This window comes from Duganella sp. 1224 (genome assembly GCF_013408245.1).
In the GTDB taxonomy this organism is placed as follows: domain Bacteria; phylum Pseudomonadota; class Gammaproteobacteria; order Burkholderiales; family Burkholderiaceae_D; genus Rugamonas.
In genome coordinates, this window is record NZ_JACBYS010000007.1 from 227,107 (window position 1) to 279,876 (window position 52,770).

General features: G+C 63.3%; 56 protein-coding genes (1 of these 56 only partly in view). 8 read left to right on the top strand and 48 right to left on the bottom strand.

The window, feature by feature from the left end; genetic code table 11:
• Window positions 1-641, top strand: the final stretch of a protein-coding gene (locus FHW58_RS23725; RefSeq protein WP_179675651.1) for a penicillin-binding protein 1A. Its footprint begins 1,726 nt before the window's first position; 641 of the gene's 2,367 nt are visible here — the last part of the coding sequence; its start codon lies off the left edge, out of view; it ends in the stop codon at window positions 639-641.
• A gap of 83 nt (window positions 642-724) precedes the next feature.
• Here FHW58_RS23725 and cyaY read toward each other — a convergent pair whose 3' ends face one another.
• Window positions 725-1,057, bottom strand: a complete 333-nt coding sequence (gene cyaY, locus FHW58_RS23730; protein WP_179675652.1) for an iron donor protein CyaY — start codon at window positions 1,055-1,057, stop codon at window positions 725-727.
• A gap of 43 nt (window positions 1,058-1,100) precedes the next feature.
• Between cyaY and FHW58_RS27980 the strand changes: the two genes are divergently transcribed.
• Window positions 1,101-1,256 (top strand): lipoprotein, encoded by a 156-nt coding sequence (locus tag FHW58_RS27980; protein WP_179675653.1) that lies wholly within the window; start codon window positions 1,101-1,103, stop codon window positions 1,254-1,256.
• A 6-nt stretch (window positions 1,257-1,262) separates the two neighbouring features.
• The gene (lysA, locus tag FHW58_RS23740) at window positions 1,263-2,540 is read left to right on the top strand and encodes a diaminopimelate decarboxylase (protein ID WP_179675654.1); all 1,278 of its coding nucleotides are present in this window, start codon (window positions 1,263-1,265) and stop codon (window positions 2,538-2,540) included.
• A 44-nt stretch (window positions 2,541-2,584) separates the two neighbouring features.
• Here the strand turns inward: lysA and FHW58_RS23745 are convergent, their stop codons facing one another.
• The 5 genes from FHW58_RS23745 to FHW58_RS23765 all read right to left on the bottom strand — a co-directional run bounded on the left by FHW58_RS23745 (window position 2,585) and on the right by FHW58_RS23765 (window position 8,280).
• The gene (locus tag FHW58_RS23745) at window positions 2,585-3,196 is read right to left on the bottom strand and encodes a sulfite oxidase heme-binding subunit YedZ (RefSeq protein WP_179675655.1); all 612 of its coding nucleotides are present in this window, start codon (window positions 3,194-3,196) and stop codon (window positions 2,585-2,587) included.
• Entirely contained in the window at window positions 3,196-4,173 is a 978-nt protein-coding gene (gene msrP, locus FHW58_RS23750; RefSeq protein ID WP_179675656.1) for a protein-methionine-sulfoxide reductase catalytic subunit MsrP, read from the bottom strand. The genes FHW58_RS23745 and msrP overlap by 1 nt, the downstream gene beginning before the upstream one ends.
• A 70-nt stretch (window positions 4,174-4,243) precedes the next feature.
• Entirely contained in the window at window positions 4,244-5,398 is a 1,155-nt protein-coding gene (ccsB, locus tag FHW58_RS23755) for a c-type cytochrome biogenesis protein CcsB (RefSeq protein WP_179675657.1), read from the bottom strand.
• A 12-nt stretch (window positions 5,399-5,410) separates the two neighbouring features.
• On the bottom strand, window positions 5,411-7,504 hold the full coding sequence (locus tag FHW58_RS23760; RefSeq protein ID WP_179675658.1) for a cytochrome c biogenesis protein ResB: 2,094 nt from the start codon (window positions 7,502-7,504) through the stop codon (window positions 5,411-5,413).
• A gap of 128 nt (window positions 7,505-7,632) precedes the next feature.
• Window positions 7,633-8,280: a cytochrome c gene (locus FHW58_RS23765; protein ID WP_179675659.1), complete on the bottom strand. Its 648-nt coding sequence runs from the start codon at window positions 8,278-8,280 to the stop codon at window positions 7,633-7,635.
• A 147-nt stretch (window positions 8,281-8,427) separates the two neighbouring features.
• Between FHW58_RS23765 and yihA the strand changes: the two genes are divergently transcribed.
• Window positions 8,428-9,141 (top strand): ribosome biogenesis GTP-binding protein YihA/YsxC, encoded by a 714-nt coding sequence (gene yihA / locus FHW58_RS23770; protein ID WP_179675660.1) that lies wholly within the window; start codon window positions 8,428-8,430, stop codon window positions 9,139-9,141.
• On the top strand, window positions 9,134-10,141 hold the full coding sequence (hemB, locus tag FHW58_RS23775; RefSeq protein WP_179675661.1) for a porphobilinogen synthase: 1,008 nt from the start codon (window positions 9,134-9,136) through the stop codon (window positions 10,139-10,141). The genes yihA and hemB overlap by 8 nt, the downstream gene beginning before the upstream one ends.
• Before the next feature lie 97 nt (window positions 10,142-10,238).
• Here hemB and FHW58_RS23780 read toward each other — a convergent pair whose 3' ends face one another.
• From FHW58_RS23780 to FHW58_RS23805, 6 genes are all read right to left on the bottom strand, one after another.
• On the bottom strand, window positions 10,239-11,156 hold the full coding sequence (locus FHW58_RS23780) for a hypothetical protein (protein WP_179675662.1): 918 nt from the start codon (window positions 11,154-11,156) through the stop codon (window positions 10,239-10,241).
• 148 nt (window positions 11,157-11,304) lie between these two features.
• Window positions 11,305-13,224 carry an FAD/NAD(P)-binding protein gene (locus FHW58_RS23785; protein WP_179675663.1) on the bottom strand — a complete coding sequence of 640 codons (1,920 nt, stop codon included), beginning with the start codon at window positions 13,222-13,224 and terminating at the stop codon, window positions 11,305-11,307.
• 69 nt (window positions 13,225-13,293) lie between these two features.
• Window positions 13,294-16,443: an efflux RND transporter permease subunit gene (locus FHW58_RS23790; RefSeq protein ID WP_179675664.1), complete on the bottom strand. Its 3,150-nt coding sequence runs from the start codon at window positions 16,441-16,443 to the stop codon at window positions 13,294-13,296.
• Between the two features lie 3 nt (window positions 16,444-16,446).
• Window positions 16,447-17,616 carry an efflux RND transporter periplasmic adaptor subunit gene (locus tag FHW58_RS23795; RefSeq protein ID WP_179675665.1) on the bottom strand — a complete coding sequence of 390 codons (1,170 nt, stop codon included), beginning with the start codon at window positions 17,614-17,616 and terminating at the stop codon, window positions 16,447-16,449.
• 136 nt (window positions 17,617-17,752) lie between these two features.
• Window positions 17,753-19,108: an ATP-binding protein gene (locus FHW58_RS23800; RefSeq protein ID WP_179675666.1), complete on the bottom strand. Its 1,356-nt coding sequence runs from the start codon at window positions 19,106-19,108 to the stop codon at window positions 17,753-17,755.
• Window positions 19,105-19,833: a response regulator gene (locus tag FHW58_RS23805; protein WP_179675667.1), complete on the bottom strand. Its 729-nt coding sequence runs from the start codon at window positions 19,831-19,833 to the stop codon at window positions 19,105-19,107. The genes FHW58_RS23800 and FHW58_RS23805 overlap by 4 nt, the downstream gene beginning before the upstream one ends.
• 194 nt (window positions 19,834-20,027) lie before the next feature.
• Here FHW58_RS23805 and FHW58_RS23810 point away from each other — a divergent pair, with 194 nt between their 5' ends.
• On the top strand, window positions 20,028-20,567 hold the full coding sequence (locus FHW58_RS23810; protein ID WP_179675668.1) for a Spy/CpxP family protein refolding chaperone: 540 nt from the start codon (window positions 20,028-20,030) through the stop codon (window positions 20,565-20,567).
• Here FHW58_RS23810 and dsbD read toward each other — a convergent pair whose 3' ends face one another.
• On the bottom strand, window positions 20,568-22,544 hold the full coding sequence (gene dsbD, locus FHW58_RS23815; protein WP_179675669.1) for a protein-disulfide reductase DsbD: 1,977 nt from the start codon (window positions 22,542-22,544) through the stop codon (window positions 20,568-20,570). It lies immediately after the preceding gene.
• 131 nt (window positions 22,545-22,675) lie between these two features.
• Here dsbD and FHW58_RS23820 point away from each other — a divergent pair, with 131 nt between their 5' ends.
• Complete coding sequence (locus FHW58_RS23820) at window positions 22,676-24,331, top strand: M20/M25/M40 family metallo-hydrolase (protein WP_179675670.1); 1,656 nt, start codon at window positions 22,676-22,678, stop codon at window positions 24,329-24,331.
• A gap of 235 nt (window positions 24,332-24,566) precedes the next feature.
• On the opposite strand, the gene rplQ is transcribed toward FHW58_RS23820, so the two are convergent.
• From rplQ to FHW58_RS23980, 32 genes are all read right to left on the bottom strand, one after another.
• Window positions 24,567-24,962, bottom strand: a complete 396-nt coding sequence (gene rplQ / locus FHW58_RS23825; protein ID WP_090192432.1) for a 50S ribosomal protein L17 — start codon at window positions 24,960-24,962, stop codon at window positions 24,567-24,569.
• 109 nt (window positions 24,963-25,071) lie between these two features.
• The gene (locus tag FHW58_RS23830; protein WP_026637581.1) at window positions 25,072-26,049 is read right to left on the bottom strand and encodes a DNA-directed RNA polymerase subunit alpha; all 978 of its coding nucleotides are present in this window, start codon (window positions 26,047-26,049) and stop codon (window positions 25,072-25,074) included.
• 139 nt (window positions 26,050-26,188) lie between these two features.
• A complete protein-coding gene (gene rpsD / locus FHW58_RS23835; RefSeq protein ID WP_179675671.1) occupies window positions 26,189-26,812 on the bottom strand; it encodes a 30S ribosomal protein S4 in 624 nt (207 codons plus the stop codon).
• A 191-nt stretch (window positions 26,813-27,003) separates the two neighbouring features.
• Window positions 27,004-27,408: a 30S ribosomal protein S11 gene (rpsK, locus tag FHW58_RS23840; protein WP_179675672.1), complete on the bottom strand. Its 405-nt coding sequence runs from the start codon at window positions 27,406-27,408 to the stop codon at window positions 27,004-27,006.
• 14 nt (window positions 27,409-27,422) lie between these two features.
• Entirely contained in the window at window positions 27,423-27,788 is a 366-nt protein-coding gene (gene rpsM, locus FHW58_RS23845; protein ID WP_154361046.1) for a 30S ribosomal protein S13, read from the bottom strand.
• A gap of 27 nt (window positions 27,789-27,815) precedes the next feature.
• On the bottom strand, window positions 27,816-27,929 hold the full coding sequence (gene rpmJ, locus FHW58_RS23850; protein ID WP_005663407.1) for a 50S ribosomal protein L36: 114 nt from the start codon (window positions 27,927-27,929) through the stop codon (window positions 27,816-27,818).
• A gap of 35 nt (window positions 27,930-27,964) precedes the next feature.
• A complete protein-coding gene (gene infA, locus FHW58_RS23855) occupies window positions 27,965-28,183 on the bottom strand; it encodes a translation initiation factor IF-1 (protein WP_005663428.1) in 219 nt (72 codons plus the stop codon).
• A 20-nt stretch (window positions 28,184-28,203) separates the two neighbouring features.
• Complete coding sequence (gene secY / locus FHW58_RS23860; RefSeq protein WP_179675673.1) at window positions 28,204-29,538, bottom strand: preprotein translocase subunit SecY; 1,335 nt, start codon at window positions 29,536-29,538, stop codon at window positions 28,204-28,206.
• 30 nt (window positions 29,539-29,568) lie between these two features.
• Entirely contained in the window at window positions 29,569-30,000 is a 432-nt protein-coding gene (gene rplO / locus FHW58_RS23865) for a 50S ribosomal protein L15 (protein ID WP_179675674.1), read from the bottom strand.
• 25 nt (window positions 30,001-30,025) lie between these two features.
• Entirely contained in the window at window positions 30,026-30,208 is a 183-nt protein-coding gene (rpmD, locus tag FHW58_RS23870; protein WP_155468011.1) for a 50S ribosomal protein L30, read from the bottom strand.
• 10 nt (window positions 30,209-30,218) lie between these two features.
• The gene (gene rpsE / locus FHW58_RS23875; protein ID WP_179675675.1) at window positions 30,219-30,737 is read right to left on the bottom strand and encodes a 30S ribosomal protein S5; all 519 of its coding nucleotides are present in this window, start codon (window positions 30,735-30,737) and stop codon (window positions 30,219-30,221) included.
• A 9-nt stretch (window positions 30,738-30,746) separates the two neighbouring features.
• Window positions 30,747-31,109 carry a 50S ribosomal protein L18 gene (gene rplR, locus FHW58_RS23880; protein WP_154379308.1) on the bottom strand — a complete coding sequence of 121 codons (363 nt, stop codon included), beginning with the start codon at window positions 31,107-31,109 and terminating at the stop codon, window positions 30,747-30,749.
• A 13-nt stretch (window positions 31,110-31,122) separates the two neighbouring features.
• Window positions 31,123-31,656, bottom strand: coding sequence for a 50S ribosomal protein L6 (rplF, locus tag FHW58_RS23885; RefSeq protein WP_179675676.1), 534 nt, complete (start codon window positions 31,654-31,656; stop codon window positions 31,123-31,125).
• Between the two features lie 10 nt (window positions 31,657-31,666).
• Window positions 31,667-32,062, bottom strand: coding sequence for a 30S ribosomal protein S8 (gene rpsH / locus FHW58_RS23890; protein ID WP_092280164.1), 396 nt, complete (start codon window positions 32,060-32,062; stop codon window positions 31,667-31,669).
• A gap of 14 nt (window positions 32,063-32,076) precedes the next feature.
• Window positions 32,077-32,382: a 30S ribosomal protein S14 gene (rpsN, locus tag FHW58_RS23895; RefSeq protein ID WP_055937643.1), complete on the bottom strand. Its 306-nt coding sequence runs from the start codon at window positions 32,380-32,382 to the stop codon at window positions 32,077-32,079.
• A gap of 6 nt (window positions 32,383-32,388) precedes the next feature.
• Window positions 32,389-32,928, bottom strand: coding sequence for a 50S ribosomal protein L5 (gene rplE, locus FHW58_RS23900; protein WP_179675677.1), 540 nt, complete (start codon window positions 32,926-32,928; stop codon window positions 32,389-32,391).
• A gap of 6 nt (window positions 32,929-32,934) precedes the next feature.
• A complete protein-coding gene (gene rplX / locus FHW58_RS23905) occupies window positions 32,935-33,249 on the bottom strand; it encodes a 50S ribosomal protein L24 (protein ID WP_179675678.1) in 315 nt (104 codons plus the stop codon).
• Window positions 33,250-33,259: 10 nt separating this feature from the next.
• The gene (gene rplN, locus FHW58_RS23910) at window positions 33,260-33,628 is read right to left on the bottom strand and encodes a 50S ribosomal protein L14 (RefSeq protein ID WP_050409761.1); all 369 of its coding nucleotides are present in this window, start codon (window positions 33,626-33,628) and stop codon (window positions 33,260-33,262) included.
• 268 nt (window positions 33,629-33,896) lie between these two features.
• Complete coding sequence (gene rpsQ / locus FHW58_RS23915) at window positions 33,897-34,163, bottom strand: 30S ribosomal protein S17 (protein WP_055937633.1); 267 nt, start codon at window positions 34,161-34,163, stop codon at window positions 33,897-33,899.
• Entirely contained in the window at window positions 34,160-34,351 is a 192-nt protein-coding gene (gene rpmC / locus FHW58_RS23920) for a 50S ribosomal protein L29 (RefSeq protein ID WP_056146773.1), read from the bottom strand. The genes rpsQ and rpmC overlap by 4 nt, the downstream gene beginning before the upstream one ends.
• A gap of 12 nt (window positions 34,352-34,363) precedes the next feature.
• Window positions 34,364-34,783, bottom strand: coding sequence for a 50S ribosomal protein L16 (rplP, locus tag FHW58_RS23925; protein WP_135205161.1), 420 nt, complete (start codon window positions 34,781-34,783; stop codon window positions 34,364-34,366).
• A gap of 2 nt (window positions 34,784-34,785) precedes the next feature.
• On the bottom strand, window positions 34,786-35,559 hold the full coding sequence (gene rpsC, locus FHW58_RS23930; protein WP_179675679.1) for a 30S ribosomal protein S3: 774 nt from the start codon (window positions 35,557-35,559) through the stop codon (window positions 34,786-34,788).
• Between the two features lie 9 nt (window positions 35,560-35,568).
• Window positions 35,569-35,901: a 50S ribosomal protein L22 gene (rplV, locus tag FHW58_RS23935; RefSeq protein WP_174864456.1), complete on the bottom strand. Its 333-nt coding sequence runs from the start codon at window positions 35,899-35,901 to the stop codon at window positions 35,569-35,571.
• Entirely contained in the window at window positions 35,898-36,173 is a 276-nt protein-coding gene (gene rpsS / locus FHW58_RS23940) for a 30S ribosomal protein S19 (protein WP_050409767.1), read from the bottom strand. Before rpsS ends, rplV begins: the two co-directional genes overlap by 4 nt.
• Before the next feature lie 9 nt (window positions 36,174-36,182).
• Window positions 36,183-37,013 (bottom strand): 50S ribosomal protein L2, encoded by an 831-nt coding sequence (rplB, locus tag FHW58_RS23945; RefSeq protein WP_179675680.1) that lies wholly within the window; start codon window positions 37,011-37,013, stop codon window positions 36,183-36,185.
• Window positions 37,013-37,327 (bottom strand): 50S ribosomal protein L23, encoded by a 315-nt coding sequence (gene rplW / locus FHW58_RS23950; protein ID WP_179675681.1) that lies wholly within the window; start codon window positions 37,325-37,327, stop codon window positions 37,013-37,015. The genes rplB and rplW overlap by 1 nt, the downstream gene beginning before the upstream one ends.
• A complete protein-coding gene (rplD, locus tag FHW58_RS23955) occupies window positions 37,324-37,944 on the bottom strand; it encodes a 50S ribosomal protein L4 (RefSeq protein ID WP_179675682.1) in 621 nt (206 codons plus the stop codon). The genes rplW and rplD overlap by 4 nt, the downstream gene beginning before the upstream one ends.
• A gap of 3 nt (window positions 37,945-37,947) precedes the next feature.
• A complete protein-coding gene (gene rplC / locus FHW58_RS23960; RefSeq protein ID WP_179675683.1) occupies window positions 37,948-38,604 on the bottom strand; it encodes a 50S ribosomal protein L3 in 657 nt (218 codons plus the stop codon).
• A 255-nt stretch (window positions 38,605-38,859) separates the two neighbouring features.
• Window positions 38,860-41,724, bottom strand: coding sequence for a TonB-dependent receptor domain-containing protein (locus FHW58_RS23965; RefSeq protein ID WP_179675684.1), 2,865 nt, complete (start codon window positions 41,722-41,724; stop codon window positions 38,860-38,862).
• A gap of 350 nt (window positions 41,725-42,074) precedes the next feature.
• Window positions 42,075-44,852 (bottom strand): TonB-dependent receptor domain-containing protein, encoded by a 2,778-nt coding sequence (locus tag FHW58_RS23970; RefSeq protein ID WP_179675685.1) that lies wholly within the window; start codon window positions 44,850-44,852, stop codon window positions 42,075-42,077.
• Between the two features lie 255 nt (window positions 44,853-45,107).
• Window positions 45,108-46,133, bottom strand: a complete 1,026-nt coding sequence (locus FHW58_RS23975) for a cupin-like domain-containing protein (protein WP_179675686.1) — start codon at window positions 46,131-46,133, stop codon at window positions 45,108-45,110.
• Window positions 46,134-46,197: 64 nt separating this feature from the next.
• A complete protein-coding gene (locus tag FHW58_RS23980) occupies window positions 46,198-49,188 on the bottom strand; it encodes a TonB-dependent receptor (RefSeq protein ID WP_179675687.1) in 2,991 nt (996 codons plus the stop codon).
• A gap of 236 nt (window positions 49,189-49,424) precedes the next feature.
• On the opposite strand from FHW58_RS23980, the gene FHW58_RS23985 reads away from it, so the two are divergent.
• Window positions 49,425-50,645 carry an ROK family transcriptional regulator gene (locus FHW58_RS23985; RefSeq protein WP_179675688.1) on the top strand — a complete coding sequence of 407 codons (1,221 nt, stop codon included), beginning with the start codon at window positions 49,425-49,427 and terminating at the stop codon, window positions 50,643-50,645.
• On the opposite strand, the gene FHW58_RS23990 is transcribed toward FHW58_RS23985, so the two are convergent.
• The 3 genes from FHW58_RS23990 to FHW58_RS24000 form a co-directional block, all read right to left on the bottom strand.
• Entirely contained in the window at window positions 50,630-51,472 is an 843-nt protein-coding gene (locus FHW58_RS23990; protein ID WP_179675689.1) for a DUF817 domain-containing protein, read from the bottom strand. The genes FHW58_RS23985 and FHW58_RS23990 overlap by 16 nt on opposite strands.
• Before the next feature lie 105 nt (window positions 51,473-51,577).
• A complete protein-coding gene (rpsJ, locus tag FHW58_RS23995; RefSeq protein ID WP_072786805.1) occupies window positions 51,578-51,895 on the bottom strand; it encodes a 30S ribosomal protein S10 in 318 nt (105 codons plus the stop codon).
• 122 nt (window positions 51,896-52,017) lie between these two features.
• Window positions 52,018-52,770, bottom strand: a 753-nt coding sequence (locus tag FHW58_RS24000) for an elongation factor Tu (RefSeq protein WP_179675690.1), incomplete at its 5' end; no start/stop codon positions are given.

Sequence of the window (52,770 nt, forward strand, 5' to 3'; positions counted from 1 at the left end):
AGAACCCGCCCTACCTGACGCTGGCCCTGGGCGCCGGCAACGTCACGCCGCTGCAGATGGCCGGCGCCTACGCGGTGTTCGCCAACGGCGGCTACAAGGTCAGCCCCTACCTGATCTCCAAGGTGACCGATGCCGACGGCAAGATCCTGTCGCAGGCCCATCCGGACCTGGCCGGCGACGAGAAGAACCGCGTGATCGACGAGCGCAACGCCTTCCTGATGGATTCGATGCTGAAGGACGTGGTGCGCTACGGCACGGCGGCCAAGGCCAATGTGCTGGGCCGGCGCGACATCGCCGGCAAGACCGGCACCACCAACGACTCGATCGACGCCTGGTTCGCCGGCTACCAGGCCAAGCTGGTGGGCATCGCCTGGATCGGCTACGACCAGCCGAAGAACCTGGGCAACCGCGAAACCGGCGGCGGCCTGGCGCTGCCGATCTGGATCAGCTACATGCAGAAGGCGCTGAAGAGCATCCCGGTCGAGGAACGCGCGGTGCCGGACGGCGTGGTGCTGGTGGGGGATGAGTATTACTACGCGGAGAATCCGCCGGGCACCGGGGTCAACAACCTCGACGCCCCGGGGCACGGCACCCCGGCCGAGGAAAAGGCCAAGGACGCCGTGAAGAACGAGCTGTTCTGACGCCAGACCCGCACTGCGGCCGAAAGGGGTCTGCCCCCGTACGGGGTCAGCCCCCAGGGGCCGGGGTGCGGGTCAACACTCACTCAGGCAGTCAACACCACCGGGCTGCCGCCCTGCCGGGTCACTTCTTCCGACAGCGTGGCGAACAGTTCGGAACCGTCGCGGGTATTGAGCCATTTGCCGCCCTGCTGCTTGTAGTGGTAGCCGCCCGAGCGCGACGCCACCCACAGCTCCTGCATCGCCGCCTGGCTGTTGACGATGATCTTGGAACCATTGTCGATGAACTCGATTTCCAGCACGTTGCCGCTGCGGCTGCACTCGACATCGGTCATGTTGGCGTCGTTCAAACGGTCGAGGGCCGCCTCGATGGCGTCCAAGGTGGCTTCGGCTTGCGCCAGGAATTCTGATTCGCCCATGCTACACTCCAGTATCTGCACTTAAATAATCCGTGATTTTATCGTGAAGTCCATTTCCTGTTCGATTATCCTGACCGTCTTGCTGAGCGGCTGCGGCCAACCCGGCCCCTTGTACCTGCCCAAGCCTCCAGCGGCCAAGCCCGCCAAAAGCGGCAACGCCCCTGCCACGACTTCTGAACCCGCCGCCCCTCAACAATAATTAACTATGTCGCAATTCTCGTATAAAGCCGGCGTGCTGCACGCCGAGGGCGTGGCGCTGAGCGCCGTCGCCGAACAGTTTGGCACGCCGACCTATGTGTATTCGAAGGCCGCGCTGCTGGCCAACTTCGCGTCCTACGCCGACGCCTGCCGCGGCCGCGACGCCCTGGTGTGCTACGCCATGAAGGCCAATTCCAACCTGGCCATCCTCGACCTGCTGGCGCGCCAGGGCGCCGGCTTCGACATCGTCTCCGGCGGCGAGCTGCTGCGCGTGCTGGCGGCCGGCGGCGATCCGGGCAAGGTGATTTTCTCGGGCGTGGGCAAGAGCGTGGACGAGATGCGCCTGGCGCTGTCGCACGACATCCTGTGCTTTAACGTCGAGTCGATTCCGGAACTGCACCGCCTGAACGAAGTGGCCGGCGCCATGGGCAAGCAGGCGCGCATCTCGCTGCGCGTGAACCCGAACGTGGACGCCAAGACCCACCCGTACATCGCAACCGGCCTGAAGGCCAGCAAGTTCGGCGTGGCCTTCTCCGACGCGCTGGCCACCTACCGCACGGCCGCCAGGCTGCCGCACCTGGACGTGGTCGGCATCGATTGCCACATCGGCTCGCAGTTGCTGGACGACGCGCCGCTGCTGGAGGCGCTGGACCGCCTGATCGAGCTGATTGACCAGCTGGGCGCGGAAGGCATCGAACTGCACCACCTGGACATCGGCGGCGGCATCGGCATCGACTACCGCGAGGAAGGCGAGAAGCCGCCGGTGCCGGTGGGCGACTACCTGGGCCGCCTGTTCGCCAAGATCGACGCCTGGCGCGCGGCACGCCACCACGGCAAGGGCATCAAGGTGATCTTCGAGCCGGGCCGTTCGATCGTCGGCAACGCCGGCGTGCTGCTGACCAAGGTGGAGTTCATCAAGCATGGCGAGGAGAAGAACTTCTGCATCGTCGACGCGGCGATGAACGACATGGCGCGTCCGGCGCTGTACGAGGCGTGGATGGACATGCAGCCGGTGGCGCAGCGCGACGTGGCGGCGGCGGCGTATGATGTGGTGGGGCCGATCTGCGAATCCGGCGACTGGCTGGCGCGCGACCGCTCGCTGGCGGTGGAGGCCGGCGACCTGCTGGTGATGCACACCGCCGGCGCCTACGGCATGACCATGGCCTCCAACTACAACACCCGCGGCCGCGCGGCCGAGGTGATCGTCGATGGCGAGGTGCCGCACCTGGTGCGCCAGCGCGAGAAGCCGGAAGACCTGTACGCGCTGGAATCGGTGATCAAGTAAGATCAAATAAGCTGCCGCCCCCACGCCCCGCCCCCGGCGTGGCGTCAGTTGGCGGCGCTCAAGGATTTGCGCGTCGCCCACCACACGCGCATCAGCAGCAGCGTGCCGATGATGGCGATGAACAGGATCGGCTGGCTCAGGTCGTGCTTGCCCGCCTTCATCCACCAGAAGTGCAGCAGCGCCAGTCCGGCGATCACGTAGATCAGCCGGTGCAGCCACTGCCAGCGCTTGCCGCCCAGCCGCTTGATCATGCCGTTGGTGCTGGTCACCGCCAGCGGAATCAGCAGCACGAAGGCGATGAAGCCGACCGCGATGAACGGCCGCTTCAGCACGTCCTGCCACATCTCGCGCACATCAAAGAAGTGGTCGAACCACAGGAACGTCATGAAGTGCAGGAAGCCGTAGAAGAAGGTGTACAGCCCCAGCATGCGGCGCAGCTTGATCAGCCAGTTCCACCCGCTCAGCTTGCGCAGCGGCGTCACCGCCAGCGTCAGCGTCAGGCAATACAGCGTCCAGTCGCCGGTGCCGCGCGTGATGAATTCCAGCGGGTTGACCAGTTGCCCGGTCACCGTCAGATACACCATGCGCGCCAGCGGCACCAGCGCCAGCACGAACAGCGCGCCCTTGATCCAGCTGATTTGCTTGGTTGTCAGCATCAGTAGAATTTCTTCAGGTCCATGCCCGCGTACAGCGGGGCCACATCGTTATAGCCGTTGAACATCAGCGTCTTGCGCTTGCGCGACAGGAAGCCGTCCTCGCCGATCCGGCGCTCGGTGGCCTGCGACCAGCGCGGGTGGTCGACGTCCGGATTGACGTTCGAATAGAAGCCGTACTCGTTCGGCGCCGACAGGTTCCACGAGGTGCGCGGCTGGTCCTTGACGAAGCGGATCTTGACGATCGACTTGGCCGACTTGAAGCCGTACTTCCACGGCAGCACCATGCGCACCGGCGCGCCGTTCTGGTTCGGCAGCACTTCGCCGTACATGCCAAAGGTCAGCAGCGCCAGCGGATGGTTGGCCTCGTCGATGCGCAGGCCCTCGGTGTACGGCCATTGCAGCACGCGGCTGCCCACGCCCGGCATCTGCTTCTTGTCGGCCAGCGTGACAAATTCTACATACTTCGCGTTGCCGGTGGGCTCTACCTTTTTGATGATCTCCGAAAAGGAATAGCCGATCCACGGAATCACCATCGACCAGCCCTCGACGCAGCGCAGGCGGTACACGCGCTCCTCCAGCGGCGCCAGCTTGAGCAGCGCGTCGATGTCCAGCGTCAGCGGCTTCTTGACCTCGCCCTCGATGGACACCGTCCACGGCCGCGTTTTCAGCGTGCCGGCGTACATCGCCGGCTCGCTCTTGTCGGTGCCGAATTCGTAGTAGTTGTTGTAGGTGGTGGCGTCCTTGAACGGCGTCTGCTTGTCGAGCGCCGAATAGGCGGCGTTGTGGGTGGCGGCCAGCTTGGCGCCGGTGCCCTGCGCGAACGCCTCGCGCTGCGCCATCTCCAGCAGCGCCGCGCCGCCGACCGCGCCCATGGCGATCTGCTTCATGAAGTGGCGGCGCGATTCGTACAGTTCGCGGGGCGTGATTTCAGAGGAAAACGGCAGGTCGATGCCGTTGGGACGACGCGTGATCAGCATGATGGGCTCCGGTAGCAGTGTTTAGGCTCAACCTTACACCAAACTGCCGGAACCAATCTTAAACTTCCGTTTACAACTTGCCGTAGGAGTGCAGGCCGGACAGGAACATATTGACGCCCAGGAAAGCAAAGGTCGTCACCAGCAGGCCCACCAGCGCCCACCAGGCCGCCGGACGGCCGCGCAGGCCGGTCATCAAGCGCATGTGCAGCCAGGCCGCGTAGTTGAGCCAGACGATCAGCGCCCAGGTTTCCTTCGGGTCCCACGACCAGTAGCCACCCCACGCTTCCGCCGCCCACAGCGCGCCGAGGATGGTGGCGATGGTGAAGAAGGCGAAGCCGGCCGAAATGGCCTTGTACATGACGTCGTCGAGCACTTCCTCCGACGGCAGGCGGTCCTTCAGGTAGCCCGAGGTTTTCAGCAGGTAGGCGGCGGCCACCATGGCGGCCAGCGCGAAGTTGCCGTAGCCGATGAAGTTGGCCGGCACGTGGATCTTCATCCACCAGCTTTGCAGCGCCGGCAGCAGCGGCTGGATGTCGGCGGCGTTGCGCGAGGTGGTGTACCACATCAGGAAGCCGATCGCGGCCGAGATCACCAGCAGCACGAACGGGCCCATCTGGCGGGTGGCGTAGCGCTGCTCGAAGTACAGGTAGAACATGGCGGTGATCAGCGAGAACAGGATAAACACCTCGTACAGGTTGGACACCGGAATGTGGCCGACGTCGGTGCCGATCAGGTAGGACTCGTACCAGCGCACCATCATGCCGGTCCAGCCCAGCACCACCGCCGCCCAGCACAGCTTGGTGCCGATGCTGGACGCCGACGCCGAGCGGCCGGCGAAGCCGATCCAGTAGAACACGGTGGAGATGACAAACATCACGCTCATCCACAGCACCGCCGACTGGCTCGACAGCATCATGCGCAGCCAGAACTTCTTGCTGCCGTTGTCCAGGTCGCCGGCGTACATGGCCACCGCCGCCAGCGACAGCAGCGCGATCAGCGGCATCAGCCAGCGCACCGGCTTCCAGTGCCAGCCGAGCGCGGCAAACACCGGCGCCGCCAGCAGCAGGATGCCCTGCTCGTAGACGTCCATGAAGTGGCCGTAGCGGTTCAGGCCGAACAGCGCGCCAGCCAGCAGCGCCAGCGCGAACAGCCAATCGACGACGGTGAGGCGCTTGAAGTAGCCGGGCGCCTGCTGGTAGGTTTGCTGGGGTTGGGTCATTTCCATGGTCTGCTCCACTTATGCCGCGGATTGCGGCAGCTTTTCCTTCAGGATTTCAAATTCACGCTCGAAGTCCAGCGTCTTGCGCTGGGTGCTCATGGCCATCAGCGCGTCGGCGCCGTCGGCCTGGTCCTTGATCCAGATCCACAGCCGGCGCTCGCGGATGTAGAACATGGCGAACACGCCCAGCACCAGGAACAGGCAGCCGAGGTAGACCACGTTCTTGCCCGGCGAGCGCGTCACCTGGAACACCGAGGCCTTGATCTCGTTATAGTCGTCCAGCTGCAGGTAGACCGGCGCGCCGTAGAAGAAGGCGTCCGACAGCGCGTTGGTGGCCAGTTGCAGGAAACGCGCGTGGGTCTCGTCCTCGGCCACCGGCGCCAGGCCGTCCTTGGCGCGCGCCACCTGCCACAGGTCCCACAGGCTGCCGTTGAGGATCTTCATGAAGACGTCGGCGGCCTTCTCCTGCTCGCCCGGCGGCACTTTCTCCAGGAACTGCGAGATGGCCATGAAGCCGGCCGACTTGTCGCTGCCGGCGAAGATGCCCAGGCTCTTGTCGGACGAGGCTTGCAACTGGGCGCGCAGGGCGTCGCCGCTGGCCGAGTTGGGCGTGGCGCGCGTGGCGTAGCGCTGGGCGGCGGCGGCGCGCAGCGCCGGATTCTGCAGCGCCGCGCGCAGGCGCATCCACTCGGTCACGCTGTGGCCGTCGTCGGCCGGAATGCGCAGGTAGCTGAAGTTGTCCGACGGGTTGGCGCGCACGCCGGCCAGGAACACGGTGGCGCCGTCGATGGTCACCGGCTGCATGTAGTTCTGGTATTCGCGCGCCTGGCCGGTCTTGTCGCGCAGCTTGTAGCTGACGCTGGGGCCGACGTTCTTCAGGTTCTTGTTGGCGGCGTTCTTGCCGGCCGAGCCGGTGTGCTGGTCCAGGCTCTGCGCCAGTTCCTCCTCCAGCGTCTTGCCCTTCTTGACCGCGCGCGGATCATCGGTCGGCGCCACGTTCTCGACGTTGAACGGGCGGAAGCCCGACCACTCGACCGTGTAGTCCTTGTTCAGCTGGGTGGTGCCGCCGACTTCGCCAGCGATCTCGAAGCGCTCGCTGCCGCTGCCGGCCATCGGGAAGCCGCTCAGCTTGAGCTTGGAGCCGCCATCCTCAAAGCTGGACTGGTAGATCGCCAGGCCCTTGAAGATCAGCGGCTTGTTGACCTCGATCGTGCCCTTGACCGTTTCGCCGCTCTGGTTGTCGCGCACTTCGACGTCGCTGGCGAACAGCTTGGGCATGCCGGTGCTGTAGAAATCGATGGTGAATTTTTTCAGGCTGATGGTGAACGGCAGTTCCTGGATCAGCACGCCGTCCGGGCGGGCCAGGATGGCGGTGTTGCTGTTCTGCCCTTCCGGGATCATGGTGTTGCCGCGGAAGGTGGGATTGCCGACGCCGAGGCGGTGCTGGGCCGGCACCTGCGAGATCAGGCCGGTGCCGGTGAATGGGGTTTTGCCGAAGAACCATTCCTGGATGCGGATCGGCACATCCGAATCCAGCAGGCCGCCAATGCAGATGATGACGATCGACGCGTGGGCGAAGATGTAGCCGAACTTGTTGGCCGCGCCCTGCTTGGCGGCCACCAGCGTGCCGTGGTCCTTTTCCACCAGCTTGACCTGGTAGCCAGCGTCTCGCAGGCGGGCCGCGCTCTGCTGCGCCAGCGCCGCGCGCGACAGCGGCGCGTGCCACTGCATCTTGTGGTGGAAGTTCAGCAGCGATTGCTCGCGCACGTTCTCGCGCCAGCTGCGCATGTCCTTCAGCATCTTGGGCGCGTTGCGCACGATGCACAGCGTGGTGGACGTCACCAGCGTGGCCATCAGCAGCAGGAACCACCAGGTCGAATACACGGTGTACAGGCCGATCTTGCGGAACACCTCGTACCAGAACGGGCCGAACTGGTTGAGGTAATTGCTGGACGGCTCGCCCTGCTTCATCACCGTGCCAATGATGGCGGCGATGGCGATCATCGCCAGCAGGGCGATGGCGAAGCGCATCGACGACACCAGTTCGACGATCTCGGCGACGACGGGGCGGCGGGTGTTCAGCTGGATGCCGGTGGTGCTGGAACTACTCATGCGTTTTCAACTTCTTTAATAAAAGTGGTGGCAGGCCGGAGCATACCAACAAAAAGGGCAGCATGCTCACGCTGCCGCCCTCCCTCTTTCGAGTTACCCCATGGAAATTAAATGAGGTTTAATCAACTTTATTTCAGGCCTGCCACGTAATCCGCCACTGCCTTCATTTCCTCCTCCGACATGCGCTGGGCGATGGTGTCCATCGCCGTGCCCTTGCGGGCGGCGGTCTTGAACAGGCCCAGTTGGGCGAAGGTGTAATCCTGGTGCTGGCCGGCCAGGCGCGGATACTGGACCGGAATGCCGGCGCCGGCGGCGCCGTGACAGCTGGCGCAGGCCGGCACGTTCTTCTCGGCGATGCCGCCGCGGTAGATCTTCTTGCCCAGTTCCACCGTGTCCTTGTTCTTGGCGGCGCCCGGCGTGGCCTTTTGCGTGGCCAGCCAGGCGGCGACGTTGTGCTTCTCCTCGTCGGTCAGCAGCTTGGCGTAGGTGGTCATCACCGGCTGGTTGCGGTGGGCGGTGGAGAAATCGACCAGCTGCTTGTACAGGTAGGCCTCGTGCTGGCCGCCCAGCTTGGGATTGACGCTGATGGTGGAGCTGCCCCCGGCGCCGTGGCAGGACACGCAGGCCGGCAGGCCGCGGGCGTTGTCGCCGTCGGCGTACAGGGTGGCGCCTTTGGCGGGATCGATTTTGGGGGCGGCGTGGGCCGTGGCGGTGATGGCCAGCAAGGCCATGAGCAGGGATTTAACAAGCGGTGAAAACAGATTCACACTATTCATTCAAGCACCCTTGGAGGAGTCTAAAAAGTTGTGGCACCCGAAGTGCCATCCAAGCACGAGACGGTGCTTGGCCGCACCAGGTAACTACTCATTGTACAATAGCTTAAAAAAATACCTGCTTTAACGTGTTGCTTTTTCCCCAATCCCATGTCCAAACTCTGGCAAGCCCGCTTCTTCACGACCGTCAACCAATTGCGCGATCTGCCCGACACCCAGGTGCCGGAGATCGCTTTTGCGGGGCGCTCCAATGCCGGTAAATCGACCGCCATCAATATTTTGTGCAACCAGAAGGGGCTGGCGTTCGCGTCCAAGACCCCTGGCCGCACCCAGCATATCAACTTCTTTTCGATCGGTGGCGCCCACGTGGCGCAGCACCGCAAGGATCCGACCAAGGTCGACGAAATCCAGGCGCTGCTGGTCGACCTGCCCGGCTACGGTTACGCCGAGGTGTCCGGCTCGGCCAAGCTGCACTGGCAGCGCCTGCTGGGCGACTACGTGCAGCGCCGCGACCAGCTGGCCGCGCTGATCCTGATCATGGACTCGCGCCGCCCGTTCACCGACCTGGACGTGCAGATGCTGGAATGGTTCGCCCCCACCGGCAAGCCCATCCATTGCATCCTGACCAAGGTCGACAAGCTCAACCGCAACGATTCGATCAACGTGCTGCGCCAGGCGCGAGCCAAGCTCGACAGCTACGTCGACGAAGACGGCGAGGGCTTCCCCTTCACCGTCCAACTGTTCTCGGCGCAGAACCGCATCGGCATCGACGAGGCCAACGACAAGATCCTGGAGTTGGCCGGGCTGATCGACGCCGACGCCGAAGAACCCACCTCCGATCCAGAAAGCGATAGCCATGAGTAAAGTGTCCGCCCAATTTCCGCAGATCCGCATGCGCCGCATGCGCCGCGACCCGTTCTCGCGCGCGCTGATGCGCGAAAACGTCATCACCGCGGCCGATCTGATCTACCCGGTGTTCATCCTGGAAGGCACGCACCAGCGCGAGGCGGTGGCCTCGATGCCGGGCGTCGAGCGGGTGTCGGTCGACCTGCTGCTGAAGGTGGCGGAGGAATGCGTATCGCTGGGCGTGCCGGTGCTGGCGCTGTTCCCGGTCATCGACGTGGCCAAGAAAACGCCGGACGGCGTGGAAGCCACCAACCCGGACGGCCTGGTGCCGCGCGCGGTGCGCGCGCTGAAGCAGGCCTTCCCCGAACTGGGCATCCTGACCGACGTCGCGCTCGACCCGTACACCAGCCACGGCCAGGACGGCCTGATCGACGACAACGGCTACGTCATCAACGACATCACCACCGACATGCTGATCCGCCAGGCGCTGTGCCACGCGGAGGCCGGCGTGGACGTGGTGGCGCCGTCGGACATGATGGACGGCCGCATCGGCGCCATCCGCGCGGCGCTGGAGGCCGCTGGCCACATCCACACCCGCATCATGGCTTACTCGGCCAAGTATGCGTCGGCGTTCTACGGCCCGTTCCGCGACGCGGTCGGCTCGGCCGCCAACCTGGGCAAGGGCGACAAGAACCAGTACCAGATGGACCCGGCCAACAGCGACGAGGCGCTGCGCGAGGTCGGCCTGGATCTGGCCGAGGGCGCGGACATGGTGATGGTCAAGCCGGGCATGCCGTACCTGGACATCGTGCGCCGCGTGAAGGAGGAATTCAAGGTGCCGACCTTTGCCTACCAGGTCAGCGGCGAGTACGCGATGCTGAAGGCGGCCGCGCAGAACGGCTGGCTGGATCATGACAAGGTGATGATGGAATCGATCATGGCCTTCAAGCGCGCCGGCGCCGACGGCGTGCTGACCTACTTCGCGCTGGACGTGGCGCGCAAGCTGCAGGGCAAGTAACGCCCCACCCGTCATTCCGGCGCAAGCCGGCATCCATAGGCAGCGTGCTTGCCCTGCACACGTTCCCTGGGTTCCGGCGTGCGCCGGAACGACCGCGCTAGCGCGACGCCCCGCGCGTGTATTCGGGGAACATCTCTTTCAGCAGGAAGGCCGACAGTTCCTTCTCGTCCTCCGGCCGCGCGCTCAGCGTGACCACCTTGCCCAGGCGGCGCGACTCCCACTGGAAGTCGCCCTGCTTCTCCTTGCGGATGATCTTGATCATTTCCTTGACCACCGCCGTCTCGATATCCTGCTCCGCGCCCTGCTCGACGTGGATCTGCTGCAGCCAGTTGCGCTTGAAGTTGGTGTTCCAGCCGCGGAACTTGACCTCGGCGCTGTGGAAGCTCTTGTCGACCTGGAACACGCCGCCGGTGTCGTCGCGGTCGGCGCCGCTGCTCTGACCGGCGCCGTTGGCGCGGGCGATATTGGCCAGCGCCACCCGCTTGGCGCGTTCGGCTTCGGTCTCGGCCGCTGGCGCCGGGGGCGCCGGCGGATTCTGCGACTCGCGCGCGGCGCGCTTGCGGGCCAGCATTTCCGACATATCCTCCGGTGGCGGAGGCGGCGGCGTCATGGTCGCCTGCACCGGCGGCACATAAGTTTCAAGCTTCGGCTTGCTGGCGGCCGGCGTTTCCTTGGTCACCACCTGCTTGCGCGGTGGCGGCGGCCTGGTGGCCGGCTTGGACGGCGCCGTGGTCGGCTTGGTGATTGGCTTGGGCGTGACTTTTTCAGGCATCGGCTGGATGTAGACCATGTGCCCGCCCTTCGGCGGCGGCGCCTTGGTCGGCTTGGCCGTCGGCGCGAACAGGTAGTACAGCACGCCGGCCAGGTGCAGCGCGATGGAGATGCCGATACCAATGCGGTTGTTCTTGGACTTGCGGTCCCACGTGGCGAAACCGTCCTGCGCCGATGGCAGGCGCTGGCCGCAGGTCTCGCAGTATTCCGCGTGCGCGGAGAGGATATGGGAGTCGTGGTGCAAGATACAAACCTTGTGGAACGCAGAAAGTCGTCAAAATGGGGCCATAGTGCCAGAGTCCCGCTCTTTTGGGAACCGCTCCAAATGCCATGCATGGCACCAGACTGCCTACTTTACAAGTTCCAGCCCTTGATGGGTGTTACCGTATGTATCAATTGCTTTGCAAAGTGTCATGTTTTGAGGCGCTCGCCACCGGCTGTTTGCGCTGGTGTGGGTCTATTTTAGCGGCCAGGGCCATGACGCATTGTTCGGCATCCCACACCTGCCTGGACCTCAGCCGCGGGCGCGGCAGGGCGTGGGTGTAGTAGTGGGCGCCCTCTGTCAGGTAGCCCAGCGCCCAGACGTTGGCCAGCGGCGCGCCGCGCGCGTCCAGCGGCTGGCCGGCGCGGTTGAGGTCGATGCCGCCGGGGTGGAACATGCCGTTGTAGTACGGCCGGATCAGGCCGCGTTTTAACAGATTACGGATAAGTAAGGATGTGTCGGATTCGGGCACAAACGGGTCCAATCTTGCCATGATCACCACGTCGATTGGTTGTTGCGCGGTGCCGTGGCTGAATTTGGTGGTGAGCAGGTAGGTGGAGTCGGTTTCGTCGATGTCGATACGGCTGCCGGGGCCGGCGTGCAGTTCGATGACGCCGGCGTCCAGCAGCGCCAGCAGTTCCGCGTTGCGGCGCAGCGGCGGGCCGAAGGCGGCGCGGTTGATGGCCGGGTGGTAGACGTTGAGGAATTTGCGGTGCGAGGCTGGCGTCAGGCCGCCGTGTTCGATGGCGGCCTGCAAGGTGGCGCGGACGTCGCGCAGCACGTCGGTGGCGGCCTTGGCCGGACTGGCGAGGTTGCCGCGCCGGGCTTCGGCCAGGTCGGCTTGCAGCCAGTCGCGGAAGTAGCGGCGGAAGTCGGCCAGCGTGGCGAACTGGCGGTCTTGCAGCGGGAACAGCAGCGCAGCCAGCAAGGCGTCGTCATCCGGCGAGCGCGACGACGCGGCAATGTCGAGGGCGGCGGCGTCCGGCGAGTGCGACGACGCGACAGCGTCGAGGGCGGCGGCGGCGCGCCAGGCGGCGCCGATTTCGCGCGCGAGCAGCGGCAACAGGTCGCGATCGAAGTCCAGCTGGCTGCTGCCGCGCGCGATCAGCGCCTGGCGGCGCAGCGCCGCCACCGCGTCCACCGTGAAATGGCGCGCCTGGTGGCGCCCGTCCAGCCCTTTCTGATTGACGCCGCGCGCGGCGAACGGCAGACAATTGCGCGAGCACAGCGTCAGGCGCGGCTCGCTGCCCGAGCGCACGTAGCGCAAGCCGCCGTCCGCCCCATCAACAAACGCGCCGCCCCGCCCCACCGTCAGCTCGGCAATCACGTCATGCGCGCTCAGCCCCAATCCCTGAATCGCCACCCGCGCGCCGGCGCCGATGCGCGACAGCTGCCCGACCGGATACACCTGCCGCATAAACAGCAGCCGGCTGTTGTAGCGCGCATGGTCCTGCGCAAACTTGGCCAGCCACGCATCCAGGTCGCTGGGCAGGTTGCTGCCGTGGCCGGTGGTGAGAAACACATAATCGCTGGCGACGATGTAGCCGCTCTCCAGCTCGATCACGCAACTGCCATCCGGCCGCAGCGACAAGTCCACCGCGCGCTGCCGGTGGTGCGCGACCGTCACGCCGGCCGGCAGCGCCGCCGCCACTTGCTGGTACACCCACGCCAGGTACTCGCCAAGCAGGCCGCGCGGCAGATAGTCGGTGTCGGCGATGTCGTGCCCGCCGCTGCCGCCAAGCCGGTAGTAGTGGCTGTCTACGCGCCGGTAGCCCGCCTGCCGCGCCCACTCGGTCAGCGACGGCGTCGCGCACACCGGCGCATGCCGCACCGCGCCCGGCGCCGGAAACATGGTGACCTGGCTGGCCAGCGTGTTGATCAGCAAATGCTGCGGCTGGCGCATCGCGTGCACGCCCGGCCCGCATTCGCCGGGTTCGATCAGGATGAGATCAAGCAGCAGCTGGCGGTGCAGCGCCAGCGCGGCGAGGCGCTCGAACACGCTGAGCCCGCGCGGGCCCATGCCGATGATGGTGATGCTGGTGCGTTTCATCCGATCGCCTCTTTATCCGGGCCAAAAGCCCATGATAAAGAGACGGTCTTCAGATCAACTTGTCACCGCTCAATGCTTGTGCACGGCCTTCAGCGGCACCGCCTGCACCGCCTCGTGCCCGCCCGGCGCGATGGCGGCGTCGGCGGCGATTTCCTCGTCGCTCAGCGGACCGGTGCCGCTGTACTTGTCGAGGAACAGGTAGATCACCGGCGTGATGTACAGCGTAATCACCTGCGAGAAGATCAGGCCGCCCACCACGGCCAGACCCAGCGGCTGGCGCAGCTCGGCGCCGGCGCCCAGGCCAAGCGCGATCGGCAGCGCGCCCATCAGCGCGGCCATGGTGGTCATCATGATCGGGCGGAAGCGCAGGATACAGGCCTGGCGGATCGCCACGGCCGGCGTCAGCCCCTCGTTGCGCTGCGCGTGCAGCGCGAAGTCGATCATCATGATGGCGTTCTTCTTGACGATACCGATCAGCATCAGGATGCCGATGATGGCGATCATGGTCAGGTCCAGGTTGAACAGGCGCAGCGTGATCAGCGCCCCCACCGCCGCCGACGGCAGACCGGCCAGAATCGTCAGCGGGTGGATGTAGCTCTCGTACAGCACGCCCAGCAGCACGTAGATCACGCCCAGCGCGGCGATGATCAGGATCAGCTGGCTGCCCTGCGAGCTCTGGAACACCGCCGCGTCGCCGCCGTAGTTGGTGATGATCGACGGCGGCAGGTGCATGTCGGCCGCCCACTGGTCGATCTTGGCGGTGGCCACGCCCAGCGGCACGTCCGGCGCCAGGTTGAACGACAGCGTGATGGCCTGCAGCTGGCCCTGGTGGTTGACGGCGGTCGGGCCGATGGTGCGCTCGACCGTGGCAAAGCTGGACAACTGCACCAGCTGGCCGGTCTTGTTGCGCACCGAGATTTTGGTCAGCGCGCTGTCGAACTGGCGGTCGGCATCGGCTGCTTCCAGGATCACGTAATAGCTGGCCGCCGGCGAGTAAATGGTCGACACCTGGCGCTCGCCAAAAGCCAGGTACAGCGCGGTGCGGATGTCGCCGATGGCCACGCCGAGATTGTTGGCCTTGTCGCGGTCGATCTTCAGCGACGCCTGCAAGCCCTTGTTCTGCGAATCGCTGGTGACGTCGCGGAAGTCCGGATCGGCGCGCATGCGCTCCATGTATTTGTCGGCCCACTCGTTCAGCGCGCCCGGGCTGACCGACTGCAGCGTGTACTGGTAGCGCGACTTGGACTGGCGCCCGCCCAGCTGCAGGTTCTGCACCGGGCTCAGGTAGACGGCGATGCCCGGCACCTGCCGCGTGGCCTTGCGCAGGCTGTCCAGCACTTCCGGCATGCGCTTGCGTTCGCTGCGCGGCTTGAGCACCAGGAACATGCGGCCGGTATTGCCGCCGCCGACAAACGAGGTCACGTCCTGCACGTTGGGATCGGCCTTGATGACGGCCGCCACCTTCTCCTGCAAATCCATCAGCGCGGCCGACGAGATATCTTCCGAGGCCTCGGTGTTGACGCGGATCTGGCCCAGGTCTTCCTCGGGGAAGAAACCTTTCGGCGTGGTGACGTACAGCACCGCCGTCAGGGCGAAGGTGCCCAGCGCGGCCAGCAGCACGATGGTGCGGTGGTGCAGCGCCACGTCCAGCGTGCGGGCGTAGAAGTCGCGCAGCGCGCCAAAGCCAGCCTCGAACCAGCGGCCGATGAAGTTGCCCTTGTCGTGCTCGGGATCGATGGCGTCGGCCGGCAGCAGGCGGCTGGCCAGCATCGGCACCAGCATCAGCGACACCGCCGCCGACACCAGCACCGACAGCGCCACCACCACGGCGAATTCGTGGAACATCAGGCCGATCACGCCCGGCATGAAGAAGATCGGAATGAACACCGCCACCAGCGACACCGAAATCGAGATGATGGTGAAGCCCATTTCCCTGGCGCCGATCAGCGACGCCTCCAGCGGCCGCTTGCCCATCTCGATGTGGCGCACGATGTTTTCCAGCACCACGATGGCGTCGTCGACCACCAGGCCGACCGCCAGCGTGATGCCGAGCAGCGAAACGTTGTCCAGCGAGTAGCCAAACGCGTACAGCAGCGCCAGCGCGCCCAGCAGCGAGATCGGCATGGTGATGGCCGGAATGAAGGTGGCGGCGGCGCGGCGCAGGAACAGGAAGATCACCATCACCACCAGGCCCACCGTCAGCAGCAGCGTCAGGTTGACGTCGTGGATGGCCTCGCGGATCGACACCGAGCGGTCGTTGACCAGGTTGATGTTGATCGACGCCGGCAGCTGCGCCTTGAACTGCGGCAGCAGGCGGCGCACGCCATCCACCACCTGCACGGTGTTGGCGTCCGGCTGGCGCTGCACCAGCAGCACGATGGAGCGCTCGCCGTTGTAGCTGCCGGCCGCCTTGGTCGACTGGAAGCTGTCCTGCACGTCGGCCACGTCCTTCAGGCGCACCGGCTGGCCATTGCGCTGGGCGATGATCAGTTCGGCATAGTCGGCCGCCTTCATCAGCTGGGCGTTGCCGGTGATGGTCAGCGTCTGGCTCGGGCCGTCCAGGATGCCGAGCGGCGTGTTGGCGTTGGCCGACTTGATCGCCTGCTGCAGTTCGTCCAGCGTCAGGTTGCGCGCGTTCATCAGGTCGGACTTGGCGCGGACGCGCACCGCGAAACGTTTCTGGCCGTTGACCGACACCTGCGCCACGCCCGGCAGCGTGGACAGCGACGGCGCGATCAGGTTCTCGGCATAGTCGTTCAGCTCGGACAAGGTCAGCGACGGCGAGTTCATGGTCATGAACAGCACCGGCGCGTCGGCCGGGTTGACCTTGCGGTAGGACGGCAGGTCGGTCATCTCGATCGGCAACTGGCGTTGCGCGCGCAGCAGCGCCGCCTGCACATCCACCGCCGCCTCGTTGACGTTGATGCTCGGGTCAAACTCCAGCGTCAGCGAGGAATTGCCCAGCGTGTTGGTCGAGGTGATGAGGCTGAGGCCGGCGATGGTGGAGAACTGCTTCTCCAGCGGCAGCGCCACCGATGAGGCCATGGTGTCCGGCGACGCGCCCGGCAGGTCGGCCGAGACGTTGATCACCGGCGTGTTGTAGCTCGGCAGCGCCGCCACCGGGATGTAGAAGTACGCCAGCACGCCGGCCAGGATCAGCGTGGCCGACAGCAGCACCACCATCACCGGGCGGCGGATGCACAACTCGGAAAGGTTCATCGCCTAGCCTTTCTGCTTGCTACCATCAACCTTGTTGGCATCGACCGGCTTGTCGGCCTGGGCGATGCGTACCTTGCCGCCCGGCCGCAGGTTTTGCTTGCCGTCGACAATCACTTGTTCGTCGCCGTTCAGGCCGGACACGGCGGCGCGGTCGCCAAAGGCGTACAGGCGCTTGATGTTGACCACTTTGGCGGACTGGTCCTTGTCCACGGCGTAGACGAAGGTGCCGCGGGTGTTGCTAATGATAGCGTTTTGCGGAATCACCGTCGCATCCTTGAGCACCTGCGACACCAGCTTGGTGTTGACGTACTGGCCCGGCCACAGCGCGGTGTCCTTGTTGTCGAACTGGGCCTTGACGCGGATCACGCCGGCCACCGGGTCGACCGTGTTGTCGATGAAGCTGAGCTTGCCGTTGACGGCCAGCGACGAATTGTCCAGCGTCACCTGGACCGGCACCGGCCCCTGGCGCTGCGCCGCCATCAGCCCGGCCAGCGCGCTTTCCGGCAGCGTGAAGGCGACCGTGATCGGGTCCAGCTGGGTGACCGAGGTCAGCAGCGTGGTCATCTGCACCAGGCTGCCCGGGTAGACGTTGATGGCGCCGACGCGGCCGGTCATCGGCGCGCGGATCGCGGTGTAGCTGGCGTCCACGTTGGCCGAGCGCACGGCGGCGATGTCGGCCTGCAGCACGGCGCGCGCCGAGTCGACCTGGCTCTTCAGCGTATCGACCGCGCCCTGGGCGATGAACCTCTGCGCCAGCAGGTCCTGCGCGCGCTTGTACTGGCGCTCGTAGTCGGCCAGCGCGGCGCGGTCGCGTTCGACCTGGGCTTGCGCCTTGTCGAGGTTGGCGCGCTCGGTGCGGTCGTCGAGCGTAAACATCAGCTCGCCCGACTGGACGAACTGCCCTTCCTTGATGTGCACCTTGGCGATGGTGCTGGTGGTTTGCGGATGCAGGTCGACGGTGCTGATCGGCGTCACCGTGCCGTTGGCCTGCAACACCACCGGCACGTCCTGGCGCTGCGGCGCGATGATGCTGACGGTGGTCGGGCCCTGCGGGCCGTTGCCGTTGAGTTTGCTGCCGGAGGCGGGCGCGCCGTCGTGATGGGTCAGATACCAGATGCCGCCACCGGCGACCACGATGGCGCCCACCAACGATGCTAAGGAAGATTTTTTCATTTTAATAATAATTTTCAGTCGAAAATATTGCCGCCGAGCATAAGGGCGAAATATTGTCGCATAGTATCTACCCGAAAAACTGCGCCCGTGTGACCGCTACGCGGTTTTTCGCATGAAGTGTTGCTTAGTGTATTGCTTAGTTGCCGGCGTAATACTCGGGCACCACCAGCGTCACTTCCAGGCCGCCATCGCGGTGGTTGGCCAGCGTGACATTGGCGCCGTGTTGCTCGGCGATATTGCGGGCAATGGTCAGTCCCAGACCAGTGCCGCCGGACTCGCGCGAACGCGAGGTTTCGATGCGGTAAAACGGTTCAAACACGCGCGCCATCTGGTCCGGCGCGATGCCGGGGCCGCCGTCGCGGATGCGGATGCGCGCCGCGCCGGCCAGCCGCTCCACCGTCACCTGCGCGTAGTGGCCATACTTGACGGCGTTGTCGATCAGGTTGACCAGGCAGCGGCGGATCGCCAGCGGCCGGCCCATCAGCGCCATCGCCGCGCGGCCGCGCAGCTCGACCTGCTGGCCGGTGTCGGTGGCGTCGCTGCACACGCTGTCGAGCAGCGCGTCCAGGTCCAGCGCCTGCATGGTTTCGGTCGAGTCCATGCTGCGCGCCAGGTCCAGCCCCTCGCGCACCATCTGCTGCATGGCCGACAGGTCATCGATCAGGCGCTGCTGCAACTCCTTGTCCTCGACCTTTTCCAGCCGCAGGCGCAGGCGCGTCAACGGCGTCTGCAGATCGTGGGTGATGGCGGCCAGCATCTGCGTGCGCTGGGTGATGTGCTGGCGGATGCGCGCCTGCATGGCGTTGAAGGCGGCGCTGGCCTGGCGGATCTCGGCGGCGCCGCTCAGCACCACCGGCGGGTGGTTGATGTCGTTGCCCAGGTCCTTGGCGGCCTGCGCCAGGCGGTTCAGCGGCCGCATCGACATGCGCGCCACCAGGTAGGCCAGGAAGGCGATGCTGACCAGGAAAGGCAGCAGCGACAGCAGCTCGCTGTTGGTGGACGCCGGCGGTGCGCGCGGCGGCAGCACCGACAGCTTCAGCACCTGGCCGTCGTGCAGGTAGACGTTGATCGCCTCGCACGTGCCCTTCCACTGGGTGGAAGCGAACATGCTGGTGACCTGGCGCGGCTGGTCGCAGGCGGCCAGGTGCTCGGCCAGCGGGCCCAGCCGGAAGCGCTCGCCCAGGCGCTGCTGCAGCGAGGTCGAGAATTCGGTCGGCGCCACCGTCTGCGCCTGCGGCGTGTCGCTCAGCTCCAGCCGCACCGTGCCGCGCGCGGCCGCCACCAGAAAGGTCGGGCGGGCGCTGTCCGGCATGGCGTCGGCGGTGGTGATCAGCTGCTCGGCCCGTTCCAGCGCGTGGAAGTCGCGGTAGCGCTCCAGCGCGCGGGTGCGCTCGTTGACGGCCAGCCACTGGGTCAGCGCCGCCGAGGCGACGATGCCCAGCAGCAGGACCAGGAACACGCGTCCGGTCATCGAGCCGAGGAAGGCTTTCACGCTTGCGGCTCCACCGACACCTGGCCGGCCAGCACATAGCCGCCGTTGCGGACCGTCTTGATGATTTGCGGCATGCGCGCGTCCTCGCCCAGCTTCTGGCGCAGGCGGCTGATCTGGATGTCGATCGAGCGGTCGAACGGGTCGGCGTCGCGGCCCTGGGTCAGGTTCAGCAGTTGGTCGCGGTTGAGCACGCGGTTCGGGTGTTCGAGGAAGACCTTGAGCAGGCGGAACTCGGCGCCCGACAGCATGATGACGATGCCGTCCGGATTGAGCAGGTGGCGCGCGGTCAGGTCCAGCGTCCAGCCCGAGAATTTCATGTGCTGCGCCTTGTCGGTGCCGGCGCCGGCCGGCATGGCGTTGCTGCGCCGCAGGACGCTGCGGATGCGCGCCAGCAGTTCGCGCGGCTCGAACGGTTTCGGCAGGTAGTCGTCGGCGCCCATTTCCAGGCCGAGGATGCGGTCCAGCGGCTCGTTGCGCGCGGTCAGCATGATCACCGGCAGCGTCGAGTGGGCGCGCAGCTTGCGGCACAGCGTCAGGCCGTCGTCGCCGGGCAGGTTCAGGTCCAGCACCACCAGCTCGGGACGGGCTTCGTCCAGCAGCTTCCACATGGCCACGCCATCGGCGGCGCACAGCGCGCGGTAGCCATTCGATTCCAGGTAGTCCGCCAGCAGGGTGCGGATGTCGCGATCGTCGTCAACGATCAAGATAGTAGATGTCGGTTCCATGTGCTCATTATCCCAGCAAGACCATGCAGCAATTGTATCGTCTTGTATAAGGGCGTAGGGGCCGTTCAGACGGGAAACATCTGGATACAAAAACTTCGGGCAGCGAAACGTAAGGGCAACCTTGGGCCGCCAAGATGGCATCAAGCGCGAACCCAACGCGAATTGACTTAACTCTCAACCATGAAGGAACGACCATGAACATCTTACGCAAAAGCATACTGATCGGTTTCACCGTACTGGGCATGGCCGCCGCGCAGGCCCAGGAAAGCCAGCCAGTCCAGAAGCCGCACGGCGCGCATCCGAGCAAGGAACAGATGCAGGCGCGCATGGCAGACATGTACGCCAAGCGCCAGGCACGCCTGCACGACCTGCTGAAGCTGACCGCGCAGCAGGAATCGGCTTGGGCCACCTACCAGGCCGCCATCAAGCCGGCCGCGTTTGACGGCCCGCGTCCGGAGCACAAGCCGCTCAACAAGCTGACCGCGCCGGAACGCCTGAACCTGGCGCTGGAGATGACCAAAAAGCGCGAGGCCTTCCTGGAAACCCGCGTGAAAGCGGTCAGCGCCTTCTACGCGCAGCTGAACCCGGCGCAGCAGACGCTGTTCGACGAGCACGGCCTGGGCTTTGAACACCATGGCCGTCGCGGCCACTGGGGTCATGGCCACCGCGGCGGCTGGGGCCACGGCGGCGAGCAGCGCCAGGGCTGGGGCGGCCCGGCACCGCGTCAGGGCTGATCAGTTCAGCACGGACAGGGATGCGGTGAACTTTGCCGCATCCTGGAAGCCGATCACGCGCGCGTTGGGGATCTCCTTGCCCTGCTGGTCGAACAGGATGATGCCCGGCGGCCCGAACAGGCCGAAGCGCTTCAGCATGGCCTTGTCGTCCTCGTCGTTGGCGGTCACGTCGGCTTGCAGCAGCACGGTATTGGCCAGCCTGGCGCGCACGGCGGGATCGACGAAGGTCAGTTTTTCCATCTCCTTGCAGGACACGCACCAGTCGGCGTAGAAGTCCAACATCACGGTTTTGCCGCCAGTTTGGGCGAGGATGGCGTCGAGTTGCTGGACGTTCTTGACGCGCTTGAACGTCAGCGCGGCGTCATGGCTGCCCTTGCCGGTCAGGTGGGCCAGCGGCGCCAGCGGATCGCGCCCGCCGCTGACCACGCCCACCAGTTGCGCCACGCCCAGCACCAAGGCGATCACGCCGGCCGATTTGGCGACCCATTGACCGCTATTCAGCAGCAGATACATGCCGTAGCCGACCAACAGCGCGGCCCAGCCCATCATCTGCACGGCTGCCGGTAACACCGGCGACACCAGCCACCAGCCCACCGCCAGCATCAGCACGCCGAAGAAGCGCTTGACCGAGTCCATCCACATGCCGGCCTTCGGCAACAGCGTACCGGCCGACACGCCGACCAGGATCAGCGGCACGCTCATGCCGACCGCCATGGCAAACAACGCACTGCCGCCGATGACGACGTCGCGCGACTGGCTGATGTAGACCAGCGCGGCGGCCAGCGGCGCCGCCACGCACGGGCCGACGATCAGCGCCGAAATCGCGCCCATGACAAACACGCCGGCCAGCTTGCCGGACGACTGACGGTTGGACACAGTGCTCAGCTTGCTTTGCAGCGCGGCCGGCACCTGCAATTCATAGACGCCGAACATGGACAGCGACAGCAGCGCCATCAGCAGGGCGAAGCCGCCCAGCACCCACGGGTTCTGCAGCGTGCTGGCCAGGCCTTCGCCGGCCAGGCCAGCCGCCACGCCGAGCGCGGTGTAGACCAGGGCCATGCCCAGCGCGTAGGTGACCGACAGCGCCAGTGCCCGGCTGCGGCTGGTGTTCTGGCCTTCGCCGACGATGATCGAGGACAGGATGGGCACCATCGGCAATACGCATGGCGTGAACGACAGGCCCAGGCCCAGCAGGGCAAACAGCGGCAGGATGACCAGCAGCTTGCCGCTCTTCAGCGCGGCTTCCAGATGGCCGGCGTCGTCGGCCGGCGCGGCTGGCGCGGCGGCTTGCTGTGGCGGCGCTGGCGGTGCGATGTCGGTGGCGGTCGGGTTGGGCACGGTGTAGATCTTGACGCCGGGGCTCAGCGCGGCGGGCTTGCCGCCGTTCACGCCTTCGTTGACGGCGCCCTGGCCGGCCGCGCCGGGCGCTGTGGGCGGCGGTGTCGCGCCGGCGGTGGCTGCGGTGGCGGGGACGCCGGCGGTCGCGCTCGCCGCCGAGGCGTTTGCGGCCGGCGCACCGGCCGGCGCCGGCGAGCCGGCTGCGGGCAGCGGCACCGAACCGCTGCCGACCAGCGACGCCTTGTAATCCTGCGGCGCGTAGCACAAGCCCTTCTCCGAGCAGCCCTGGCCGCCGGCCAGCAGCGTGAACGCGCCACTGGCATTCACTGGAATCGTGATGGTCACGCTCTTGCGATAGGTCTCCACATCCTTGGCAAAGGTCTCGTCATAGTGCACCTTGCCGGGCGGGATCTGGGGCGCGCCCAACTGGGCGCCCTGCGCGCTGAATTTGAAGCGCTCGCGGTACATGTAGTAGCCGTCGGCGATCTGGAACGTCACCGACACCGTATGTCCATCCACCATGCGCGCCGAAAACTTGAACGCCTCGGACGGATCGAGGAAATCCTCAGCGCGGGCAGGCTGCAGCAGCAGCGCGATCAACGCCAGCAGCGGCGCGATTAAGCGGACAAAACGGGACATAAAACTTTCTCTCTGGGGACTGTTCATTGAAGCAACAGGCATAGTACACCGACGGCGTTTTTCCCGCCTGAATGCGGCCTTAAAACATTGCTTTATGCGAAACTGGATTTTTTTACGCATTGGAGTACTCCATGTCCCTTTTCCGTCCACTGCTGTGGTCCGCCCTCGCCCTCGGCGCCCTGCCGGCAATGGCGCAAGCGCCGGCCGAGGCTTTAAACGCCATCAACGCGCAAGACCTGCTGGCGCACATCAAAATCCTGGCCTCCGAAGAATTCGAAGGCCGCGCACCGGGTACGCCCGGCGAGGCGAATGCCGTCGCCTACATCAAAAGCGAATTTCGCCGGCTGGGCCTGCAGGCCGGCAATCCGGACGGCAGCTGGGCGCAAGCGGTGCCGCTGCGCGGCCTGAAGCCATCGCCGCGCTTCAGCTACACCATCAACGGCCAGAAAGTCGCGCTGAATTTCCCGAATGACTATGTTGCCCATTCGACCAGCCAGGCGACCACGGTTGACGTCAACCACTCGGACATCGTGTTTGTCGGCTATGGCGTGCAGGCGCCGGAATACGGCTGGGACGATTACAAGGGCGTGGACGTGCGCGGCAAGACCATCCTGATGCTGATCAACGACCCGGCCGTTCCCGACCCAAACAATCCCGCCGAGCTGGACCCGGCCATGTTCAAGGGCAAGGCGATGACCTATTACGGCCGCTGGACGTACAAATACGAAATCGCCGCCAAGCTGGGCGCGGCGGCGGCGATCATCATCCATGAAACGATTCCGGCCGCCTATCCCTGGGACGTGGTGCGCAGCGGCGGCAACGCCGAACAGTTCAGCCTGGTCCGCGCGGGTGACGATCCGGACGCGCCGCCGGTGCCGGGCTGGATCCAGTTGGACAAGGCCAAGGCGCTGATGACCGCCGCCGGCTACGATTTCGACACGCTGAAAAAACAGGCACAGACCAGGGAGTTCCGCCCCGTCCCCCTGAAGGCGACCGCCGATTTCCATATCGACAATGTCGCCCGGACGATTAGCTCGAATAACGTGGTGGCCAAAATCGAAGGCAGCGATCCCAAGCTGAAAGACGAATATGTGATCTATAGCGCCCATTGGGATCATTTGGGTGTGGACCCGGCGACCGGGAAAATCTATTACGGGGCGCTCGATAATGCATCCGGCGTCGCGGCGTTATTGGAAATCGCCAAGGCCTTTAAAACGTTGCCGGCGGCGCCGAAACGATCGATTCTATTTATTGCCACCACCGCCGAGGAACGGGGATTATTGGGCGCGAAATATTATGCGAGCAATCCACTTTATCCGCTTAAAAATACGGTGGCGAATATTAATATTGATGGGATTAATGCCTGGGGTAAAACAGCGCAGATTGAAAATGTCACATCGGGCCATTCCAGTATTGATGGTCTACTGGAGAAATATGCCAAGGCGCAGGGACGACTGATGGAAAAAGATACGCGTCCGGAATTGGGAAGTTTTTATCGCGCCGATCAGCTGGAGTTTGCGCGCGTTGGTGTACCGGTTTTATATACGAAGGCGCGCAGTGCGTATCTGAACAAGCCGGCCAATTACGCGACCGAGGTGGTGAATCACTATTTCACCCGCGATTACCATCAGCCAACCGATCTGGTGCGGGCGGACTGGGACTTCAGCGGCGGCGTGCAGGATATCCAGTTGCTGTTCCAGGTGGGGCTGGACATCGCCCAAGGCAGCACGCCGCAGTGGAACGCGAGTTCCGAGTTCAAGGGAGCAGGCGACCGGCGGCTGAAGTAATTCAAGCCAACAATTAGCATAAATACGCCGACTTCTGGCACAACCCACTAACGCACGCGCTAAACCCGCACGGCGATCCGTCGCGGGGTCTGACCCCGTACGGGGTCAGACCCCTCGTGCGGTGGAGGGTTTCGGCGGCACAGGCGCAAATATTATTCCCATTCTTTAAACGCGAATAAGATAAAAAAAAGCCAGGCTAAGCCTGGCTTTTCAATACTACAGTACAACCAACTAATTACTCGGCGGTTGGCGCGTCTTCAATTGCGGTGACTTCTGGACGATCCAGCAGCTCAACATAAGCCATTGGAGCGTTATCGCCAACGCGGAAACCCATTTTCAGAATACGCAGATAACCACCATTGCGGTTAGCAAAACGTGGGCCCAGTTCCGAGAACAGTTTGCCGACGATTTCACGATCGCGCAGACGGGCGAATGCCAGACGCTTATTCGCCAGGGTATCGGTCTTGCCCAGGGTCAGGATAGGCTCAACAACGCGGCGCAGTTCTTTTGCCTTTGGCAGCGTGGTTTTAATCGCTTCATGACGCAGCAGCGAAACGGTCATGTTGCGCAGCATAGCCAGACGGTGGGACGAGGTACGGTTCAGTTTGCGGAGGCCGTGACGGTGACGCATGGTACTTCCTTTCAATGATGTTTAAATCCGAGCTCTTCGATCGTCAATGACGCGGGCCGGTTTAAGTGAAAACGCCCGCGGCGACATGCCACGGGCGGGGACTGCAAAATTACTTCTCCAGACCAGCAGGCGGCCAGTTTTCCAGCTTCATGCCCAGGGTCAGGCCGCGGGAAGCCAGCACTTCCTTGATCTCGTTCAGCGACTTGCGACCCAGATTCGGGGTCTTCAGCAGTTCGTTTTCCGAACGCTGGATCAGGTCGCCGATGTAGTAGATGTTTTCCGCTTTCAGGCAGTTGGCCGAACGCACGGTCAGTTCCAGATCGTCCACTGGACGCAGCAGGATCGGATCGACCAGCGGTGCGCGCGATGGCGCTTCGGCGGCGGCTTCGGTGCCTTCCAGGGCGGCAAACACATTCAGTTGATCGACCAGCACGCGCGCCGATTGACGGATCGCCTCTTCCGGCGAGATCACGCCGTTGGTTTCGATGTTGATGATCAGCTTGTCCAGGTCGGTACGCTGTTCCACACGGGCCGACTCCACGAAGTACGACACGCGGCGCACTGGCGAGAACGACGCGTCCAGGATGATGCGGCCGATGGTCTTGTTGGTGTCTTCCGACAGGCGACGGACGTTGCCCGGCACATAGCCGCGGCCTTTTTCGACCTTGATCTGCATGTCCAGCTTGCCGCCAGCGGTCAGGTGGGCGATCACGTGGTCCGGGTTGATCAGTTCCACGTCGTGCGGCAGATCGATGTCCGAGGCCAGCACGGCGCCTTCGCCTTCCTTCTTCAGGGTCAGGGTGACGGAGTCACGGTTGTGCACCTTGAACACCACGCCCTTCAGGTTCAGCAGCAGGTCAACCACGTCTTCTTGCACGCCGTCCAGCGACGAGTACTCGTGCACCACGCCAGCGATGGTCACTTCGGTCGGCGCGTAGCCCACCATCGACGACAGCAGCACGCGACGCAGCGCGTTGCCCAGGGTGTGGCCGTAGCCGCGTTCGAACGGCTCCATCACGACCTTGGCGTGACCGGCGCCCAGCGCCTCAACATCGATAATACGTGGTTTCAACAGGCTGTTTTGCATGTAAATGTCCTTTTCAATACCCTCGGCGCGTTAAGCCGATAAGGCTGATGGCATTAGTGAAAACGCCCGCTTGAAAAAGCGGGCGGGCTTACGACAAATTGGGCCCCGGCTTGCGCCGGGGTGACGACCAGGTCGTCAATTAACGCGAGTACAGTTCGACGATCAGCGATTCGTTGACGTCAGCAGCGATCTCGTTGCGCTCTGGCAGCGACTTGAAGGTGCCTTCCATCTTCTTGGCGTCCACCGACACCCAGGCTGGCATGCCGACTTGTTCGGCCAGCGACAGCGCTTCCAGGATACGGGTCTGCTTCTTGGCCTTTTCGCGCACGGCGATGACGTCGCCGACCTTGACCGCGTACGAAGCGATGTTGACGACATTGCCGTTCACGGTGAAGGCCTTGTGCGAGACCAGCTGGCGCGCTTCGGCGCGGGTCGAGCCGAAGCCCATGCGGTAGGCGACGTTGTCCAGGCGGGCTTCCAGCAGCTTCAGCAGGGTTTCGCCGGTGTTGCCCTTGCGGCGGTCGGCTTCAGCGAAGTAGCGACGGAACTGACGTTCCAGCACGCCGTACATACGCTTGACTTTTTGCTTTTCGCGCAGCTGGTTGCCGTAGTCCGAGGTGCGGGCGCCCGATTTCACGCCGTGCTGACCTGGCTTGACGTCCAGTTTGCATTTGCTGTCCAGCGAGCGGCGCGCGCTCTTCAGGAACAGGTCGGTGCCTTCACGGCGGGAGAGTTTTGCTTTTGGTCCGATATAACGTGCCACGGTGCTTTCCTTTGTTGTGTGATGACGTCCCAACCGCAGGCGCGGTTGAACGCTAGTCTGGTCTGCATATGAGCCAGACGTGGCTGGAGTCTGTTGAAAACAGACGACAATAGCCGGGCAGTATAGCCGTTACCAGCTTCCTGCACCAGCCTTATTGTGTAACAGCGTTGCCGGCAGAACCGGCGAGGCCATTAGATACGACGACGCTTTGGAGGGCGGCAGCCGTTGTGTGGCACTGGCGTCACGTCCTGGATCTCGGTGATCTTGATGCCCAGGTTGTTCAGCGCGCGCACAGCCGATTCACGGCCCGGGCCTGGGCCCTTGATACGCACTTCCAGGTTCTTCACGCCGCATTCGATCGCGACTTTACCAGCGGCTTCCGCAGCCACCTGCGCCGCGAACGGGGTCGATTTACGCGAACCCTTGAAGCCAGCACCACCCGAGGTCGCCCACGACAGCGCATTGCCCTGACGGTCGGTGATGGTGATGATGGTGTTGTTGAAGGAAGCGTGAACGTGGGCGATACCCTCGACCACGTTCTTCTTGACCTTCTTGCGTACGCGCGCTGCTGCTGCGCTGCTTTGTTGCTTAGCCATGTGATTTCCCTAGATTATTTCTTGAGCGATTGAGCGGCTTTGCGCGGGCCCTTGCGGGTACGTGCATTGGTGCGGGTGCGCTGGCCGCGGACCGGCAGGCCCTTGCGGTGACGCATACCACGGTAGCAACCCAGATCCATCAAACGCTTGATGTTCATGGACAGTTCGCGGCGCAGGTCGCCTTCGACGATGAATTTTGCCACTTCATCGCGCAGCTTTTCCAGTTCGCTGTCGTCCAGGTCCTTGACCTTTTTATCGGTCGCAATGCCCGTTTGCGCGCAGATGAACTTCGCGCGTGGGCGGCCTACACCGTAGATGGCCGTCAGGCCGATAACGGTGTGCTGGTGATTTGGGATATTAACCCCTGCAATACGTGCCATTCGTTATTCCTCGATAAATAACGGTTATTAACCTTGACGCTGTTTGTGACGTGGTTCGACGCAGATTACGCGAACAACGCCCTTGCGCTTGATGATCTTGCAGTTGCGGCAGATCCGCTTGACTGAGGCGTTAACTTTCATGATGAACTCTCTTCTAAAGGTTCGATTATCTAAATTTACTTGGTCCGGAACACGATGCGGGCGCGGGACAGGTCGTAAGGTGTCAGTTCAACCGTCACCTTATCGCCAGGCAGGATGCGGATATAGTTCATCCGCATTTTACCTGAAATATGCCCGAGCACCACGTGCCCGTTTTCCAGCTTTACTCGAAATGTTGCATTAGGGAGATTTTCCAGGATCTCGCCCTGCATCTGTATGACGTCGTCTTTTGCCATTCGGTATGTTGAAACCGCGCTTATCGCGTCGGAATTCCGCCTTTGAAGTTTGCTTTGCGCAGCAGCGATTCATATTGCTGCGACATCACGTAGTTTTGTACTTGGGCCATGAAGTCCATGGTCACAACCACAATAATCAACAGAGATGTACCGCCGAAATAGAACGGTACCTTCCACTCGGCTTGCATGAATTCCGGCAACAAACACACCAGAGTGATGTAGATGGCGCCAGCCAGTGTCAATCGCGTCAGGATCTTGTCGATGTAGCGGGCAGTCTGCTCACCGGGACGGATCCCTGGCACAAAGGCCCCGCTCTTCTTCAAGTTATCCGCTGTTTCCTTGCTGTTGAAGACCAGCGCTGTATAGAAGAAACAGAAAAACACGATCGCAATGGCGTTCAACAGTGCGTGGATGGGCTCGCCTGGCCCCATCGATGCTGCCAAATCTTTCAGGAACCGGACCGCCGGGTTGGCCGTGTCGGCGCCCGTGGTAAACCAGCCCACGATCGTGGCCGGGAACAAGATAATCGACGAAGCGAAGATCGGTGGGATCACGCCGGCCATGTTCAGCTTCAATGGCAGGTGCGACGTTTGTCCACCGTAAATCTTGTTACCCACCTGGCGTTTCGCATAGTTGACCAGGATCTTGCGTTGGCCCCGTTCCACAAACACCACCAGGAACGTTACCGCCACCACCAGGACCATGATGATGATCGCCGACAGCGCGCCGATCGAGCCGTTGCTCACCGACTGGCCGAGGCCACCCAGTGCGCCCGGCAGACCGGCCGCGATCCCGGCGAAAATGATGATCGAGATGCCGTTACCGAGACCGCGCTCGGTAATCTGCTCGCCCAACCACATCACGAACATGGTGCCGGTCAACAGCGTCACGACCGTCACGAAACGGAAGGCATAACCTGGATCCAGCACCAGGCCTGCCTGCGACTCCAAGGCCACCGCGATGCCGAGCGCCTGGAACGCCGCCAGCACCACCGTGAAATACCGGGTGTACTGCGTGATCTTGCGTCGGCCCGCTTCGCCTTCCTTCTTCAGCGCCTCCATCTGCGGCGACACGATCGACACCAACTGCATGATGATCGAGGCCGAGATGTACGGCGTGATACCCAGCGCAAACACCGTGAAGCGCGCGAGCGCGCCACCGCTGAACATGTTCAACATGCCCAGGATGCCGCCCTCTTGCGACTTGAACAGCGCGGCCAATTGTACCGGATCGATCCCGGGGACCGGGATGTGAGCGCCGATACGATAAACCACCAATGCGCCAAGCAGGAACCAGAGCCGGCCCCAGGGGAAACCAGCTGCTGCACTTTTAGCCAATTGTGGATTAGTCGCCAATTTTCGCTCCGATCAAGCTGTGTGCGGGGCTCAGGCTACCGAGCCGCCGGCGGCTTCGATGGCGGCTTTCGCGCCAGCGGTCACTTTCAGGCCCTTCAAGGTCACCGCTTTGGTGATCTCGCCCGAAGCGATGACGCGCACGTCGCGTGCCAGCACGCTCAGTACGCCAGCTTGTTTCAGCACCAGGATGTCGACTTCGCCCACGGCCAGGTTGTTCAGGTCGGACAGACGCACTTCAGCTTTGAAGGTGGCGTTGAGCGACTTGAAACCGCGCTTAGGCAGACGACGTTGCAGAGGCATCTGACCGCCTTCGAAGCCGACTTTGTGGAAGCCGCCCGAACGCGATTTCTGACCCTTGTGGCCGCGGCCCGCGGTTTTACCCAGGCCGGAGCCGATACCGCGGCCGACGCGGCGCTTGTAGTGCTTGGCGCCTTCGGCTGGTTGAATGGTATTCAGTTCCATGATTTCTCCGTGAGTAAGCCGGGGCTTACGCAACTACTTTAACGAGATACGACACTTTGTTGATCATGCCGCGTACCGATGGGGTGTCTTGCAGCTCGGCAACCGAGTTCACGCGACGCAGGCCCAGGCCCTTGACGGTGGCGCGGTGGTCTTGACGCGTGCCGATCAGGCCCTTGACCAGTTGTACTTTGACGGTTTTCGTAGTCATGTGGTTCACCTTAACCCAGGATCTCTTCCACCGACTTGCCGCGTTTGGCGGCGACATCGGCAGGAGTGTGCAGTTTGGCCAGGCCGTCCAGCGTGGCGCGGACCAGGTTGTATGGGTTGCTCGAACCGGTGGACTTGGCGACCACGTCGGTCACGCCCATCACTTCGAAGATCGCGCGCATCGCGCCGCCAGCGATCACGCCGGTACCCGGCTTGGCCGGCGACATCATCACCTTGGAGGCGCCGTGGCGGCCCATCACGGTGTGGTGCAGGGTGCCGTTCTTCAGCGGCACCTTGATCAGGTTGCGGCGGGCTTCTTCCATTGCCTTTTGCACACCGACTGGTACCTCTTTCGACTTGCCCTTGCCCATGCCGATGCGGCCATCGCCGTCACCGACCACGGTCAGCGCGGCGAAGCCCATGATACGACCACCCTTGACCACCTTGGTCACGCGGTTGATCGCGATCATTTTTTCGCGCATGCCATCATCCGGCTTGTCGCTTGCCATTTTTGCTTGCATTTTTGCCATGATCGTTCCTTAGAACTTCAGACCGGCTTCACGCGCGGCTTCTGCCAGCGCCTTCACACGGCCGTGATAACGGAAACCGGAACGGTCGAAGGCGACTTCGGTGATACCGGCTTTCAGTGCTTTTTCTGCTACGCGCTTGCCGACCAGTGCGGCGGCAGCGGCGTTGCCACCCTTGCCCGATTTGCCCGCCAGTTCAGCACGCACTTCCGCTTCCACGGTCGAGGCCGAAACCAGCACTTTGGCTTCCGGGGAGATCAGGTTCGCGTAGATGTGCAGGTTGGTGCGGTGTACCGACAGGCGGTTCACTTTCAGCTGCGCAATCTTGATCCGGGTTTGACGTCCGCGGCGCAGACGAGATTCTTTTTTATCCATCGTCAGCCCCTAATTACTTCTTCTTGGTTTCTTTGATCTTAACCACTTCGTCCGAATAACGGACGCCCTTGCCCTTGTAAGGCTCCGGAGCGCGGTAAGCACGAACTTCGGCGGCCACCTGGCCCACTTTTTGACGGTCGATGCCTTTGATGACGATCTCGGTCGGGGTGGCGGTGGTCACGCTCACGCCTTCTGGCATGGCGTGCACGACCGGGTGCGAGAAGCCCAGCGACAGGTTCAGCTTGTCGCCCTGGGCCTGGGCCTTGTAGCCCACGCCAACCAGGTTCAGCTTTTTCTCGAAGCCCTTGGTCACGCCGGTCACCATGTTGTTGACCAGCGCGCGCAGCGTGCCGGACATGGCGTTGGCTTCGCGGCTGTCGTTGGACGGCTCGAAGCTCAGCGTGCCAGCGTTGTTTTCTACTTTAACCAGGCCGTTCAGGCTCTGGGTCAGGACGCCCAGCGGGCCCTTGACGGTGATCGCTTGTGCGGAGATGGCGACATCAGCGCCAGCTGGCACAGCGATAGGCATTTTAGCTACTCGGGACATGTGTTACTCCTTAGGCCACGTAGCAAATCACTTCGCCGCCGACACCGGTAGCGCGTGCTTTACGGTCGGTCATGACGCCTTGTGGGGTCGATACAATCGCCACACCCAGACCATTCATCACCGAAGGGATCTCGTCTTTGCCTTTGTAGACGCGCAGGCCCGGACGGGACACGCGCTCCAGGCGCTCAATGACGGGACGGCCGACATAATATTTCAAACCGATTTTCAGTTCCGACTTGCCACCGGCTTCGGCGACAGCGAAATCTTCAATGTAACCCTCGTCCTTGAGGACGTTGGCAATCGCCACTTTGACTTTCGACGATGGCATCGCCACGGTCGTTTTTTGCACGCCTTGAGCGTTGCGAATGCGGGTCAGCATATCGGCGATAGGATCGCTCATACTCATTGCTTATTCTCCTATTACCAGCTAGCTTTGGTCATACCCGGGATTTCACCACGCATGGCGAATTCACGGAGCTTGATACGGCCCAGACCGAATTTACGGAAGGTGCCGCGCGGACGACCGGTGACCTGGCAGCGGTTGCGCTGGCGGGTCGGGGCCGAGTTACGTGGCAGCGCCTGCAGTTTCAGGCGCGCTTCGTAACGCTCTTCTTCCGACTTGGTCTGGTCATCGATGATGGCCTTCAGAGCGGCGCGCTTGGCGGCGAACTTGGCCACCAGGTCTGCGCGTTTCTGTTCACGGTTAATCAGTGCGAGTTTTGCCATGATCTCTTAGTTCCTGAACGGGAATTTGAAGGCGGCGAGCAGAGCTTTCGCTTCGTCGTCGGTCTTAGCGGTGGTGGTGATCGAAATGTTCATGCCACGCAGCGCGTCGATCTTGTCGTACTCGATCTCAGGGAAGATGATCTGCTCTTTCACACCGATGTTGTAATTGCCACGGCCGTCGAAGGCCTTGCCATTCACACCGCGGAAGTCACGCACGCGCGGCAGGGCCACGGTGATGAAGCGGTCGAGGAACTCGTACATGCGGGCGCCGCGCAGGGTCACCATGGTGCCGATCGGGTAGCCTTCACGGATCTTGAAGCCCGCGATTGCCTTGCGGGCCTTGGTGGTCACCGGCTTCTGGCCGGCGATCTTGGTCAGGTCGCCGACAGCGTGCTCGAGGACCTTCTTGTCCGCGATCGCCTCGCCCACACCCATGTTCAGGGTGATCTTGGTCAGACGCGGAACTTCCATCACCGATTTGTAACCGAATTTCGCGGTCAGGTCGGCGACGACCTTTTCTTTATAGAATTCTTGGAGACGTGCCATGATTTCTTAAGCCTTCACTACTTCGCCGGACGATTTAAAGACGCGGACTTTTTTGCCGTCCACTTCCTTGAAACCCACACGGTCTGCCTTGCCAGTCGCAGCGTTGAACAACGCCACGTTGGACACGTGAATCGGCATGGTCTTATCGACGATACCACCTTGAACGCCAGTCATCGGGTTCGGCTTGGTTGCTTTCTTGGCAACGTTGACGCCTTCCACCACCACGTGGTCCGCGTCGACGCGACGCGACACCACACCGCGCTTGCCCTTGTCCTTACCGGCCAGAACGATGACTTCGTCGTTTTTACGAATCTTATCCATTACTGACTCCTTACAGTACTTCAGGTGCCAGGGACACGATCTTCATGAACTTCTCAGTGCGCAGTTCGCGGGTCACTGGTCCGAAGATACGGGTACCGATCGGCTCCAGCTTGGCGTTCAGCAGCACGGCGGCATTGCCGTCGAACTTCACCAGGGAACCGTCCTGGCGGCGCACACCCTTAGCGGTGCGCACTACCACGGCGTTGTAAATTTCACCTTTTTTGACACGGCCACGTGGCTGGGCAACCTTGACGGTTACCTTGATCACATCGCCAATGCCTGCATAACGGCGCTTGGAACCGCCCAACACCTTGATGCACATGACTTCCTTGGCACCGGTGTTGTCGGCTACTTCGAGCCGGCTTTCAGTTTGAATCATAATATTCTCTTTCCCAACTTAAGCCGAAGAATCCACACAATGCGGACCTAACGGTCAGTCTTGGTCCCGCCAGAAGAGCCTGCTGGCCCCGCTGCTTGGGTGCTTGACCTTCGCCCTGCACTACTGACCGCACGGTTCAGCGTCTGTGGCCAGACACTTTGCGGCGTTACATGAACGAAGCCCACGAGTATTACATACAACTCGCGGGCTTGCAAGAACTAATTGCAAAACCCCGCCAAAACCACGGTTCTGGCGGGCGTCCTGTCAATTAAACGATTTGTGCGGCTTGCACCACACGGGTCACGGTCCATGCCTTCGTTTTGGAGATCGGGCGACCTTCCACGATTTCCACCGTGTCACCGGCTTTCACCTGGTTGGTCTCGTCGTGGGCGTGGTACTTGGCCGAACGGACGATGATCTTGCCATACAGAGGGTGTTTCACGTGACGTTCGATCAGAACGGTAACGGTCTTGTCCATCTTGTCGGACACAACTTTACCGATCAGCGTACGCTTCAGCTTGACTTGCTCGGTCATTTTGCTTCCTTCGTGTTCATTACCGTTTTTACACGTGCGATATCGCGACGTACCTTCTTGAGCTGCGAAGTGTTGCTCAGCTGCTGCGTAGCGATTTGCATACGCAGGCCGAACTGGGCTTTCAGCAGATCGTTCAGCTCTTTCTGCAGAGCTGCCTGGTCTTTGCCGCGGAGTTCAGATGCTTTCATGGTTCACTCCTGTTATTGACCAACTTGGCGGACCACGAAGGTGGTCGCCAGTGGCAGTTTGGCAGCGGCCAGGCGGAATGCTTCGCGCGCCAGTTCTTCGGCGACGCCGTCCATCTCGTACAGGACCTTGCCTGGGCGGATTTCAGCGACGTAGTACTCCGGGTTACCTTTACCGTTACCCATACGGACTTCAGCCGGCTTGTTCGAGATCGGCTTGTCCGGGAAGACGCGGATCCAGATCCGGCCGCCACGCTTGATGTGACGGGTCATGGCGCGACGGGCAGCTTCGATCTGACGGGCAGTGATGCGGCCGCGGGCCACGGCCTTCAGGCCGAACTCGCCGAACGACACGTTGGTGCCGGTGGTGTGCGAAATGCCGGTGTTACGGCCTTTCTGCTCTTTGCGATACTTTCTGCGTGCTGGTTGCAGCATGGTTATTCTCCTGCTTTCTCAGCCGGCTTGGCAGCGCGACGGGCGCCACCAGCTGGACGGGGACGGCCAGCTGGCTTGCCGTCGTCACGACGTGGGCCACGTGGCTTTTTCTCTTCAGCCGGGGTATCGATCACAGGCGCTTCGCCGGTGGCCGAACGGTCACCTTTGTAGACCCACACCTTGACACCGATGATGCCGTAGGTGGTCGACGCTTCCGAGGTGCCGTAGTCGATGTCAGCGCGCAGGGTGTGCAGTGGCACACGGCCTTCGCGGTACCATTCGGTACGGGCGATCTCGATGCCGTTCAGACGACCGGACGACATGATCTTGATGCCCAGGGCACCCAGACGCATGGCGTTCTGCATCGCGCGCTTCATGGCGCGACGGAACATGATGCGCTTTTCCAGCTGCTGGGCGATCGAATCGGCGATCAGCTGCGAGTCGATTTCCGGCTTGCGGATTTCTTCGATGTTGACGTGCACCGGCACACCCATGATCTTGCCCAGGGCCGACTTCAGGACTTCGATGTCCTCGCCCTTCTTGCCGATCACCACGCCCGGACGCGAGCTGTAGATGGTGAAACGCGCGTTCTTGGCCGGACGCTCGATGACGATGCGGCCGACCGAGGCGTTCTTCAGCTTGGTCTTCAGGTAGGTGCGTGCCTTCAGGTCTTCGTTCAGCATGTCGGCAAAGTTACCATTGCCAGCGTACCAACGCGAAGCCCAGTTACGGGTTACCGCCAGACGGAAACCGGTTGGATGAATTTTCTGACCCATCTTGGCTCCTTAGTTACCGACGGTCACGTAAATGTGACACGATTGTTTCGAGATACGATCGCCACGACCTTTTGCACGCGCGGTGAAGCGCTTCAGGATCGGGCCCTTTTCGACGTAGATCGTTTTCACGAACAGCTCGTCGATGTCGGCACCATCGTTGTGCTCGGCGTTGGCGATGGCCGACTCCAGCACTTTCTTGATGATGGTGGCGCCTTTTTTCGGGCTGAACTGCAGAATGTTCAGTGCAGCGTCGACTTTTTTGCCACGGATCAGGTCAGCAACCAGGCGGCCCTTTTGGTCCGACAGGCGCACGCCTTTGAGGATAGCTTTGGTTTCCATTATTTCTTCGCCTTCTTGTCAGCGGCATGGCCCTTGAACGTGCGGGTCAGCGCGAATTCACCGAGCTTGTGACCCACCATGTTTTCGGAAACATACACAGGCACGTGCAGCTTGCCGTTGTGAACAGCGATCGTCAGGCCGATGAAGTCAGGCATGATGGTCGAGCGACGGGACCAGGTTTTGATTGGCTTTTTGTCTTTGGTCGCTTGCGCGGCTTCGACTTTTTTCACCAGGTGGGCGTCACAGAACGGCCCTTTTTTCAATGAACGAGTCATGATTTATCCTTATTTCTTGCCGCGGCGCGAGACGATCATCGAAGAAGTGCGCTTGTTGCTGCGAGTCTTCTTGCCCTTGGTCTGCTGGCCCCATGGCGACACTGGGTGACGACCAGCGGCGGTACGGCCTTCACCACCACCGTGCGGGTGGTCGATCGGGTTCATCACCACACCGCGCACGGTAGGACGCACACCGCGCCAACGCATGGCACCGGCTTTACCGATCTTGCGCAGGCTGTGTTCGGCATTGCCGACTTCGCCCACGGTGGCACGGCACTCGATGTGCACGCGACGGACTTCGCCCGAACGCAGACGCACCTGAGCGTACGTACCTTCACGCGCCATCAGCACCACGCCGGCGCCGGCGGTACGGGCCATCTGGGCGCCCTTACCTGGCAGCATTTCGACGCAGTTCATCACGGTACCGACCGGGATGTTGCGGATCGGCAGGCAGTTGCCGGCCTTGATCGGCGCTTCCGCGCCGCTCATCACGGTGTCGCCCACCGCCATGCCCTTGGTGGCGATGATGTAGGTGCGGGCGCCGTCGGCGTAGCACAGCAGCGCGATGTGCGCGGTGCGGTTAGGATCGTATTCGATACGTTCCACTTTCGCCGGGATGCCGTCCTTGCTGTTACGCTTGAAGTCGATCACGCGGTAGTGCTGCTTGTGACCGCCACCGATGTGACGGGTGGTGATGTGGCCGTTGTTGTTGCGGCCGGCGGTCTTCGATTTTTTCTCAACCAGCGCGGCGAACGGACGGCCCTTGAACAGGTCCGAGTTCACCACTTTCACCATGCCGCGACGGCCTGGGGAGGTTGGCTTCATCTTAACGAGTGCCATTATTTAGCCTCCTCGGTGAAATTGATTTCCTGGCCTGGTTTCAGGCACACGAAAGCACGCTTGGTGTGGTTGCGGCGGCCGATATGGGCGCCCGAACGCTTTTGCTTGCCTTCGCGGTTCACGGTCTGCACCGATTCCACTTGGACTTTGAACAGCAGTTCAACGGCAGCCTTGATCTCTGGCTTGGTGGCGTCGGTGGTGACGCGGAACACGATCTGCTCGTTCTTTTCCGCGACCAGGGTGGCCTTCTCGGAAATCACCGGAGCCACCAGCACCTTCATCAGGCGCTCTTCGCTAAATTTCAATGCGCTCATGCCAGCATCTCCTCAATCTTCGCCAGCGCGGCCTTGGTCACCAGGATCTTCTTGTAGAAGACCAGCGACATCGGGTCGGCGTGACGTGGCTCGACAACCAGCACGTTCGGCAGGTTGCGGGAAGCCAGTTCCAGGTTTTCGTTGGCGGTGTCGGTGATGATCAGCACCGAGTCGAAGCCCAGGCCGGTCAGCTTTTGCGACAGCAGCTTGGTTTTAGGCGCTTCGATCGACAGATCTTCGATCACGACCAGACGGTCTTCGCGGGCCAGCTGCGACAGGATCGAGCAGACACCAGCGCGGTACATCTTCTTGTTCACCTTGTGGGTGAAGTTCTCGTCAGGCGAGTTCGGGAAGATGCGACCACCGCCGCGCCACAGTGGCGACGACGACATACCAGCACGGGCGCGGCCGGTGCCTTTCTGGCGCCATGGCTTCTTGGTCGTGTGGTGGACTTCTTCACGGTCTTTTTGCTTACGGTTGCCGCTGCGCGCATTGGCTTGGTAGGCAACGACGATCTGGTGGATCAGCGCTTCGTTGTAGTCGCGGCCGAACACGGTGTCAGCGGCGGCGATATTGGCAGCGGCTTGACCTTGGGCGTTCAAGAGCTTGAGTTCCATCGATTAAGCTCCCTTCTTTGCTTTAACTTTAACGGCAGGCGAGACCACCACTTCACCGTTCTTGGCGCCAGGAATGGCACCCTTGACCAGCAGCAGCGAACGCTCAGCGTCGATGCGGGCGATTTCCAGATTCTGCACGGTGCGGGTAACGTCACCCATGTGACCGGTCATGCGCTTGCCAGGGAACACGCGGCCTGGATCTTGCGCCATACCAATCGAACCTGGCACGTTGTGCGAACGGGAGTTACCGTGGGTCTGGCGACCCGAGGCGAAGTTGTGACGCTTGATGGTACCGGCGTAGCCTTTACCGATCGTGACGCCCTGGACGTCAACTTTCTGACCGACTTCGAACAGCGACACGGCGACAACTTCACCGGCTTTCAGTTCGGCGGCTTTAGCGGCGTCGACACGGAACTCTTTCAGCAGAGTACCCGCTTCAACACCGGCTTTAGCGTGGTGACCGGCAACGGCTTTGGTCACGCGGGAAGCGCGACGTTGACCGAAGGCGACCTGAACTGCGGCGTAACCGTCAGTTTCAGGAGTTTTGATTTGCGCAACACGGTTGTTCGATACGTCGACCACGGTGACTGGGATCGAATCCCCGTCATCGGTGAAGATGCGCATCATGCCAACCTTGCGACCGAGGAGGCCAAGGCTCATTTTTTCTCCATTCCCACCTACGATTGGGCGGGGCTTTGTTGAACTACAAAAATAGTACGGACCAAATAAAAAGACGAATCCATACCGAAGCCGGCTAGTGTACTGTGAAAAGGGGCTTGACGCAACAACTTATTACGAGGTATGTCGGTTTTTTGCGCCGCGCCCGGCGCAGCGCCGCGGTTGTTGAATCAGCAATGAAAAACGGCGGCGGAACCGCAGTTCCGCCGCCGCCATGTGGCCGTCAGCGCTCAGCTATTAATAGAAGGTGTAGCTGGCGTTGAAGGTGAAGTAACGGCCCCATGGGTTGTGCAGGCCCTCGTTGTAGCCGGCCAGCGGCGCGCCCGAGCTGGCGCCGTAACGTGGATCATACGGCGCGCGCTTGTCGAACAGGTTCTGGATGTTCAGGCTGAGCGACCAGTTCTTGAAGCCGGTGTAGCTGTAGCTGGCGCCCACCGTGGTCCAGCTGTCCACCGCGCACTTCGGATAGTAAGCCTCGTACAGCGGCACCGTGGTGTTGCGGTCCGGTTCGGCGTCGGTCGGCTTCTTGGTGCCGTAGTGGCAGAACGGCTGGGCGAAGGTGTCGGTGCCGTCGTAGCGACGCAGCAGCGAGACCGGGCCGACGTAGTTGACGTTGGCCGACAGCGAGTGGTCGCCGCGGCTCCAGTTGGCGGTCAGCGTGGTCTTCCAGCGCGGGATGTCGAGGCCGCTGCTCAGCGCCCAGTCGGTAATGCCGGCGCTGCTGCCCGCCAGATTATGTTCCGGGTCGCCCACCTGGCCGGCGATCGAGTAGTGCGAGGTGTAGGTCGAGCTGACCTTGGTGTCCAGCGAGCCCCAGCTGCCCATGTTGTGGCGGTAGCGCGCTTCCAGGTCGATCCCGCGCACTTCCGACGACCCCTGGTTGATCCACGGCTCGCGCACCATCAGCAGCGGGCCGGTGCCGGGAATCGGCTTGCCGTTGCCATCGAGGATGAAGTTGGCCGGGTTGGTGTCGCGCACGATCAGGCCCGGGTTGCTGTCCTCGTTTTTCAGCGCGTCGAAGGCGCTGCCCAGGATCACCTCGCCCTCCTTGCGGATGCGCCAGAAGTCCACCACGAAGTCGAGGTCCTTGGTCGGCGAAATGATGAAACCGATCGAGTGGCTCTTCGAGCGTTCCGGCACCAGGTTCGGGTTGGCGCCGCCGGTGCCCGCCGCCGACTTGTTGCAGTCGACTTCGGTCGCGCCCGGCTTCGGTGTCACCTCGTCGGTCTCGCAGCGTTTCGGGTCATACAGGCCGCTCAGGAAGAACTGCGCGCCGCCCGGCGTCACCTGGGTCAGGCCCGGGGCGCGGAAGCCCTTGGCGTAGGTGCCGCGCAGCGCGAACATGTCGCTCGGCGTCCACTTGCCGCCGAACTTCGGCACGAAGTTGCGCTCCAGGTTCTGGTATTTGTCGACGCGGCCGGCAAATTCCAGTTCCAGCGATTTCAGCAGCGGAGTGCGCAGCTCGAAGAACGCCGACTTGACGTTGCGCCGGCCATCGATGACGGTGTTGGCCAGGCCGTAGATGTCGCCGCGCGCCACCAGCTCGTCCGGGTTCAGCTTGATCTTCTCCTGGCGCAGCTCGAAGCCGGCGGCGAACGCCAGCGGGCCGCCCGGCAGCTGGCCGAACTCGGTGTTGGCCTTGCCGTCCCACTGCAGGATCGAGGCCTTGTTGTCGGTCACCACGTCGTGGCCCAGGGTCGGGTCGGCCGACAGCTGGGCCAGCGAGGTGCCGGTGTTCAGCTTGCGCAGCGTCGGCAGGTACAGGCGGCCGTAGGTGGTGTCGTCGCGCTTGGATTCATTCCACAGCAGGCCGGTGTTCCAGTCCCAGCTGCCGTAGGTGCCTTCCAGGCCGACCAGCGTGCGGATGCCCTTGTTGACGTTTTGGGTGCCGCCGCGCAGGTTTTCAAAGCGGTAGCCGACCGAGGCGCGCGCGTTCGGGAACGGGTTGTCCGGGTGGCCGATCGGCAGGATGGCCTGGAACGGCGCGGCGGTACCGTTGGCGGTGAAGTTGGTGACCACCGACTGGCCGATGGTGATCGGCGCGCCGGTGTAGTTGCGCTCGGTGCGGCTGAGCGCCACCTCGGCGAACGCGCGGGTATTCTGCCCCAGCTTCAGCACGCCGCGGCTCAGCAGGCTGGCGTCCTTGCCGGCGCTTTGCGCCTCCAGGAAGCGGGTGGTGTCGTAGTTACAGAAGGTGCGGTTGATGAACACGCTGGTGGCGGCAAAGCCCATGGCGGTGCTGCCCACCAGTTGCTGCGACGGATCGCAATTGGTGCGCACCACCAGGTTGGTCGGCGCCAGCGCCTGGTTGACGGCGAAGTTGGCCGAGCCGGGCGAACGTTCGCGGTAGAACGCCGGGCTGGCCGACACGGTGCTGCCGTACGGCGTGGCGTAGCGGCTGTTGAGCTGCTTGTACTGGTCGAAGGCGATGTCGGTGGCGTCGGCGCGCAGCACGCGGTCGCGCTTGGAAACGTCGACGGCGACGAACACGTTGTAACCGTCGGCCTCGACGTCACCCTTGCCCCAGAAGGCGTTGGCGCCGCGGCGGCCGAAGTTGCCGTCATCGTTGGCGCCGGCGCGGGCCGACACCTTGAGGCCCTCGAAATTGTTCTTGGTGATGAAGTTGATCACGCCGCCGATCGCGTCGGAGCCGTACACGGCCGAGGCGCCATCCTTCAGGATCTCGACCCGGTCCAGCGCCGACAGCGGGATGCTGTTCAGGTCATACAACGTCGAGTTGCCGTCATTCGGGTCGGCGTAGGCCGATGGCGTCATGCGGCGGCCGTTCAGCAGGATCAGCGTCGACGTCGACGACAGGCCGCGCAGCGAGGCGGTGGCCACGCCGCGCGAGAAGCCACCGTCGTTGGTGTCGTAGTTGTTGTCGGTGCCCATCGACGGCACGGTGCGCATCAGTTCCGACACGGTGGAGGCGCCGCTGGCCTTGATGTCCTGGATGGAGATCACCTGCACCGGCGAATTGCCTTCCTTGCCGACGCGCTTCAGGTTGGAGCCGGTGACGTACACCGACTCGACTTCTTTCTCTTGCGCCTGGCCGACGGCCTGGGCGTGTGCAACATGGGTGTATGCGAGGCTGAGCGCCACGGCAAGCACGCTCCTTTTCAATTGCAGCTGATTCTTCAAGTGACCCCCCGAATGTTTGTAAAATTATGTAATTTCATGTAAGAACTGGTTTCATCTCTTGTGGAGATCGCCAATTCCTGTCATGCCTGACAAATTTCACATAACTTCGTTTGCAAATGAAGAAATTTTTAGCAATATCTAAAGTTGCAGAAATAGTATGCGCTAAGTTCGGGCTTCTTCCGCTATCTGTGCAAAAAATGGTCGCTCAATTGTGCTATTTTCGCAACGCTTGAGGTAAAAAAAATGCCGCCCCGTGGAGCACGGGACGGCATCGCGAAAGTCACCCGGCGGCGCCGGAGGACGCTGCTACATTAGAAGAACTTGTAGCTGGCGGTCAGGCCGATGCGGCGGAACTGCGGCTGGTAGCCGTCGCGCCACTGGACCGGTGCGTCTTTCGACAGCAGGTTGTCGATGTACAGCGCCAGCGTGGTGTTCTTCACGCCGGTGTAGGCCAGGTTGTAGTCGACCGTGGTGTTGCTGCCAACGTGGCCGCAGGTCGCCAGGTAGGCGGCCGAGACGTTGTTGGTGGCGCAGTAGGTCGGCGACGACAGGCTGTTGTTGCTGTAACCGCTGTTGTAGTTGATGGTGAAGCCGTGGTCGAAGGCGCCGTTCTTCAGGCTGCCGCGCAGCTTGGTGTTCAGGCGACCGCCGAGGTCGTACGTACCGGCCATGTTGGTGTCATACGCGTTGTCGGTGACGCTGAACTCCTGGTATTTCCACAGGTAGGTGCCTTCCAGCTTCAGACGGACCTGGCCCAGCGCGGTGTTGAAGCGGCCCGAGGCGTCGAAGTCGAAGCCCGACGCGCGGGTCTTGCCACTGTTGACGTATGGGTTGTACAGCAGGCCGATCGCGCCGACGCCGCCGAAGTTCAGCGTGTTGCTTGGCGCGTACTTCTTGACCAGGGCGTAGAACAGGTTGTCCGACGCGCTGTTGTCCACACGGATCAGCTGGCCAGCCGGCAGGCTGGCTTCGCCGCGCAGGATGTCCGAGGTCGAACGCGTGCCGATCTCATCCTTGCGCTCGATGTGGAAGTAATCCAGCGCCACGCTCCAGTTCTTGATCGGTTCCCACACCGCGCCGGCGGTGATCGAACGCGAGGTTTCCGGCTTCAGGTCCTTGTTCGACGACACGAAGGTCGGGATGCCGGCCAGGCAGTCGGCGTTCTGCAGGGTGTTGCCTTGCGCCTTGTCGGCGGCGGTGGCGCCCGGCGCGTTCTGGATCAGCTTGTTCAGCGCCGAGGCGGTCGAGCAACGGCGCGGGTCGCTGATGCTGTTGGCGAACGACGAACGGCCCAGACCGTTACCGGTTTCGACGATGTTCGGCGCGCGGAAGCCGCCCGAGACGGTGGCGCGCAGCAGCAGGCTGTCGGTGGCGTTGATGCGCAGGCCCAGCTTCGGCGAGTAGTGGACGTCGCTGTTGGTCGACTTGTCGGCGCGCACGGCCGCGCTCAGCTCGACACGCTTGATCACCGGAATGGTGGCTTCGGTGAACAGCGCGTAGTGGTCCATATTGTCGTTGACCTGCAGGCCGGCGATGCCGACCAGCTCACCGCGCAGCACGTTGTCCGAGCTGGCCATTTCATAGTGTTCGCGACGGATGTCGGCGCCAAACGCCATGTTCAGCGGACCGGCCGGCAGTTGCATCACTTCGCCCGACACGGTGCCGTTGGCGAACGAGGTGCGCGATTTGCCGATGGTGGTGCGGATCGGGAACATCGAGTCCAGCAGCGCGTAGCTGTTCTGGCCGCCGAACTTGTAGGTGCCGTTGACGATCGCGCTGGTGTAACCGGTGGCGCTGGCGGCGCGGGTGGCCTTGGTCGCTTCCGAGTTCATGTAGCCAACCGCCGACTTCCAGTCCCAGCCGCCGACGTCGCCAGCCAGGCTCAGCATCACGCGCGACTGCTCCGACTCGGTGCGGTTGAAGTTGAAGCCATTGCCGGTGTCGGCGAAGCGGGCGCGGAATTCAACCGGCACGGTGTACGGGTTGTTCGGGTGGCCGACTGGCAGCTTCGGATAGAAGAACGGGCCGACCATCTTGCCGTCGATGGCGTTGTACCAGGTGCTCGACGAGGTGGTCGGCTGCACGGCGAACGGCGCGACGATGTAATCGTTGCTGGCGGCGGCGTTGGTGATCTCGAAGTTGGCGTCAATCGACTTGCCAATGCGGAAGTGGGTGTTGCTGGCCAGCGCGTAACGCTTGGCGTTGGTGGTCAGACCGGTCTGCGGCAGGATGTTGTACTTGCACAGCTTGTCTTTCGGGTCGATGGCGTCGGCCGGGCAGCCAGGCGCCGCGACGTAGTTCGACGCGCCCAGGTACAGGTTGCCGGTTGGCGAGTAGACGCTTGGCGCATCCCAGGTCGAGCGGCTCGGGGTCAGGCGGTGCCAGTCCGGGTAGTGGCTCTGCAGGTCGCCCTGCGAGTAGCCATCGCTCCGATAGCCTTCATAGGTCAGGTAGGTGTTGAAACCGTTGGTGTCGATGTCACCCCAGCCGATGATGCCGGCCACGCTGCGGTTACGCTGGTCCTTGAACTTTTCCGATTCCTTGTAGTTGGCGGTAATGCGCGCGCCCTCGAAGTCCTTCAGCAGGATGATGTTGATCACGCCGGCGATGGCGTCGGAACCGTAGATGGCCGACGCGCCGTCCTTGAGGATCTCGATGTGGTCGATGGCGCCGGCCGGAATCGCGTCCAGGTTGGTGAAGTTCTGCTGGGCGCCGTCGGCCAGGCCGTATTCGGCGATGCGCTGGCCGTTGACCAGGATCAGGGTGGCCACCTTGCCCAGGCCGCGCAGGCCCACGCCCGACGAACCGGTGGCGAAGCTGCCCGAGCTGCTCGATGCCGAGCTGATGTCGGTGCTGACGGCCGACGACGAATTCAGAATGCCCAGCGCGGTGGTCTGGCCGGTGCGCGCGATGTCCTCGCGCGTCAGCACCTGCACCGAGCCGGCGGCTTCGGCTTCGGTACGCTTGATGCTGGAACCGGTGATGGTGACGCGCTGCAGTTTGGTGCCGTCGGCGGCTGGCGCGTCCTGCGCGATCGATTGTTGAGCAAATGCGAGGCCCAGCGCCATGGCAATGGCGCTTTTTTGCATGGTGTGTTTCAAAGACTACTCCCTGAAGTGATGAAAAATACTTTTTTTTCGCTTCCTGGTGCAGCTGCTCTGCGGCAGCCGTCACTTTCACGTTGAGGGTGTCAATTTCGCACAATATTGCAGGTCTCACAAAGCAAAAATACTCATTTTTTATGGTATTACTAACTATTTCCCGTATTTTTGTTGTTTTCTGGCCGCATGGCAAAGACTGAAAAATGATTGGCGCAGCGCCGATGCGCCGAATTAAATGCGGTATCAGCGGTTGAGCCGCTGCAGCAGCCGGGCGCGCAGCGCGCGCGCGCCGTCCTCGTCGAGCGGCGCCAGCACGCCGCGCGCGGCGGCCGGGATGTGGGCCGCCTCGCTGCCGTCGCTGTCGAACACGTAGTGCTGGAACAGCTGCTGCCACGCCGCGCGCTGGGCCGGCGGCAGGTCGCGCATGCTCATCAGCGCCAGCAGCAGCGTGTTGAACGGCGTGTCCATCCAGGCCGGCGACTGCCGCCACCAGTAGTTGACCAGGATGTTAAACGGCGTCAGCCCCTCGACGTGGTGCCACCACATGCTGGGGATGAACAGCGCGTCGCCGGCTTCCAGCTCGGCCGTCTGCGCCTGCGCCAGCGCCGTGGCGAAGCGCGGGTAGCGCGCCAGGTCGGGCCGGTGCAGGTCGACCAGGCTGACCGACTGCCCGGCCGGCGTGAAGTCCAGCGGGCCGACATACAGGTTGGGCAGCTGCTCCGGCGGGAACAGCGTGAAGCGGCGCCGCCCGGCCGCCACGCAGGCCAGGTTGTCCGGCACGTCGTAGTGGGCCGGGATGATGGTGCGGTTGCCGATCCAGATGCTGGCCAGCGGGTCGCGGCCGCCGAGGTTGACATCGTTTTCAGCGCGCAGGCCCGGCAGGCAGGTGTCGATCGTGGTCGAGCCGACGTACAGCGTGGGCGGCGCCGGGTGGTCGAGGTGGGCCGCCAGCGCGTCCAGCACCTGGTCGAAGCGCACCATCTGCGACTGGAAATTGAAGCCGCTGAGGTCGTCGTTGTAAAAGATCCGGCCGCCGGTCTCGGGCGCCGCGTGCGAGGCCAGCACGGTGGCGTCGCGGTAGTAGCGGCGCAGGTAGGCGTCGGCCGCGCGCGGCGACTGGCGCGCCGCCCGCACCAGCGGCCAGTCGTCCACCAGGCCGCGCAGCACCAGCGGCGTGGTGGCGCTCAGGAGTTCATCCGGCAGCGGCTGGCTGCCGTCGGCACGCAGCGCGCGGCTGGCGCGCGCATCGAGTTCTGCAATCGGTTTCATACGCTCCAACGTAAAAAAGGCCGCCTGGACAACGGCGGCCTGGGACACGGTCAGACGCCGCGGCTTAGAACTTGTAGCGCGCGCCCAGCATGTAACGCGGTCCGGCCTGCGTCACGTTCAGGGTGGCGGCCTCGGTGCGGCCAAACTGACGCTGGGTGGCGTTGGTCAGGTTGATCGCCTCGGCCTGGAAGCTCAGGTTCTGGTTGTAATTGTAGCTAATGCTGACGTCGGTCTGGCCGTATTTGTCGGTGTACACCGGCGCCGCGCGGCCATTGCCGTCCACCGTCGCGGCCAGGAACTTGTCGCGCCAGTTGTACGCCACCCGCACCGACCACTTGCTGTCCTCGTAGATGCCGACCAGGTTGGCCGAGTTGCTGAGGCCGAGAATCGCGAACTGGTCGTTGGTGTTGGCGTTGTCGTACTTGGTCGGCGAGGTCACGTAGGTGTAGTTGGCCTGCACGCCAAAGCCGCTGCGGCCGAACATGTGCTGGACGTTGACTTCCGCGCCCTTGACCGTGGCCGATTTCTGGTTGGCGTAGGTGGTGGTCAGGAAGTTCATCAGCGGATCGGTCGGCAGGCCGGTGATGTTGCCGTTCAGGTTGCCGTCCGACTTGACGCCGGTCTTCTGCACGCCCGGCTGGCCATCAAAGTTGCCAAGGATGTAGTTGCGGATGCAGTTGGTGTCGGCCGTGGCGCAACCGGAGCCGATCGCGGCGTTGTAATAGGCGCCGCCCACCGGCGTGTGCAGGTTGTACAGGTTCTGCGAGATCACCGTCTGGCCGGCGTAGTTGTCCATCTTCTTGTGGAAGGCGGCCAGCGACAGCACACTCTGCTGGTCGTAATACCATTCCCACGACAAGTCCAGGTTCTTCGACTTGACCGGTTTCAGCGCCGGGTTGCCGACCGAGGCGGTGCCGCCGGTGAACACGTTGGCGATGGTGCCCAGCGTCAGGCCGCCCTGCAGCTGGTCGTAGCGCGGCCGGCCGATGGTGGTGCCGGCGCTGAAGCGCAGCTTCATGTCCGGGCGCAGGTCGGCGTCGAGGTTCAGGCTCGGCAGCACGTTGGTGTAGGACGCGTCCTCGGTGCTGAAGGCCTGGCCGCCAAAGGTCAGCGGCAGTTCGTTCTGCGACACCCACACCACCGCCGTGCCCGGCAGCACCTGGGCCACCGAGGTGACCTTGGTGCGCTCGAAGCGCAGCCCGATGGCCGAGTGGAACGGGATCTTGGTGTCCCAGTCGGTATTGAAGGACACGTAGCCGGACGTGGTTTTTTCCTTCAGCGTGCGGTCGGTGTCGGCGCTGGCGAAGTTCGGCAGGTAGGCGGCCTGGTTGCCGACCGCGTTGGCGGTCAGCGCGCGCAGCGTGGCGAAGTCGAAGGTGTACAGCGAGCCGAACAGTTGCGGCGCGTCGTGGCCGCCCAGCTGGTTGAAGAACGAGCCCAGCGGGTTGGCGGTGAAGATGTTGCCCGGATAGTCGGAAGCCTTGGTGGCGCCGCCCCAGGTGTTGTTCTGCACGTTCGAGTAGGTCGAGCGGTTGGTGGCATCGGTGTAGCTGAGGCCAAAGTTCAGGTCGGACGCTTCCAGCAGCTTGAGGTTACCCTTGGCCTGCGCCTGGTTGATGGTGGCCTTCTGGTAGCTGTTGTGGAACCACGAACCGGCGGCCTGGATCGGCTGGTTCACCAGATCGGCCGCCGGCATGCTCAGCACCGGCAGCTCGTGGGTGAAGTCGATCTTGGTGGTGCCGCGGCTGAAGCTGGCGTTGGACAGGTTGTTCTCGCTGCCCCACGGGCTGTCCGCGCCGGACTCGGCGGTGGAATGGTGGGCGTCGAACTCGACGCGCAGGTCGGGCGTGGCCTTCCACAGCGCGTTGAAGCCGATCGACTGGTTCTTGGTCTTGGTGGCGTAATCGCCGCCCACCACCGAGATATCCTGCGGCGTCTGGTACACCTCCTGGTAGGTCAGCGGCGACACCACGTGGCCGCTCGGCCAGGTGCTGGTCGAGGTCGGGGTCTGGCCGAACCATACGCTCAGCTCGTTGCGGCGGGTGTGGATCTTCTGTTCCGAGTAGGTCAGGTCGAGCGTGGTGGTCAGCTCCTTGACCGGGCGGAACTGGAACACCAGCTGGCCATTGGTACGCTCGCGCTCGATGGCGTTGACGCCGTAGCCGAAGTTCTGCGGGATCGAGTACAGATCGTTCGGGCCCGGACGGTTGGTGATGTTCTGCGAACCCGGCTGGCCAGGCTGCGGCAGCGTCACGCCCGAGGTGGTGTCGGAGCCCAGGTAAGGCCCCTGGTAGCCGTTGGCCAGGCCGGCGCGGTTGAAGCCGGAATCGCGCTTCTGGTAGCTGGCGCTGACGGCCACGCCAAAGCGGCCGTCGGCACTGGTGTTGCTGTAGATGCCGGACACTTCCGGCGTCACGCTGGAGCCCTTCAGCATGCCCGGCAGGTGATCGTTGGAGGTGTCGTTGACGGCCTTGGCGCCGATGCTGGCGCGCATGCCCGGGTTGTCCAGCGGGCGCGCGGTCATGACGTTGATGGTGGCGCCGATGCCGCCGCTCGGCGTGTCGGCGCGGCCGGTCTTGTACACCTGCAGCTGCGAGATGGCTTCCGAGGCCAGGTTGGAAAAGTCGAACGAACGGCCGGACAGGTCGCTCAGGTCGGTGGTCGGCATCTGCCGGCCGTTCAGCAGCACCAGGTTGAAGTCGGGGCCGAGGCCGCGCACGGTGACCTTCTGCCCTTCGCCGTTGCTGCGGTCGATCGACACGCCGGAAATGCGCTGCAGCGATTCGGCCAGGTTGGTGTCCGGGAATTTACCGATGTCATCGGCCACGATGCCGTCGACGATGCCGTCGGCGTTGCGCTTCATGTTGAGGGTCGACTGCAGGCTGGCGCGGATGCCGGTCACGACCACCGACGGCGCGTTGGTGGTGCTGTCGGTGGCGCTGGAAGCTTCCTGCGCCTGGGCAAGCGACAGCGTGGCGCACGCGCCTGCCACCGCCATGCAGATCAGGCGGCGACGGCCGGGCAGCCGTGAAAACGTTTTCAAATGTTGATGCATTGTGTCTCCTTATTTATCGTGTAAGCCGGGGGGCGCTCTTTTTCATCCGGCGGCCGCTGGAATTTGTTCTGGGGACAAATTCGGCGATTTCAGGATAGGAGAAGCCCTGCTGTTAGTCAATTGATCGAACCAATTGCGATGCCTTTTTTGGCATTACATAATGCCGTAATGTTGTAATAATGTGCTAACAGGCGGCACGGTGTATGATCGCTCGACATTCCCTTGGAACAGGACCCATGATCGTCGCCGGTGACCAGCAATTACTCAAGCAAATCAATCGCATGGCGCTGGTGCGCCAGTTGTGCGGCGCGCCCGGCATGTCGCGCGCCGGGCTGTCGGAAACCGTCGGGCTGACCAAGTCCACCGTCAGCCTGCTGGTGCGCGAACTGATGGACGAGGGCTGGCTGACCGAGAGCGCGTTGCGCGCCACCGGCGCGCTGGGCCGGCGCGCCACGCCGCTGCACCTGGACGGCGAGCGGCTGGCCCTGCTCGGCGCCGACCTCGGCATCACCGGCCTGCGGCTGGTGGCCACCAACCTGCTGGGCGTGGTGCTGGCCGAGCGCGACGAGCCCTATGACGACGCGGCCGACGCCGCTGCCTGCGTGGCCCAGGCCGCGCGCGCGCTGACCGCGCTGGCGGCGGACGCCGCGCTGGCGCCGCGCACGCTGCTGGGCCTGGGGGTCGGCCTGCACGGCGCGGTCGACGACACCAGCGGCCTGCTGCACGTCGCGCCCCACCTCGGCTGGCGCAATGTCGACGTTGCCGGCCTGCTGCGCGCCAGCCTGGCCGGCACGGCGCTGGCGACGCTGCCGCTGTTCATCCAGAACGAGGCCAAGGTGGCGGCGCTGGCCGAGCTGGAGTTTTCCGGCGAGCGCGGCGCCGATCCGCTGATTTATGTGAGCATCGGTTACGGCGTGGGCGCCGGCATCATCGTCAACGGCCGCCTGATGACCGGCCTGTACGGCTTCGCCGGCGAGGTCGGCCACACCATCCTGCAACAGGGCGGGCCGCCCTGCTCCTGCGGCCGCCGCGGCTGCGCCGACGCGCTGATCGGCCTGCAGGCGCTGCTGGACGCGGTGCACGGCCCGCGCCAGCCGGCGCCGCCGGAGCCGTTGCAGCAACTGTTCAGCGCGGCCGAGCGCGGCGACGCCGCGACGCTGGCGGCGGTGGCCGCGGCCGGCCGCCATCTGGGCGTGCTGCTGAACAATCTGTGGGTGGCGTTCGACCCGATGAGCATCGCGCTCGGCGGCGCCGCCATGCGGCTGGGCGAACACCTGGTGGCGCCGGCGCGCCAGGTGCTGGCCGAGTACGCGGCCGCCACCTCGCTGGCGGCGCCGGCGGTGCGCACGCCACCGTTCGGCGCCAACAGTATCGCCATCGGCGGCGCCGCCATGGCGCGCCACTACCTGATGCGCCCGTTCGACGGGCACGGCGTGGGCAGCTATGCCGGCACGTGAATGCGCGCCTTGATGTGCTTGAGGTGGGCGACGATGGTGAAGGTCATCACCACCAGCAGCGACCACGCACTCCATTTGCTGACATGCACCACCGACCACGCGCCCAGCTGGTTGGGATAGCGCCACACGCCCCAGAAGGTGCCGATGTTTTCCGCCAGCCAGATGAAGAAGCCGATCAGCACGAACGCCAGCAGCAGCGGCATCTGGCGCGCGCGGTCCAGCGGCCGGAACACCACCGTGGTGCGCGCATACAGCCCCAGCGCGCAGGCCGCCAGATACCAGCGGTAGTCGCCGATATAGTGATGGGTGAAGAAGTTGGCGTAGATCAGCAGCGCGATCAGCACCGCCATCCAGTACGGCGGATGGTGGCGGATGCGCAGGTCGAACAGGCGCCAGGCCTGGATCACGTAGCTGCCCACCGCCGCGTACATGAAGCCGGAGAACAGCGGCACGCCGAACAGCTTGGTGTAGGCGAAGTCCGGGTAGCTCCATGACTGGATGCTGGCCGACACCTTGAACGCCTCCAGCGCGAAGCCGACCAGGTGGAACAGGCACACCGCCTTCAGCTCGTCCAGGGTTTCCAGCCTGGCCCACAGCATCCAGCCCTGGATGGCGACGGCCGCCAGCAGCAGCACGTCGTAGCGCGGCAGGCCGAACAGGCCGGCGCGCGGCACCAGCAGCACGCTGGCGAAGAACAGCGCCACGAACAGGCAGGCGCGCGCCTCCTTGACGCCGAAGTAGAGGAATTCCAGCGCGAAGCGGCGCCAGCCGCGCAGATCGCGCGGCGCCGAGGCGGTCAGCAGGTGGGTGTCGAGGGTGGCCAGCATGGCCACCCACTCTAGCGGCTTCGGCGGTAAAAAACAATGGGGCCGGACGCGCGAGCGTCCGGCCCCATCATCAGCGGGCAGCCAGGGCTGCCGGCTTACAACCGATTACTGCAGTTTGATTTCGACATCAACGCCAGCTGGCAGGTCCAGCTTCATCAGGGCGTCAACGGTCTTGTCGGTTGGGTCGACGATGTCCATCAGGCGCTGGTGGGTGCGGATTTCGAACTGGTCGCGCGAGGTCTTGTTGACGTGCGGCGAACGCAGAACGTCGAAACGCTGGATGCGGGTTGGCAGCGGGACTGGGCCTTTGACCACGGCGCCGGTGCGCTTGGCGGTGTCAACGATTTCCAGGGCCGACTGGTCGATCAGCTTGTAGTCGAAAGCCTTCAGGCGGATACGGATTTTTTGATTGGTAACGGTCATGATAATTCCCTAAAAGAGCGAACTGGCAACTTTGTAGCGCCAGCAATTTCTAAAAGAACGAAAGTACAACAAGGGCCGATATGATAGCACCATATCGGCCCTTGTGGATCAGCGCTTAAAAATTAGGCGATGATTTTGGCCACAACACCGGCGCCCACGGTACGGCCGCCTTCGCGGATCGCGAAGCGCAGACCTTCTTCCATCGCGATCGGGTTGATCAGCTTGACGGTGATCGACACGTTGTCGCCTGGCATAACCATTTCTTTGTCCTGTGGCAGCTCGATCGAACCGGTCACGTCAGTGGTACGGAAGTAGAACTGTGGACGGTAGTTGTTGAAGAACGGGGTGTGACGGCCGCCTTCGTCTTTCGACAGCACGTAGATCTCGCCGGTGAAGTGGTTGTGCGGCTTGATCGAACCTGGCTTGGCCAGAACCTGGCCACGCTCCACGTCTTCACGCTTGGTGCCGCGCAGCAGCAGACCAACGTTGTCGCCGGCTTGACCCTGGTCCAGCAGCTTGCGGAACATTTCCACGCCGGTGCAGGTGGTCTTGACGGTTTCCTTGATGCCGACGATTTCGATTTCTTCGCCGACCTTGATGATGCCGCGCTCCACACGACCGGTCACCACGGTGCCGCGGCCCGAGATCGAGAACACGTCTTCCACAGGCATCAGGAAGGCGCCGTCCACTGCGCGCTCTGGGGTCGGGATGTACGAATCCAGGGCTTCAGCCAGTTGCATGATGGCCTGTTCGCCCAGCGGGCCGGTGTCGCCGTCCAGCGCCAGACGTGCCGAACCTTTAACGATCGGCAGGTCGTCGCCTGGGAACTCGTACTTCGACAGCAGTTCGCGCACTTCCATTTCGACCAGTTCCAG

Coding starts and splice junctions, on each gene's coding strand:
- rpsQ (WP_055937633.1), bottom strand. CDS start 34,163: ATGACCGAGCAAGTCAAGCTGAAGCGTACGCTGATCGGTAAAGTTGTG.
- FHW58_RS23795 (WP_179675665.1), bottom strand. CDS start 17,616: ATGAAAAAATCTTCCTTAGCATCGTTGGTGGGCGCCATCGTGGTCGCC.
- rplX (WP_179675678.1), bottom strand. CDS start 33,249: ATGGATAAGATTCGTAAAAACGACGAAGTCATCGTTCTGGCCGGTAAG.
- rplF (WP_179675676.1), bottom strand. CDS start 31,656: ATGTCCCGAGTAGCTAAAATGCCTATCGCTGTGCCAGCTGGCGCTGAT.
- rplD (WP_179675682.1), bottom strand. CDS start 37,944: ATGGAACTCAAGCTCTTGAACGCCCAAGGTCAAGCCGCTGCCAATATC.
- cyaY (WP_179675652.1), bottom strand. CDS start 1,057: ATGGGCGAATCAGAATTCCTGGCGCAAGCCGAAGCCACCTTGGACGCC.
- FHW58_RS23790 (WP_179675664.1), bottom strand. CDS start 16,443: ATGAACCTTTCCGAGTTGTGCATCCGCCGCCCGGTGATGGTGGTGCTG.
- rplE (WP_179675677.1), bottom strand. CDS start 32,928: ATGGCACGTCTCCAAGAATTCTATAAAGAAAAGGTCGTCGCCGACCTG.
- rpmD (WP_155468011.1), bottom strand. CDS start 30,208: ATGACTACGAAAACCGTCAAAGTACAACTGGTCAAGGGCCTGATCGGC.
- FHW58_RS23765 (WP_179675659.1), bottom strand. CDS start 8,280: ATGAATAGTGTGAATCTGTTTTCACCGCTTGTTAAATCCCTGCTCATG.
- rplB (WP_179675680.1), bottom strand. CDS start 37,013: ATGGCACTCGTTAAGATGAAGCCAACCTCCCCAGGCCGTCGCGGCATG.
- rplQ (WP_090192432.1), bottom strand. CDS start 24,962: ATGCGTCACCGTCACGGCCTCCGCAAACTGAACCGTACCTCGTCCCAC.
- rpsJ (WP_072786805.1), bottom strand. CDS start 51,895: ATGACCGTTACCAATCAAAAAATCCGTATCCGCCTGAAGGCTTTCGAC.
- rpsE (WP_179675675.1), bottom strand. CDS start 30,737: ATGGCAAAAATGCAAGCAAAAATGGCAAGCGACAAGCCGGATGATGGC.
- FHW58_RS23745 (WP_179675655.1), bottom strand. CDS start 3,196: ATGCTGACAACCAAGCAAATCAGCTGGATCAAGGGCGCGCTGTTCGTG.
- FHW58_RS23810 (WP_179675668.1), top strand. CDS start 20,028: ATGAACATCTTACGCAAAAGCATACTGATCGGTTTCACCGTACTGGGC.
- rplO (WP_179675674.1), bottom strand. CDS start 30,000: ATGGAACTGAATACCATTCAACCAGCCGAAGGCGCCAAGCACTACAAG.
- infA (WP_005663428.1), bottom strand. CDS start 28,183: ATGGCAAAAGACGACGTCATACAGATGCAGGGCGAGATCCTGGAAAAT.
- FHW58_RS23805 (WP_179675667.1), bottom strand. CDS start 19,833: ATGGAACCGACATCTACTATCTTGATCGTTGACGACGATCGCGACATC.
- yihA (WP_179675660.1), top strand. CDS start 8,428: ATGTCCAAACTCTGGCAAGCCCGCTTCTTCACGACCGTCAACCAATTG.
- rpsK (WP_179675672.1), bottom strand. CDS start 27,408: ATGGCTAAGCAACAAAGCAGCGCAGCAGCAGCGCGCGTACGCAAGAAG.
- rplC (WP_179675683.1), bottom strand. CDS start 38,604: ATGAGCCTTGGCCTCCTCGGTCGCAAGGTTGGCATGATGCGCATCTTC.
- FHW58_RS23760 (WP_179675658.1), bottom strand. CDS start 7,504: ATGAGTAGTTCCAGCACCACCGGCATCCAGCTGAACACCCGCCGCCCC.
- rplP (WP_135205161.1), bottom strand. CDS start 34,783: ATGCTGCAACCAGCACGCAGAAAGTATCGCAAAGAGCAGAAAGGCCGT.
- FHW58_RS23830 (WP_026637581.1), bottom strand. CDS start 26,049: ATGCAAAACAGCCTGTTGAAACCACGTATTATCGATGTTGAGGCGCTG.
- rplR (WP_154379308.1), bottom strand. CDS start 31,109: ATGGATAAAAAAGAATCTCGTCTGCGCCGCGGACGTCAAACCCGGATC.
- rpsS (WP_050409767.1), bottom strand. CDS start 36,173: ATGACTCGTTCATTGAAAAAAGGGCCGTTCTGTGACGCCCACCTGGTG.
- FHW58_RS23975 (WP_179675686.1), bottom strand. CDS start 46,133: ATGAAACCGATTGCAGAACTCGATGCGCGCGCCAGCCGCGCGCTGCGT.
- FHW58_RS23985 (WP_179675688.1), top strand. CDS start 49,425: ATGATCGTCGCCGGTGACCAGCAATTACTCAAGCAAATCAATCGCATG.
- FHW58_RS23970 (WP_179675685.1), bottom strand. CDS start 44,852: ATGCAAAAAAGCGCCATTGCCATGGCGCTGGGCCTCGCATTTGCTCAA.
- rpmC (WP_056146773.1), bottom strand. CDS start 34,351: ATGAAAGCATCTGAACTCCGCGGCAAAGACCAGGCAGCTCTGCAGAAA.
- FHW58_RS23820 (WP_179675670.1), top strand. CDS start 22,676: ATGTCCCTTTTCCGTCCACTGCTGTGGTCCGCCCTCGCCCTCGGCGCC.
- ccsB (WP_179675657.1), bottom strand. CDS start 5,398: ATGGAAATGACCCAACCCCAGCAAACCTACCAGCAGGCGCCCGGCTAC.
- msrP (WP_179675656.1), bottom strand. CDS start 4,173: ATGCTGATCACGCGTCGTCCCAACGGCATCGACCTGCCGTTTTCCTCT.
- rpsC (WP_179675679.1), bottom strand. CDS start 35,559: ATGGGTCAGAAAATTCATCCAACCGGTTTCCGTCTGGCGGTAACCCGT.
- dsbD (WP_179675669.1), bottom strand. CDS start 22,544: ATGTCCCGTTTTGTCCGCTTAATCGCGCCGCTGCTGGCGTTGATCGCG.
- FHW58_RS23785 (WP_179675663.1), bottom strand. CDS start 13,224: ATGAAACGCACCAGCATCACCATCATCGGCATGGGCCCGCGCGGGCTC.
- rpsN (WP_055937643.1), bottom strand. CDS start 32,382: ATGGCAAAACTCGCACTGATTAACCGTGAACAGAAACGCGCAGACCTG.
- FHW58_RS23990 (WP_179675689.1), bottom strand. CDS start 51,472: ATGCTGGCCACCCTCGACACCCACCTGCTGACCGCCTCGGCGCCGCGC.
- FHW58_RS23980 (WP_179675687.1), bottom strand. CDS start 49,188: ATGCATCAACATTTGAAAACGTTTTCACGGCTGCCCGGCCGTCGCCGC.
- rpmJ (WP_005663407.1), bottom strand. CDS start 27,929: ATGAAAGTTAACGCCTCAGTCAAGCGGATCTGCCGCAACTGCAAGATC.
- rpsM (WP_154361046.1), bottom strand. CDS start 27,788: ATGGCACGTATTGCAGGGGTTAATATCCCAAATCACCAGCACACCGTT.
- rplN (WP_050409761.1), bottom strand. CDS start 33,628: ATGATTCAAACTGAAAGCCGGCTCGAAGTAGCCGACAACACCGGTGCC.
- rpsH (WP_092280164.1), bottom strand. CDS start 32,062: ATGAGTATGAGCGATCCTATCGCCGATATGCTGACCCGCATTCGCAAC.
- hemB (WP_179675661.1), top strand. CDS start 9,134: ATGAGTAAAGTGTCCGCCCAATTTCCGCAGATCCGCATGCGCCGCATG.
- lysA (WP_179675654.1), top strand. CDS start 1,263: ATGTCGCAATTCTCGTATAAAGCCGGCGTGCTGCACGCCGAGGGCGTG.
- rplW (WP_179675681.1), bottom strand. CDS start 37,327: ATGAGCGCATTGAAATTTAGCGAAGAGCGCCTGATGAAGGTGCTGGTG.